At 63.7% G+C, this 56,226-nt stretch carries 55 protein-coding genes and 1 pseudogene (2 of these 56 only partly in view); 22 read left to right on the top strand and 34 right to left on the bottom strand.

What is annotated here, in order from left to right:
* From dapD to NKI17_RS05720, 4 genes are all read left to right on the top strand, one after another.
* Positions 1–161: the end of a 2,3,4,5-tetrahydropyridine-2,6-dicarboxylate N-succinyltransferase gene (gene dapD, locus NKI17_RS05735; protein ID WP_352620596.1), read on the top strand. Its footprint begins 694 nt before the window's first position; only the last 161 of its 855 coding nucleotides appear in the window; its start codon lies off the left edge, out of view; it ends in the stop codon at positions 159–161.
* Positions 162–191: 30 nt separating this feature from the next.
* Positions 192–569, top strand: coding sequence for a DUF805 domain-containing protein (locus tag NKI17_RS05730; protein WP_023677473.1), 378 nt, complete (start codon positions 192–194; stop codon positions 567–569).
* 21 nt (positions 570–590) lie between these two features.
* Positions 591–1,379 carry a hypothetical protein gene (locus NKI17_RS05725; RefSeq protein ID WP_352568523.1) on the top strand — a complete coding sequence of 263 codons (789 nt, stop codon included), beginning with the start codon at positions 591–593 and terminating at the stop codon, positions 1,377–1,379.
* Between the two features lie 335 nt (positions 1,380–1,714).
* Positions 1,715–2,815, top strand: a complete 1,101-nt coding sequence (locus tag NKI17_RS05720) for a GGDEF domain-containing protein (RefSeq protein ID WP_023677471.1) — start codon at positions 1,715–1,717, stop codon at positions 2,813–2,815.
* Here NKI17_RS05720 and NKI17_RS05715 read toward each other — a convergent pair.
* Positions 2,805–3,836 carry a 2-dehydropantoate 2-reductase gene (locus NKI17_RS05715; protein WP_352568524.1) on the bottom strand — a complete coding sequence of 344 codons (1,032 nt, stop codon included), beginning with the start codon at positions 3,834–3,836 and terminating at the stop codon, positions 2,805–2,807. The two genes, NKI17_RS05720 and NKI17_RS05715, sit on opposite strands and share 11 nt — an antisense overlap.
* 129 nt (positions 3,837–3,965) lie before the next feature.
* On the opposite strand from NKI17_RS05715, the gene dapE reads away from it, so the two are divergent.
* Both dapE and NKI17_RS05705 read left to right on the top strand, forming a co-directional pair.
* The gene (gene dapE / locus NKI17_RS05710) at positions 3,966–5,165 is read left to right on the top strand and encodes a succinyl-diaminopimelate desuccinylase (protein WP_352568525.1); all 1,200 of its coding nucleotides are present in this window, start codon (positions 3,966–3,968) and stop codon (positions 5,163–5,165) included.
* 2 nt (positions 5,166–5,167) lie between these two features.
* Entirely contained in the window at positions 5,168–5,776 is a 609-nt protein-coding gene (locus NKI17_RS05705; protein WP_023677470.1) for a hypothetical protein, read from the top strand.
* Here NKI17_RS05705 and truA read toward each other — a convergent pair.
* The 4 genes from truA to def are packed head-to-tail and all read right to left on the bottom strand — an operon-like array spanning position 5,758 to position 8,515.
* Positions 5,758–6,513, bottom strand: a complete 756-nt coding sequence (gene truA, locus NKI17_RS05700; RefSeq protein WP_352568526.1) for a tRNA pseudouridine(38-40) synthase TruA — start codon at positions 6,511–6,513, stop codon at positions 5,758–5,760. The two genes, NKI17_RS05705 and truA, sit on opposite strands and share 19 nt — an antisense overlap.
* Before the next feature lie 18 nt (positions 6,514–6,531).
* On the bottom strand, positions 6,532–7,041 hold the full coding sequence (locus tag NKI17_RS05695; RefSeq protein ID WP_352568527.1) for a GNAT family N-acetyltransferase: 510 nt from the start codon (positions 7,039–7,041) through the stop codon (positions 6,532–6,534).
* On the bottom strand, positions 7,038–7,967 hold the full coding sequence (gene fmt / locus NKI17_RS05690; protein WP_352568573.1) for a methionyl-tRNA formyltransferase: 930 nt from the start codon (positions 7,965–7,967) through the stop codon (positions 7,038–7,040). Before fmt ends, NKI17_RS05695 begins: the two co-directional genes overlap by 4 nt.
* Positions 7,968–7,984: 17 nt before the next feature.
* Complete coding sequence (def, locus tag NKI17_RS05685) at positions 7,985–8,515, bottom strand: peptide deformylase (protein WP_023676950.1); 531 nt, start codon at positions 8,513–8,515, stop codon at positions 7,985–7,987.
* 103 nt (positions 8,516–8,618) lie between these two features.
* Here def and NKI17_RS05680 point away from each other — a divergent pair, with 103 nt between their 5' ends.
* Positions 8,619–9,881 carry a DNA recombination protein RmuC gene (locus tag NKI17_RS05680; RefSeq protein ID WP_352568528.1) on the top strand — a complete coding sequence of 421 codons (1,263 nt, stop codon included), beginning with the start codon at positions 8,619–8,621 and terminating at the stop codon, positions 9,879–9,881.
* A 39-nt stretch (positions 9,882–9,920) separates the two neighbouring features.
* Here the strand turns inward: NKI17_RS05680 and NKI17_RS05675 are convergent, their stop codons facing one another.
* The 3 genes from NKI17_RS05675 to NKI17_RS05665 all read right to left on the bottom strand — a co-directional run bounded on the left by NKI17_RS05675 (position 9,921) and on the right by NKI17_RS05665 (position 12,287).
* The gene (locus NKI17_RS05675) at positions 9,921–10,325 is read right to left on the bottom strand and encodes a GFA family protein (protein WP_023676952.1); all 405 of its coding nucleotides are present in this window, start codon (positions 10,323–10,325) and stop codon (positions 9,921–9,923) included.
* Positions 10,326–10,392: 67 nt separating this feature from the next.
* Positions 10,393–11,355 (bottom strand): cation diffusion facilitator family transporter, encoded by a 963-nt coding sequence (locus NKI17_RS05670; protein ID WP_352568529.1) that lies wholly within the window; start codon positions 11,353–11,355, stop codon positions 10,393–10,395.
* 122 nt (positions 11,356–11,477) lie between these two features.
* Positions 11,478–12,287: a transglutaminase-like domain-containing protein gene (locus tag NKI17_RS05665; protein WP_352568530.1), complete on the bottom strand. Its 810-nt coding sequence runs from the start codon at positions 12,285–12,287 to the stop codon at positions 11,478–11,480.
* A 215-nt stretch (positions 12,288–12,502) separates the two neighbouring features.
* Between NKI17_RS05665 and NKI17_RS05660 the strand changes: the two genes are divergently transcribed.
* Both NKI17_RS05660 and sugE read left to right on the top strand, forming a co-directional pair.
* Positions 12,503–12,628, top strand: a complete 126-nt coding sequence (locus NKI17_RS05660; RefSeq protein WP_013528464.1) for a hypothetical protein — start codon at positions 12,503–12,505, stop codon at positions 12,626–12,628.
* A 154-nt stretch (positions 12,629–12,782) separates the two neighbouring features.
* Positions 12,783–13,095: pseudogene (gene sugE, locus NKI17_RS05655) on the top strand (quaternary ammonium compound efflux SMR transporter SugE).
* Positions 13,096–13,177: 82 nt separating this feature from the next.
* Here the strand turns inward: sugE and NKI17_RS05650 are convergent.
* A complete protein-coding gene (locus NKI17_RS05650) occupies positions 13,178–13,606 on the bottom strand; it encodes a DUF6481 family protein (protein WP_023676956.1) in 429 nt (142 codons plus the stop codon).
* Positions 13,607–13,835: 229 nt separating this feature from the next.
* Between NKI17_RS05650 and NKI17_RS05645 the strand changes: the two genes are divergently transcribed.
* The 3 genes from NKI17_RS05645 to NKI17_RS05635 all read left to right on the top strand — a co-directional run bounded on the left by NKI17_RS05645 (position 13,836) and on the right by NKI17_RS05635 (position 17,347).
* Positions 13,836–14,897, top strand: coding sequence for an LLM class flavin-dependent oxidoreductase (locus tag NKI17_RS05645; RefSeq protein WP_352568531.1), 1,062 nt, complete (start codon positions 13,836–13,838; stop codon positions 14,895–14,897).
* Between the two features lie 133 nt (positions 14,898–15,030).
* The gene (locus NKI17_RS05640) at positions 15,031–16,191 is read left to right on the top strand and encodes an AI-2E family transporter (protein WP_023676958.1); all 1,161 of its coding nucleotides are present in this window, start codon (positions 15,031–15,033) and stop codon (positions 16,189–16,191) included.
* 154 nt (positions 16,192–16,345) lie between these two features.
* On the top strand, positions 16,346–17,347 hold the full coding sequence (locus NKI17_RS05635) for an LLM class flavin-dependent oxidoreductase (RefSeq protein WP_352578153.1): 1,002 nt from the start codon (positions 16,346–16,348) through the stop codon (positions 17,345–17,347).
* A gap of 156 nt (positions 17,348–17,503) precedes the next feature.
* Here the strand turns inward: NKI17_RS05635 and NKI17_RS05630 are convergent, their stop codons facing one another.
* A complete protein-coding gene (locus NKI17_RS05630; protein ID WP_352578154.1) occupies positions 17,504–18,127 on the bottom strand; it encodes a L,D-transpeptidase in 624 nt (207 codons plus the stop codon).
* Between the two features lie 254 nt (positions 18,128–18,381).
* A complete protein-coding gene (locus tag NKI17_RS05625) occupies positions 18,382–19,401 on the bottom strand; it encodes a LacI family DNA-binding transcriptional regulator (RefSeq protein ID WP_352449454.1) in 1,020 nt (339 codons plus the stop codon).
* Positions 19,402–19,618: 217 nt separating this feature from the next.
* Here NKI17_RS05625 and NKI17_RS05620 point away from each other — a divergent pair, with 217 nt between their 5' ends.
* From NKI17_RS05620 to NKI17_RS05610, 3 genes are read left to right on the top strand one after another with little or no spacing between them, the layout of a single operon-like run.
* Complete coding sequence (locus NKI17_RS05620; protein WP_352905511.1) at positions 19,619–21,202, top strand: sugar ABC transporter ATP-binding protein; 1,584 nt, start codon at positions 19,619–19,621, stop codon at positions 21,200–21,202.
* The gene (locus NKI17_RS05615; RefSeq protein ID WP_352568536.1) at positions 21,199–22,512 is read left to right on the top strand and encodes an ABC transporter permease; all 1,314 of its coding nucleotides are present in this window, start codon (positions 21,199–21,201) and stop codon (positions 22,510–22,512) included. Before NKI17_RS05620 ends, NKI17_RS05615 begins: the two co-directional genes overlap by 4 nt.
* Positions 22,509–23,474: a substrate-binding domain-containing protein gene (locus tag NKI17_RS05610; protein WP_254815861.1), complete on the top strand. Its 966-nt coding sequence runs from the start codon at positions 22,509–22,511 to the stop codon at positions 23,472–23,474. Before NKI17_RS05615 ends, NKI17_RS05610 begins: the two co-directional genes overlap by 4 nt.
* A gap of 68 nt (positions 23,475–23,542) precedes the next feature.
* Here the strand turns inward: NKI17_RS05610 and NKI17_RS05605 are convergent, their stop codons facing one another.
* From NKI17_RS05605 to NKI17_RS05580, 6 genes are read right to left on the bottom strand one after another with little or no spacing between them, the layout of a single operon-like run.
* Positions 23,543–24,004, bottom strand: coding sequence for a MarR family winged helix-turn-helix transcriptional regulator (locus NKI17_RS05605; RefSeq protein ID WP_023718174.1), 462 nt, complete (start codon positions 24,002–24,004; stop codon positions 23,543–23,545).
* Positions 24,001–24,585, bottom strand: coding sequence for an amino acid synthesis family protein (locus tag NKI17_RS05600; protein ID WP_352568537.1), 585 nt, complete (start codon positions 24,583–24,585; stop codon positions 24,001–24,003). Before NKI17_RS05600 ends, NKI17_RS05605 begins: the two co-directional genes overlap by 4 nt.
* Complete coding sequence (locus NKI17_RS05595; RefSeq protein ID WP_352568538.1) at positions 24,578–25,453, bottom strand: UPF0280 family protein; 876 nt, start codon at positions 25,451–25,453, stop codon at positions 24,578–24,580. The genes NKI17_RS05600 and NKI17_RS05595 overlap by 8 nt, the downstream gene beginning before the upstream one ends.
* The gene (locus tag NKI17_RS05590; RefSeq protein ID WP_023676968.1) at positions 25,450–26,994 is read right to left on the bottom strand and encodes a hypothetical protein; all 1,545 of its coding nucleotides are present in this window, start codon (positions 26,992–26,994) and stop codon (positions 25,450–25,452) included. Before NKI17_RS05590 ends, NKI17_RS05595 begins: the two co-directional genes overlap by 4 nt.
* The gene (locus NKI17_RS05585; RefSeq protein ID WP_031211829.1) at positions 26,991–29,747 is read right to left on the bottom strand and encodes a molybdopterin cofactor-binding domain-containing protein; all 2,757 of its coding nucleotides are present in this window, start codon (positions 29,745–29,747) and stop codon (positions 26,991–26,993) included. Before NKI17_RS05585 ends, NKI17_RS05590 begins: the two co-directional genes overlap by 4 nt.
* Positions 29,747–30,607, bottom strand: a complete 861-nt coding sequence (locus NKI17_RS05580; RefSeq protein WP_023676970.1) for an FAD binding domain-containing protein — start codon at positions 30,605–30,607, stop codon at positions 29,747–29,749. Before NKI17_RS05580 ends, NKI17_RS05585 begins: the two co-directional genes overlap by 1 nt.
* Before the next feature lie 272 nt (positions 30,608–30,879).
* On the opposite strand from NKI17_RS05580, the gene pncA reads away from it, so the two are divergent.
* Both pncA and NKI17_RS05570 read left to right on the top strand, forming a co-directional pair.
* The gene (gene pncA, locus NKI17_RS05575; protein ID WP_023676971.1) at positions 30,880–31,479 is read left to right on the top strand and encodes a bifunctional nicotinamidase/pyrazinamidase; all 600 of its coding nucleotides are present in this window, start codon (positions 30,880–30,882) and stop codon (positions 31,477–31,479) included.
* A 40-nt stretch (positions 31,480–31,519) separates the two neighbouring features.
* A complete protein-coding gene (locus NKI17_RS05570) occupies positions 31,520–32,947 on the top strand; it encodes a sodium:proton antiporter (RefSeq protein WP_023676972.1) in 1,428 nt (475 codons plus the stop codon).
* Here NKI17_RS05570 and NKI17_RS05565 read toward each other — a convergent pair whose 3' ends face one another.
* The 8 genes from NKI17_RS05565 to gcvA all read right to left on the bottom strand — a co-directional run bounded on the left by NKI17_RS05565 (position 32,948) and on the right by gcvA (position 41,985).
* Positions 32,948–33,667: an ABC transporter ATP-binding protein gene (locus NKI17_RS05565; RefSeq protein ID WP_023676973.1), complete on the bottom strand. Its 720-nt coding sequence runs from the start codon at positions 33,665–33,667 to the stop codon at positions 32,948–32,950.
* Positions 33,660–34,388, bottom strand: coding sequence for an ABC transporter ATP-binding protein (locus NKI17_RS05560; RefSeq protein WP_023676974.1), 729 nt, complete (start codon positions 34,386–34,388; stop codon positions 33,660–33,662). The genes NKI17_RS05565 and NKI17_RS05560 overlap by 8 nt, the downstream gene beginning before the upstream one ends.
* Positions 34,385–35,347 (bottom strand): branched-chain amino acid ABC transporter permease, encoded by a 963-nt coding sequence (locus tag NKI17_RS05555; protein ID WP_023676975.1) that lies wholly within the window; start codon positions 35,345–35,347, stop codon positions 34,385–34,387. The genes NKI17_RS05560 and NKI17_RS05555 overlap by 4 nt, the downstream gene beginning before the upstream one ends.
* Positions 35,344–36,225, bottom strand: coding sequence for a branched-chain amino acid ABC transporter permease (locus NKI17_RS05550; RefSeq protein ID WP_352568540.1), 882 nt, complete (start codon positions 36,223–36,225; stop codon positions 35,344–35,346). The genes NKI17_RS05555 and NKI17_RS05550 overlap by 4 nt, the downstream gene beginning before the upstream one ends.
* Before the next feature lie 221 nt (positions 36,226–36,446).
* Positions 36,447–37,751 carry an ABC transporter substrate-binding protein gene (locus tag NKI17_RS05545; protein ID WP_023676977.1) on the bottom strand — a complete coding sequence of 435 codons (1,305 nt, stop codon included), beginning with the start codon at positions 37,749–37,751 and terminating at the stop codon, positions 36,447–36,449.
* A 162-nt stretch (positions 37,752–37,913) separates the two neighbouring features.
* Positions 37,914–39,344, bottom strand: coding sequence for a hypothetical protein (locus tag NKI17_RS05540; protein WP_023676978.1), 1,431 nt, complete (start codon positions 39,342–39,344; stop codon positions 37,914–37,916).
* Positions 39,345–39,513: 169 nt separating this feature from the next.
* On the bottom strand, positions 39,514–40,818 hold the full coding sequence (gene pncB, locus NKI17_RS05535) for a nicotinate phosphoribosyltransferase (RefSeq protein ID WP_023676979.1): 1,305 nt from the start codon (positions 40,816–40,818) through the stop codon (positions 39,514–39,516).
* Positions 40,819–41,010: 192 nt separating this feature from the next.
* Entirely contained in the window at positions 41,011–41,985 is a 975-nt protein-coding gene (gcvA, locus tag NKI17_RS05530; protein WP_023676980.1) for a transcriptional regulator GcvA, read from the bottom strand.
* Between the two features lie 183 nt (positions 41,986–42,168).
* Here gcvA and speB point away from each other — a divergent pair, with 183 nt between their 5' ends.
* The 4 genes from speB (at position 42,169) to NKI17_RS05510 (ending at position 45,495) form a co-directional block, all read left to right on the top strand.
* Positions 42,169–43,230, top strand: coding sequence for an agmatinase (speB, locus tag NKI17_RS05525; RefSeq protein WP_023676981.1), 1,062 nt, complete (start codon positions 42,169–42,171; stop codon positions 43,228–43,230).
* Between the two features lie 136 nt (positions 43,231–43,366).
* Positions 43,367–44,176 (top strand): transporter substrate-binding domain-containing protein, encoded by an 810-nt coding sequence (locus NKI17_RS05520; protein WP_352568544.1) that lies wholly within the window; start codon positions 43,367–43,369, stop codon positions 44,174–44,176.
* A gap of 6 nt (positions 44,177–44,182) precedes the next feature.
* On the top strand, positions 44,183–44,851 hold the full coding sequence (locus tag NKI17_RS05515; protein ID WP_352568545.1) for an amino acid ABC transporter permease: 669 nt from the start codon (positions 44,183–44,185) through the stop codon (positions 44,849–44,851).
* Positions 44,848–45,495: an amino acid ABC transporter permease gene (locus NKI17_RS05510; protein ID WP_023722520.1), complete on the top strand. Its 648-nt coding sequence runs from the start codon at positions 44,848–44,850 to the stop codon at positions 45,493–45,495. Before NKI17_RS05515 ends, NKI17_RS05510 begins: the two co-directional genes overlap by 4 nt.
* 16 nt (positions 45,496–45,511) lie before the next feature.
* Here NKI17_RS05510 and NKI17_RS05505 read toward each other — a convergent pair whose 3' ends face one another.
* The gene (locus tag NKI17_RS05505; protein WP_352905510.1) at positions 45,512–46,915 is read right to left on the bottom strand and encodes an MATE family efflux transporter; all 1,404 of its coding nucleotides are present in this window, start codon (positions 46,913–46,915) and stop codon (positions 45,512–45,514) included.
* A 234-nt stretch (positions 46,916–47,149) separates the two neighbouring features.
* Between NKI17_RS05505 and NKI17_RS05500 the strand changes: the two genes are divergently transcribed.
* Entirely contained in the window at positions 47,150–47,731 is a 582-nt protein-coding gene (locus NKI17_RS05500; RefSeq protein ID WP_352456011.1) for a histidine phosphatase family protein, read from the top strand.
* 14 nt (positions 47,732–47,745) lie between these two features.
* On the opposite strand, the gene NKI17_RS05495 is transcribed toward NKI17_RS05500, so the two are convergent.
* The 8 genes from NKI17_RS05495 to NKI17_RS05460 all read right to left on the bottom strand — a co-directional run.
* The gene (locus NKI17_RS05495) at positions 47,746–49,332 is read right to left on the bottom strand and encodes an FGGY-family carbohydrate kinase (RefSeq protein WP_352568547.1); all 1,587 of its coding nucleotides are present in this window, start codon (positions 49,330–49,332) and stop codon (positions 47,746–47,748) included.
* Positions 49,329–50,012 carry an HAD family hydrolase gene (locus NKI17_RS05490; protein ID WP_352455927.1) on the bottom strand — a complete coding sequence of 228 codons (684 nt, stop codon included), beginning with the start codon at positions 50,010–50,012 and terminating at the stop codon, positions 49,329–49,331. Before NKI17_RS05490 ends, NKI17_RS05495 begins: the two co-directional genes overlap by 4 nt.
* Before the next feature lie 15 nt (positions 50,013–50,027).
* Entirely contained in the window at positions 50,028–51,506 is a 1,479-nt protein-coding gene (locus NKI17_RS05485) for a mannitol dehydrogenase family protein (protein WP_352905509.1), read from the bottom strand.
* 71 nt (positions 51,507–51,577) lie between these two features.
* A complete protein-coding gene (locus tag NKI17_RS05480; protein ID WP_352905508.1) occupies positions 51,578–52,348 on the bottom strand; it encodes an L-iditol 2-dehydrogenase in 771 nt (256 codons plus the stop codon).
* Positions 52,345–53,349 carry an ABC transporter ATP-binding protein gene (locus tag NKI17_RS05475; protein ID WP_023676991.1) on the bottom strand — a complete coding sequence of 335 codons (1,005 nt, stop codon included), beginning with the start codon at positions 53,347–53,349 and terminating at the stop codon, positions 52,345–52,347. Before NKI17_RS05475 ends, NKI17_RS05480 begins: the two co-directional genes overlap by 4 nt.
* 51 nt (positions 53,350–53,400) lie before the next feature.
* Entirely contained in the window at positions 53,401–54,225 is an 825-nt protein-coding gene (locus NKI17_RS05470) for a carbohydrate ABC transporter permease (RefSeq protein ID WP_023676992.1), read from the bottom strand.
* Positions 54,226–54,433: 208 nt separating this feature from the next.
* Complete coding sequence (locus NKI17_RS05465; protein WP_023676993.1) at positions 54,434–55,306, bottom strand: carbohydrate ABC transporter permease; 873 nt, start codon at positions 55,304–55,306, stop codon at positions 54,434–54,436.
* 114 nt (positions 55,307–55,420) lie between these two features.
* Positions 55,421–56,226 carry the 3' portion of an ABC transporter substrate-binding protein gene (locus NKI17_RS05460; RefSeq protein ID WP_352905507.1) on the bottom strand. 505 nt of this gene lie beyond the right edge of the window, so 806 of the gene's 1,311 nt are visible here — the last part of the coding sequence; its start codon lies off the right edge, out of view — the gene reads right to left on this strand; it ends in the stop codon at positions 55,421–55,423.

Genomic DNA, 56,226 nt, shown 5'->3' with positions numbered 1-56,226 from the left:
GCGAGGTGCCGCCTAATTCCGTCGTCGTCGCCGGCTCGCTGCCGGGCAAGCCTTTTCCAAACAACGAGCCCGGCCCCAGCCTCTACTGCGCCGTCATCGTCAAGCGGGTCGACGCCAGAACCCGTTCCAAGACATCGATCAACGAATTGCTGCGCGATTGATCTTTCTCAACGAATACGGACGGAATTCGCTTGCCTGACAGATCAGACCTCATCTGGCTTTTCTTCAGAACTTCGGGCCGCGTCAGCCGCGCGGCCTATTTTCTGGGAGGACTGCTGGTGGCCATCATACAGGCCCTCCCACTCTACCGTTTCACGCTGGTTCCGGAAGGCACTACCGAGAGCAACATGTGGTCGTTCATTTTCTTCATCGCCTTCATTGCCTCGCTTTGGTCGAACGTGGTGCTGGCGGTGAAGCGGTTGCACGACCTCGACAAGCCGGGCGTTGCGGCGCTGGTGCTGTTCGTGCCGGTTGTCTCGATTATCGCTTTCCTCGTGCTTTGCCTATTTCCCGGGCAGCCGGGACCCAACCGCTACGGCAAGCGCACCAACGCACCGGCCGAACCCTGAGCGCCGATCGGATATTTCGTCATGCGCTACCGCTCGCTTGATTCGAAACTGATCCTCGAAACCGCCGAACGGCTGGAAGAGCGCGTCGCCGAGCGTTTTCCCGATGCCGGCTTGCGCGGCGTCGCCGCCGAGCTCGTGTCGCTGTCGCGCGATCTGGCAAAGGCAGCCAAGGCGCTGGAGGCGCCGATCTGGTGGCTGCGCGGCCTCATCATCGCCGCCTTCGTCGTCGGAGCGCTGATGTTCCTGTTCGTCGGCACAATCCTGCCGCTCGGCCGCATCTCGGGAAACCACGATGCCTTCCAGTCGATGCAAGGCATCGAAGCCTCCCTCAACATGATCATCCTCGCGGTGCTGGGCTTTCTGGCCCTGATTCGCTCCGAGGAGCGGATCAAGCGCAAGCGGGTGTTTCGCCAGCTCCACGGGCTGCGTTCGCTGATCCACGTCATCGACATGCACCAGCTGACCAAGGATCCGGCAACGCTTTCAGCCAGTTTCAAGCCGACTGCGCATTCGCCAGCCCGCATCACCAACGCCGCCGACCTTGCCCGCTATCTCGACTACTGCTCCGAGATGCTGTCGATCACCGGCAAGATCGCCGCGCTGTTTGCGCAGTCGGTCAATGACGCCGTGGTCATCGACGGCGTCAACGACATCGAGAACCTGGCTTCGAGCCTCTCGCGAAAGATCTGGCAGAAGATCACGCTGATCGAAACCCCTCATGGGCAGCCGGCACGTGCGGCGAAGACCTATCCCGAGCCGGGTCCGCCGCGTCGGCCTGCAGTCCGCAGACAACCGGGGCCGGCAAGCTAAAACCGGCCATCCGGCGGCAGATCCGCTAGAACGGTTCATCGTTTCGCAGAAACGCCGAACCGCTCTATCTTTTTGTTTTGACGCAATTCCGGACGGAAAACCGCTTCACACTTTTCCTGGAATTGCTCCAGAGCGGCGGAACGGGGAGTTCCGAAAGCCCGGTTTTGCGCCGGATGCTCTAAGCGAATGTTAATCACCCTGGCCCAGCATGCCGGCGAAGACTGTGTCGACCGGCACGGAGCGCTCGACTGGCAAGCGACCTATCCCTGACCACCAACGAGCCGCGCAAAACGTGGAGCGCCGCCGCTCGCCTGTTTGCCTGGTTCTCTTCGCCGATGAAATTGGAACCGGAAGCTGTCCGCGCCCGGCTTCTCGACACCACCTTCGAGCGCAAATTCGCGGTCCTGTTCGGCACCATCAGCGTTCTGTTGGTTGCGGTCAGCGCCGCTCTTGCCACCGGGGATTGGTGGCCCTACGCCTGGATTGCCGCCGACCTGATGCTTTTCACCGTCCGCGTTCTGCTGATGCGGGAATGCGAGCAGGCCCGCAGGCGCGGCTCGAAAGGGCCGCTGGCGGGCCTGATGGCAGCCAGCGGCGTCTGGTCGGTCGTTTTCGGCCTCGGCTGCTATGGCTGTGTTGCCAGCGGGAATATGGCGCTTTCCGTACTTGCCGCCTTGAATGTCGCAGGCGTCGTCGGCGTGGTGTCGTCACGCAATGCGGCGACCCCGCGCTTCGCCATATTCGTCATGTTGGCCGTAAGCCTGCCTTACGTGGTCGGTGCATTGTTTTCTGCGGCGCCCGGAATGCCGATCGTCGGAATTCAAACGCCGTTCTATGTGGCCGGCGTCATCATCGTGCTGCTTCAGAACCACGCAATCAATGCCCGCATGATCCGCGCCGAACTGGACAATCGCGACCTGGCCATCAAGGACGCGCTGACCGGCCTGCCAAACCGCATCTTCCTGCAGGAGAAATTGCGCGACATGTGCCGCGACCTTGCGGCGCCGGCCGCCAATGGCGGCAAGCCGTTTGCAGTGCTCAGCATGGATCTCGACGGTTTCAAACAGGTCAACGACCGTTTTGGCCACGCCGTCGGCGACGTGCTGCTGCGCAAGGTGGCCGAACGATTGAAGCGCGGCTTCCGTCCGGGGGACGTGGTCTTCCGTATCGGCGGAGACGAATTCGTCATTCTTTTGCCCGCAACCTCGGAGATCGAGGCCACCTACCTGGCAAAGCGGGCCATCGAAAAGGTCTCGGTCCCCTTCGACCTCGGGGTCGGCTCCGCCATCCATGTCGGCTTGAGCGTCGGCAGCGCATGCGCACCCGCCGACGGAGGCGATCCGGAAATCCTGCTCACCTGTTCCGACCATGCGCTCTACGAGGCCAAGCGCACCGGCAAGGGCCGTTACTGGGCGCCTGTGCGGGCTACGATCTGACGGTCGCGACAACGGCTTCCGGCGTCTGGCAGGGCGATCCGCGCCTCTTCTGCTCGGCCGCGCGCACCAGTGCCGTAACATGCTTCAGCAACGGCGCCGGCGTGCCGGCCTTTTCGGCCAAACGCAGGACCGCGCCTTGCAGTTCGCCGATCTCCGTCGGCCGGCGGCGCTGAAGGTCATCCCACATCGACGAACGCGCGGCAGGGTCGATGGCAAGCATCCGCCGCGCCAAGAACTTGAACAGCCAGTCGGGCAGGCGAAGCACTTTCGGCAGCAGCGCGGGACGCAGGCCGGCGATGCGAGCGGGTTCGATGCCCGTCGCCATCATTGCCGCCAATGCTTCGTCGATCTGGCCGGCCAGGATCAGCCGCCAGCGGCGATCGGCAAGCTCTGCCGCCAGCGGCAGGCCGGAAAGCGCCACCAGCGCGTTGTTGAGGTTGAGCAGCAGCTTGCCCCATAGCACCGCTTCGATGTCACCATGCGTGGCAACGGCAAAGCCCTCAACGTCAAGCAGTTCGTCAAGGCCTGTCGGACCCTGTTCGATCATCACCTTGCCGCCGCTGGCGCGGTGCAGACGAAGCGGCAATTCGCCCTCCGCCGATTGGACCACGTTGAACGGCACCATGCCCGCGAGCACCCGCCGGGCGGCGAGATGGGCTCGCAACTTATCGGCATTGTCGACGCCGTTCTGCAGACTGAGTACCACCGCATCCGGTCGGGCATGGGCCGCAATAAGCCCGGCCATGTCCTGCGTCGCGCCGCTCTTGACCGTTAGCAGGATGACATCGGCACCGGGGAATGCCGCGGCCGGATCGGCGGTGACCGACAATGCCTCCGGCTTGACGGATCGGTCGCGGCCATCACGGTCGGTGATGCGCAATCCACCTTTTTGCAGCGCCTTCTCGATGCGAGGCCGCGCCAGCAGAACCACCTTTCGTCCGGCAAGTATCAGGCAGCCGCCGGCGTAGCATCCGATACTGCCGGCACCGGCGATTACGATCGTCCTGCCATGCGTGATCATGCGATGGCCCTGTCCTGGTCGAGAGGCCTGGCCGCAACTATACGGCATGAAAACCATAATGTCGGCGGCATGGCTGGCCCTTATGTCTGGCCGTGACAGGCCTTGCGCTTTCGACTATCGCTTTTGCCCATGACGCTGCCTACCGATCCGACCAGAAATCTGGCTGCTCTCATCCGCTGCGCTTCCGTGACGCCCGCCGAAGGCGGTGCGCTGAGCGCGCTGGAAGAAATGTTGAAGCCGCTCGGCTTTGCCGTCGAGCGCCCGGTGTTTTCCGAATCCGGCACACCTGACATAGAGAACCTTTACGCGCGGCGTTCCGGCAACGGCCCGCATCTGATGTTTGCCGGCCATACCGATGTCGTGCCGGTGGGCGATGAAACAGCCTGGACGCACCCGCCCTTTGCCGCCGACATCGCCAATGGCGAGATGTTCGGCCGCGGCGCCGTCGACATGAAGGGCGGCATTGCTTGTTTCGTCGCGGCGGTAGGGCGACATATTGCGCAGAAGGGCGGCCCGAAGGGTTCGGTCTCGCTGCTGATAACCGGCGACGAGGAAGGGCCGGCGATCAACGGCACGACGAAACTGCTCGAATGGGCGGCTGTCAAGGGTGAGAAATGGCATGCTGCGATCGTCGGCGAGCCGACCAATCCCGACGCGCTCGGCGATATGATCAAGATCGGCCGGCGCGGCTCGCTCTCCGGCACGGTCGTCGTCAACGGCCGCCAGGGACACGCCGCCTATCCGCAGCTAGCCGACAATCCCGTGCGCGGCCTGGTGACGCTGGTCGACGCCTTGCTTGACCCCGTCTTCGACAACGGAACAAGGGATTTCCAGCCGACCAATCTTGAGGTCACCTCCATCGATGTTGGCAACCCTGCCACCAACGTCATCCCAGCGAAGGCGGCGGCTACCTTCAATATTCGCTTCAACGACACATGGACCGTCGAGACGATCCAAGCCGAGATCCACAACCGCCTCGACCGGGCGGCGAAACGCAAGAAATACCGCGCCGGCAAGAAGACGCCGGTCGACTACGAGATCGTCTGGCGCGACGGGCCGAGCCATGTTTTCCTGACACGCGACGACAGGTTGATCGAGACGCTTGGCGGCTCGATCATGGCGGTGACCGGCAGAGAGCCGGCGCTCTCCACCTCCGGCGGCACCTCCGATGCCCGCTTCATCAAGGATTATTGTCCGGTGGTCGAATTCGGCCTTGTCGGCAAGACCATGCACATGGTCGACGAACGCGTGGCGATTGCCGACCTCGAGACGCTGACGCAGATTTATCTGCGCTTCGTTGAAGACTGGTTTGCGCAGGACATATCCTAGTGATGCTTTCAGCGGATGAAACCTACGCTTCGCTTGCCGGTGCCTGGCGGCTGATGCTCGGCAAGGCCGACGGATTTCGCCTGCTCGACCTTTCGGCGGACGGTTTCTGGAACTCCTTTTTTGCCATCGTCGTCGCGGCGCCGGCACTGATCGTCGGCTGGGTCGGTATTGCCAACGAGATCGGCGATCCCAACGCATTCGTCGGCCGTTTCAGCATGTTGATCCGCCTGGCCACCGTCGATATCGGCGCCTGGGTGCTGCCGCTCATAGGCCTCGCCCTGGTGGCGCCGCGGGTCGGCGTCGGCGGCCGTTTCGTCCATTATGTCGTGGCCAGCAATTGGGCCTCGGCGATCATCGCCTGGATGATGCTGCCATCGGCGTTGATCCGGCTTTTCCTGACGTCGGCCAACGAAGTCTCCGGACTCGTGTCGCTGCTGTTGTTCGCGCTGTCGATGGTCTTGACCTGGCGGATGACCAACGTTGCGATCGGCAGGGGTGCGGCCGCCGGCAGCGCCGTTTTTGCCGGCATGTTCGTGGCGTCGCTGATCGTCCTGTTCGGCCTGCAGGCGCTGCTCGGGATCAGCGTTCCGGATCAGCCAGGCGTCGGATAATCGACGCCGACGAGAAACAGCCCGTCGGGCGGCGCCACCTGACCGCAGGCGGCACGGTCGCGCGCCTCAAGCGCCGCCTTGAGGTCGGCAACAGTCCAGCCGCCTTCGCCGACACGTTTGAGCGAGCCGACCATCGAGCGCACCTGGTTGTGCAGGAATGACCGCGCCGAAGCGCGGACCTCAATGAAATCGCCCGCCCGGCTGACATCCAGCCGGTCGAGCGTGCGGACGGGGCTGGTGGCTTGGCACTGGGTCGAGCGGAAGGTGGTGAAATCATGCCGGCCAAGCAGCACCTTTGCCGCCTCGTGCATGGCACCGGCATCGAGCTGCTTCGGTACCCACCAGATCTTGCCCTTGTCGAGCGCCGCCGGCGCGCGGCGATTGACGATGCGGTAGAGGTAATGGCGGCCGATCGCCGAGAAACGCGCATCGAAGCCATCCGGCACGACGGCGGCCTTCAGGATGGCGATGCGCACCTTGGCCGCTTGCAGATGCGCGTTGACTGCGTCGCGCACCTTGTCGCCGGGCCATGCCTTGATCAGATCGACATGCGCCACCTGAGCGGTCGCATGGACGCCGGCATCGGTGCGGCCGGCGGCGCGCAGCGAAACCTGCTGACCACAGAACTTCTCGATCGCCTGCTCGATCGCCTGCTGCACCGATGGCTGGTTGGCCTGGCGCTGCCAGCCGGCGAAGAGACTGCCGTCATATTCGATGTCGAGGCGAAAACGCGGCATTCCCGGATCGAGGCGAAATCAGGCGGCAAGGGCTGAGCCGAAGGCCGAGGCGTAGACCAGCCTGCCGGTCTCCGGCGCCTCGCCCCAGGCAAGCGCCTGCAGGGCTTCGCCCTGATAGTCGCTGTCGAATTTCGCGGCACGGGCACGGCTGTAGCCGAAACGCCCATAATAGGCCGGATCGCCGAGCACCACGGCGAGCGTCTCGCCGGCAGCTTTCAGGCGGATATGAGCCTCGCGTACCAGGGCACCGCCGATGCCGGTGCCGTGGAACGACGGCTCGACCGCTAGAGGCGCCAGCGCCACCGCCGGGAAACTCTTGCCGCCATTCTGCACGAAGAGCCGTGAAAACAGGATATGGCCGACCACTTGCCCGTCTTCGTCCGCCACCAGTTCGACGACGGCATCACCGCCGGTGACCAGCGCGTCGACCAATCCGGCCTCCGTCTGCTGGCCGAACGCGTGTTCTTCGACAAGGCGGATCGCCTCGCGGTCCCGCGGCGTCGCCGCGCGTATGGACATCATGCTCATGACAATTTCATTCCTTTTTCGAGCTTGGCCCCGCGCAGAAACTCCTGCGCGGCAATGGGCCTTGCGCCCGCACGTTGAACTTCGACCAGCCTGATCGCGCCTGACCCGCAGGCGACCGTCAGACGGTCATCGAGAATTCCTCCCGGTTCGCCGGCGCCTTGCGAGAGCGTCGAGCGAAGCAGTTTCAGCCGTTCCACGCGGCCGCCGATTTCGGCCTCGCACCATGCACCGGGAAAGGGCGACAGGCCGCGAATCTGGTTGTGCACGTCGCCGGCAGGTCGCAGCCAGTCTATGCGAGTCTCCGATTTATCGATTTTCTTGGCGTAGGTCACCCCCACCTCCGCCTGTGTGGTAAATGTCAGCGTATTCCGCTCCAGCCGTTCGAGCGCTTGCACGATCAGCGCAGCACCGAGGACCATCAGCCGGTCGTGCAGATCGCCGGCCGTCATGTCGGGTCCAATGGGACATTTTTCAACCATTGCCACCGGCCCGGTGTCGAGGCCTTCCTCCATCCGCATCACCATAATGCCCGTTTCGGTATCGCCGGCCATGATGGCGCGCTGGATAGGGGCAGCGCCGCGCCAGCGCGGCAACAGCGATGCGTGACCGTTGAGGCAACCGAGCCGCGGCGCCTCGAGAATGGGTTTGGGTAGAAGCAATCCGTAGGCGACGACCACGGCGACGTCGGCGCGCAAGGCGCGGAACGCCTCCTGCTCCGCCTCGCTCTTCAGCGACACCGGCGACCGCACCTCGATGCCAAGCCGCTCCGCCTCGCGCTGCACCGGCGACGGCGTCAGTTCGAGCCCGCGCCGGCCGCCGGCGCGCGGCGGCTGCGTGTAGACGGCCGTCAACCCGTGCCCGGCCCCGGCAATCGCCCGCAGCGTCGGCACGGAGAATTCAGGCGTACCCATGAAGATGACACGCAGGGGCATTTCGTCGACGCCTACCCCACCATCTTGCCCGGCGCCTTGTCCCTGGCGAGCTTCTTGAATTTCTTGACCACCATGTCGCGCTTCAGCTTGGAGATGTGATCGATGAACAGCACGCCGTTGAGGTGGTCGATTTCATGCTGCAGGCAGGTCGCCATCAGCCCCTCGGCCTCGATCTCCTGCAGCTTGCCGTCGCGGTCGAGAAACTTCACCCGCACCGCCGCCGGACGCTCGACCTCGGCATAGTAATCCGGGATCGACAGGCAGCCTTCCTCGTAGACCGAACGCTGGTCGGAGCTTTCGAGGATTTCGGGATTGATGAAGACGTGCGGTGCCGGCGTCTCGTCCTCCTTGGCCAGGTCGATCACCAGCATGCGCAAGGGTTCGCCAACCTGGATCGCCGCGAGGCCGATACCGGGCGCGTCATACATGGTGTCCAGCATGTCGCCGGCCAGTTTGCGCAGATCGCCGTCGACACGCTCGACCGGTTTTGAAACCTGGCGCAGGACGGGATCGGGGAGGATGATAAGCGGCTTGATCGACATGGCGTCTCACCTAAGACCTCGCAGGAAAAGCGTCAACCGGGGCGCCTTCGGGTCGTTCACGTTTTGATCTGTGCCGGCAGACCGAATCATCTATGCTGTCGACATGAACGATCTGGCCACCATCCTGTCCGAACCTGTCGCCCGCCTCGGCGCCACCACGATCACGCTCGGCCAAGCCCTGGGTTTCGGCGCAATGCTGTTCCTCGGCCTGTTCGTGGCGCTCGTCGTTGCGCTCTGGCGATCGGCCAAGGCGCGTGCAGTGGCGGCCGCCGAAGCCGCCGACCACGCCCGCGACGCCGAGGTGCGGATGGCTGGTATCTTGGCAAGCCAGGCGGAAATGCAGGGCCGCATGGGCGCCATCGCCGAAGTGTTCGGGGCGCGCCAGGCGGAACTGACACAGTCGATCGGCCAGCGTCTCGATGCCATGACCGGCCGCCTGGGCCAGACCATGACCGAGCAGACGAGATCGACGCATGAGAGCCTCGCCAAGCTGCAGGAACGGCTGGCGGTCATCGATATCGCGCAAGGCAACATCCAGTCGCTGGCCGGCCAGGTCGTGCAATTGCAGGCGATCCTTTCCAACAAGCAGACGCGCGGCGCCTTCGGCCAGTCGCGCATGGAAGCCATCGTCGCCGACGGATTGCCGCACGGCGCCTATGAATTCCAGGCGACCTTGTCGAATGGCAGCCGGCCCGACTGCCTGGTGAAGATGCCGAACGGCGCACCGTCGCTTGCCATCGACGCAAAGTTTCCGCTCGAGGCGTGGAATGCCATCCGTGCCGCCGAAGGCGCCGACCTGCAGAAGTCCGCTGCACAGGCTTTCCGCCGCGACATCGAGGTGCATGTCCGGGATATTTCCGAAAAATACCTGATCCAGGGCGAGACGCAGGACACCGCCTTCATGTTCGTGCCCTCAGAATCGGTGTTCGCCGAAATCCATGAGAATTTCGAGGCCGTTGTCCAAAAGGCGCATCGATCGCGGATCGTCATCGTCTCGCCATCGCTTTTGATGCTGTCGATCCAGGTCATCCAGGCAATCCTCAAGGATGCCCGCATGCGCGAGCAGGCACACCTGATCCAGGGCGAGGTTATCCGGCTGATGGAAGACGTCTCCCGGCTCGACGAGCGGGTGCGCAAATTGCAGACGCATTTCGGCCAATCGGCCAAGGATATCGACGACATTCTGGTCTCGACATCGAAGGTGACCAGGCGCGGACAAAAGATCGAGGCGCTGGAGTTTGGCGTGCAGCCGGCGGAGGACACCGCTGGTTCGAATGGCAGCGGAGCAAAAGCGGAAAGCAGCCCGCGCGTCGCCGATTCGAAAACCGGGCAGTTGAGGCTAAGGGTCGTCGAAGGCGACGATTGAGAGCTACGCCGGAACCGGAGGCTTCGCCCGGGTCTGGCGCTACTGCTCCTCGATGATGGTTGTGCCTTCGAATTCCGGCAGCCAATGCAGCGCCGAGCGGTGCCAGATCTGCTTTCTCGGCACCAGTTGCTCGCGCTGCCGTGCCGTGCCGACCCTGATACCGTAAACCTTCGGTCCCTCGCCCGCCGACGTGGCGTAGAGATGCGAGCCGCACTCACCGCAAAATGCCTGGGCGCGCTTGGCGCCGCTCGAACCGGTCTTGATGTAGATCTTCGGCGTGCCCTTGGTGATCCTGTAATTGTCCTCGGACGCCGGCACGGTGACGCGAAAGGCCGTTCCGGTTAGCTTCTGACAATCGATGCAGTGACAAATGGTGGTCTTTTCCGGATCGACTTCGGCCTCGTAAGTGATAGCGCCACAATGACACGCGCCGTCGATTTTCATCTTCGTTCCTCCTGGAGCTTTTGCCCGCAATCATAACCGGGACTGCCCGATGGCGCAGCCATTTTCCTCAGGCCGGTTCCCCTCCGGACGCCGCCAAGGCCTTGCTCCGGCGTTCCCAGGTGCCGGTGGTCTGCGGCTTGACGAACAGCCGCGTCACCTCCGGCATCTCCGCTTTCAGCCGCGTCTCGAGGCGCTCGACACAGGTCTCTATCTCCGGCGCCGACAAATGATCCTCGAACTCGATGCTCAAAGCGGCGACGATCTCCTGCGGACCCATATGCAGCGTCAGCACGCCATTTGCCCGTTGCACCGCCGGGTCCTGCTGGACGATGGCCAGCACCTCTGTTTGCACCTCGGGCGAGGCCGGCTCGCCGAGCAGCAGGCTCTTGCTTTCGCGCGCCAGGAAGATCGCGGTCCCGCCCAGGATGAGCGCGATGCCGATCGACGCGGCGCCGTCGAGCTTCGGCATGTCCAGCAGTTCCGCCGCCGATATCCCGGCGAAGGCGACAACGAGGCCGAGAAGTGCCGCGCTGTCCTCGAAGAGTACGGTGTAGACACTCGGATCCTTGCTGAGCTGCACCGCCTCAAGCCAGCCGTGGCTGCCTTTTTGGTGGCGGAATTCCTTCAGCGCCACCAGCCAAGAGGTGCCTTCGAAGAGAAAGGAAAGGCCAAGGACAGCGTAGTTCACCTTGGCGTTGGCGATCGGCTCCGGCGCCATGATGTGCGTCACGCCTTCGTAGAACGATATGCCGGCACCCAGTGCAAAGACGAGGAGCGCGACGATGAAGCTCCAGAAGTACAGCTCGCGGCCATGGCCGAGCGGATGCGTGCGGTCGGCCGGCCGGGAGGCACGGTGCATGCCGTAAAGCAGCAGGCTGCCATTGCCGGTATCGACGAGCGAGTGGACGCCTTCCGAGAGCATTGCCGAGCTGCCCGTGAACAAGGCAGCGGCAAATTTGGTCAGTGCGATCGCAAGATTTCCGGCGAGCGCCGCATAGATCACTTTTTTCGACCCGCCATGCGCCGCCATGGTGTGCTGCCTTGGTTGATGCACCGAGATTGGCGGAGCGCCCGCCCACGCTCCACAGCTCTCACAACGCCCGAAGTGCCCAGTTGTTCACAAGGTCAGTTGTTAAAAAGGGCGGCGCGGGGCTATTCGACGACCTCGTCCGTCCAGACCTTGAAGCCAGCCAGCGCGCCCGGCCCAAAAATGTGGGTCAGCGGCACATCGGCGGCATCGCGTCCGGAGGCAATCAGGATGCGGCCGATGCGCGGCGCGTTATTGCGCGGGTCGAACGCGTGCCAGCGGCCGCCGAGATAGACCTCCATCCAAGCGGCGAAATCCATGTCCGACCACGGCTTTGGCAGGCCGATATCACTGATATAGCCGGTGCAGTAGCGGGTCGGAATGTTCAGGGCGCGGCAGAAGGCAACAGCGAGGTGAGCAAAGTCGCGGCATACACCACTCTGCTCGCGATAGGCCTCGGCGGCGGTGCGCGTCGGCCGTGCATTGAAATAGTTGAAGACGATGTGGTTATGGACGAAGTCGCAGACCGCCTGGACGCGCGGAATGCCGAGCGGGGTGCTGCCGAACAGCCGCCACGCTTCATTCGACAGCACGTCGCTCTCGCAATAACGGCTGGGCAGCAGGAACAGCAGCGTCTCCGATGGCAGATCGCGCACCTCGTGCTGCCACGCCGTCAGCTCGCGCGTCTCGAAGGAGCCGGCGTCGCGGATCACCGCGTCCGTGCCGAACGCAAAGCGCCCGGCCGGCGCAACGAAACGGTTGCACCAATTGCCGAAACTGTCGCGGTAGCTTTCGATCGGCACCGGCGGGTTCGACGTCAGGAAGTCCGGCCGCTCAAGATCGGATGCGCGCGAATAATGGACGTTTAGCATCGCGATCAGCGGTGTTTCCTGCGGGAAGTCGAAGCTCATCTGGCAACCGATGTGGATCCGCATTGTCGTCCTGACCGGCCTGCCTGATCATCAGCCGGCGAAACGCAAGGGCTGATGCTGCAGTGCGAAGAAGACCATGGCACGGACCGCTGCGGTTTACGAGGGAATTAGAAACCGGTTGACAGCCATCGGCCAGGGCGACTGCACGGCAGCGGCCTCTTGCAGTCGAGCGTTTTCTCTTGTTTCACTTCGCCAGACGTCAACTGGAGGAACGAATCATGGCTAAGGGTGCGATGAAGGCAGGCAAGGAAGCCCGCAAGCCGAAGAAGGACGCGAAGAAACCCGCTCCGGCGCCGGCCCTGAAGGCACCGCCGGTGAAGGCGATGAAGCTGAAGGACAAGTAGGGCCGCAGCTACCGTTTCGGCTTATTTCGACCGGCCGCAAACGCGGCCGGTATGATTGTTCACTAAGCTCACGCGCATCCCCTATGGATGCGGCGAAGGCAATTTTTGCGCTTTTCAAGAAATCGCCCGGAAGCCATCGAAACGGAGCGTTCCGATGTCGTGGATTTCCTGTTCCTCGCCGGCCTGTTCGAGATCGGCTGGGCGATCGGCCTCAAATACACCGACGGATTCTCGAAGCCGCTGCCGACCGTCCTGACGGTAGCCTCGATGATCGTCAGCCTGACCTTGCTCGGCCTGGCGCTGAAGGCATTACCGGTCGGCACCGCTTACGCGGTGTGGACCGGCATCGGCACCGTCGGCACGGCGCTGTTGGGATATGGCTGCTCGGCGAGCCAGCGACGGCGATCAGGCTGGCCTGCATCGCGCTAATCGTCTGCGGCATCATGGGACTGAAGCTCGCGGCTTAGCCGATTCTGACGGACGAGCGCGTTCGGGGCCGCTGCAAGGCGGCCCTGATTCTTGAATTCGGCTGATCAGTGCCGGAAGGCGCTATCGCGCGGAGAAGCCGGGCGGCGTCCTGCCGGTGCGCTGCTTGCGCGCCGCATAGCGTGCGTCACGCTTGGCCTTGCGTTCGGCCTCGTCGGCAAGAAAACGGGCGATCCGCTCGTTCTCTTCAGCTTCCCGGATCTTCGCTTCGGCCTGTGCGGCTTCTTCCGCGGCGATGCGTGCCGCTTCGGCAGCTGCCTCGCGCTCGGCCTTTTCGGCCGCTTCGCGCGCCAGCTTTTCCTGCTTCAGCCTGGCCTTTTCGGCCTCGCGTATCGCGCGGGCCTCGAGGATCGCCTTGCGCTCGGCCTGTCGTGCCAGCACCGCTGGATCATCTGGCGCCGGCTTTGCCTTGAAGCGCTCCAGAAGCGCCTTCTTTGCCTCGTTTGCGGCATTGCGCCGCTCGAAAACGTCTTTTTCCCTATAGATAGCCAAGTCCACTTCCCTGAAGTCAATTTGCGAGGCTTACATACGCGCGAAAACCGAGAGTTCAAGCGCCAAAACGGTATGCCAGCCATGAAATTCTGATCTGTTGCAGCCGGGAGACGCCATTTCGATTGAATTCGGCTGAAAGCACCCGCACTGTTCACCATCCAGGCATCTGGCGGGGCGGCGGACTGATCGCTACGTGTAGCGCCAAGACAAAACGCTGAGATGACACACTATGCAACTCGGTCTCTACACCTTCGCCGACGTCAGCCCGGAACCAGGTCCCGGTGCGATCGGTGCGCATGAGCGGTTGCGCAACCTGATCGAGGAGATCGAGCTCGCCGACCAGGTCGGGCTGGACGTCTTTGGTCTCGGCGAGCACCACCGTCCCGACTATGCTGCCTCGGCTCCGGTGGTGGCGCTGGCGGCGGCGGCCGAACGGACCAAGCGCATAAGGCTGACCAGCGCTGTCACCGTGCTGTCCTCCGACGATCCGGTGCGCGTCTTCCAGCAGTTTGCCACCCTCGATCTTCTGTCCGGCGGCCGTGCCGAGATCATGGCCGGGCGCGGCTCGTTCATCGAGTCCTTTCCGCTGTTCGGCTACAATCTCGAAGATTATGACGAGCTCTTCGCCGAGAAGCTCGACCTGCTGCTCGCCATCCGCGATCATGTCAAGGTGACCTGGTCGGGCAGTCTGCGCGCGCCGATCAACGACCGCGGCGTCTATCCGCGGCCCTTGCAGGACAAATTGCCGATCTGGATCGCCGTCGGTGGAACACCGCAATCCGTCGCCCGCGCGGGTGTGCTCGGGTTGCCGCTGGCACTGGCGATCATTGGTGGCGAGCCGGCGCGGTTCGCACCGCTGTTCGACATCTACAGGGATGCAGCCAGGCGCGCCGGCAACGATCCGGCAAGCCTTGCCACCAGTCTCAACGTGCACGGCTTCATTGCCGACACCACGGACCAGGCAGCCGACGATTTTTACGGGCCGCAGGCCGAGGTGATGAACCGCATCGGCCGCGAGCGCGGCTGGGGGCCGACATCGCGGGCGCATTTCAACCAATCGCGCGGCCCAAACGGCGCGCTGTTCGTCGGCAATCCAGAACAGGTGGCCGAGAAGATCATTGCCCAGCACAGGATATTCGGCAACGACCGCTTCCTGCTGCAAATGGCGATCGGCACCATGCCGCACGCCAAGGTGATGAAGGCCATCGAACTCTACGGCACCAAAGTGGCGCCGATCGTGCGCCGGGAAACTGCGAAGGCCGTTCCCGCCGTGGCGGCGCCGGTTGCCTGATTCCCAGTCACCTGATTCATTGCCAAGGCCGCGAGGCGGCCTTGCCGGTGACGCCGGCTAACGGAACCTTGAAGCGACAGAGGCGTTTTCGCCAACGGTCTGCACCAATCGCGGTGTGCCGCCGAGGGTCAGAATGAAAGCCGAACCCGACGCTTCGGGCGCAAGCGCTGCCGAAAGCCCGGATCCGCGCGTCGAGGCGCGGGCGGATGCGCATCTGATGCGTTCGCTGCTCGTCGGCATCTTCATTCTCATGGCGATCTACGCGCTTTACTTCGCCCGCGCCTTCTTCATGCCGGTCATTCTGGCTTTCCTGCTGGCGCTGACGCTGACGCCGATCGTTCGCTTCCTGCGCAAGCATGGCATGCCCGATGTCATTTCAGCGACACTGTTGGTGCTGCTTTCGTTCTGCCTCGTCGCCGTCGCGGGATATCTGCTCAGCGGCCCGGTCATCGACCTCATCAACAACACCTCGACGATCGGCCAGCAGCTTACCGAACGTCTGGCACAACTGCGCCGTCCGTTCGAACGGATCGTGGAGATTTCGCGCCAGATCGAGGGCCTGACACAGACATCCCAGGAGCCGGGCGTTCAGAGGGTGGCGACGGCGCCATCCGGTATTCTCTCGCAGGCCGCCGGCAATGTGCTGTCGGCCGGCGCCAGCGTTACCATCGTCTTCGTCCTGTCGCTGTTCCTGCTCGCCTCGGGCACGATGTTCTATGAAAAGATCGTCCAGTCCTTCCCCAGTCTCAGCGAAAAGAAGCGGGCGCTGCGCGTCGTCTACGACGTAGAACGTGAAATCTCGCATTATCTGCTTACTGTCACGGTCATCAATACATGTCTCGGCGTGGTCATCGGGCTCGGCCTGTGGGCGCTCGGCGTGCCCAACGCGCAGGTCTGGGGCGCGGCAGCGGCTCTGCTCAATTTCCTGCCCTATATCGGGGCGCTGACCACCATCACGCTGGTTACGATCATCGCGCTGATAAGCTTCGACACGATTTCCTATGCGCTGCTGGCGCCGGCCTTCGTCCTTATGTGCGATGTCGTCGAAGGCCAGTTCGTGACGCCGACGGTGGTCGGCCGCCGTCTCGAAATCAACGCAGTGGCGATCCTCATCGCCATCGCCTTCTGGTCGTGGCTGTGGGGTTTTGTCGGCGCGCTGCTGGCGGTGCCGCTGCTGGTCGTCATCAAGGTGTTCTGCGATCATTTCGACGGTCTCAGCCATGTCGGCAATTTCCTGGCGGCGCAACACACGGCAGCGATCGAGGACGAAGAGATTCCCGAGGTGAAAAAGTAGCGGCTTAAAGGGTCAAAAGCGTCCCCCCGATGGGGCAGATCACGACCTTGCATCGGTCGCACGTCCGTTTCCCCCAGCGCTCCATCAACATTTTGAATTTGCCGCCTCGGCAACGGCTTCCTACATCCCTTCGGCCCACAGGAAACCCGCGCCGATGACCGTTCTTTCCGTTCTCGACCTGTCGCCGATCGTCGAAGGCAGCAACGCTTCACAGTCACTCGCCAATTCGCTCTATCTCGCCCGTCATGCCGAGCGGCTGGGTTACCGGCGCTATTGGCTGGCAGAGCACCACAATATGCCGGGCATCGCCAGCGCCGCCACCTCGGTGGTCATTGCTCATGTGGCCGGCGGCACCAATACGATACGCGTCGGCGCCGGCGGCATCATGCTGCCCAATCATTCGCCGCTGGTCATCGCTGAGCAGTTCGGTACGCTTAATGCTCTGCATCCTGGCCGCATCGATCTCGGCCTCGGCCGGGCGCCCGGCACCGACATGGCCACGGCACGGGCGCTGCGCCGTAACCTCGACGCTGGCGCCGACAATTTCCCGCAGGACGTCGTCGAGCTGATGGGTTACTTGCAGCCGGCCGAAGACGGCCAACGCATCCGCGCGGTGCCCGGCGAAGGCGAAAAGGTGCCGATCTGGATTCTCGGTTCCAGCCTCTACGGCGCGCAGCTTGCCGCCATGCTCGGCCTGCCCTACGCCTTCGCTTCGCATTTTGCGCCGGCCGAGCTCGACCATGCTCTGGAGATCTACCGCTCGCGTTTCCAGCCTTCGGAGCAGCTCGACAAGCCTTATGTGATGCTCGGCCTCAACGTCTTCGCCGCTCCTTCCGATGCCGAGGCGCGGCTGTTGTTCACCTCGCTGCAGCAGGCCTTCGTCAATCTGCGCACCGGCCGGCCCGGCCGATTGCCGCCGCCGGTCGAAGGATATGAGCGCGACCTCGATCCAATGGCCAAGACCATGCTCGGCCAAGCGCTTTCCTGCGCCGTCGTCGGCTCCCCGGAAACGGTCAGTCAAGGCATCGAGGCGTTTGTGCGCCGCACAGGGGCCGACGAGCTGATGGTCACAGCGCAGATTTTCGACCATGCGGCGCGGGTGCGCTCGTTCGAGATCCTGGCCGACGCTCACAAATCGCTGTCGGAAGCTGCCTGAGAGTTGGTTCGCCACTTGCCACTGTTGCGGGCAAGGCCGGCCTTAGGCAGGGAACATCGCGAACAGGTGTGCGAAGACATAGCGAACATTTCGCGCGTTTTACGCGGAGGTTTTCGATCCGTCATGCTCGTCCGTTAGCGGGAAACGCGGCGTCCACTAAATGACGATCACCTTGGTGCCGATTGTGGCGCGGTCATAGAGATCGATGATGTCCTGGTTCATGAGGCGAATGCAGCCCGCAGACACGGCTTTGCCGATGGACCACCATTCGGGGCTACCGTGCAGGCGATATCCAGTGTCACCCTTCTCGTTGAAAAGATAAAGCGCCCGCGCACCGAGCGGGTTCACGAGTCCGCCCTCCATATGGGCCGGTATGATGCGGCCTCGCTTCTGCTCGCGCACGATCATCGCGGACGGCGCGCTCCAATCCGGCCATTCGCGCTTCCTCGCAACGTGAGCAGTGCCATGCCACTCGAAGCCCGCCTTGCCGACGCCGATGCCGTAGCGCAGTGCCTGACCGTCTCCCAGCACGTAGTAGAGAAACTTCGCTCCTGTATCGACAATGATGGTGCCAGGCTCCTCGTCAGTTGCATAAGGCACTGTCTGCCGACGGAACTTTGGGTCGACCTTGTAGATCGGAACCGGCGGAATGCGGAAACCGGCGTCGGTGAGGCCGCCATAGGCCTGGGGAAAGGTCTGTAATGCTCCGCCGGTGGTGCAGCCGGAGAATGCGACCATCCCAGCAAGTCCCAGCCCAATTAGGATCGATTTCACGCGCATGACTCAAGCCGGCGCCCGTGTGAACGATCAGCCGCATCTCGTCATATTCCTAATCCGACATGCTTCGATTGCCAAGATTTTCCTGACTGTCGGCTGGCTGATTGTTGGCCACTTGGCTCGATCGGCGCCGCGTCCTTCAATTGCTCGGTTTTCGAACGACGAACGCCCGTAGTGGCTGCGAAGGCCCGGGGTCGGCAGGACAGAGGGAGCGCTGTCCGTCCGGCATTGCAAAGTTTCTGAACAGAGCCCAAGCGCTACGCGCTGACGCTCTGCGCAGTCGCACCTAGCGGACGGCATGAATTGCGGATCATCAGGCGTCCCTTGAGCGTCAGCTTGCGCGGCGGCGCATCCCTGTTTCCGGCGAGCCGGTCGAGCAGCAGATTGGCCGCCTGTTCGCCAATCGCCTGCACCGGCTGTGCGACCGTGGTCAATTGCGGCCGGAACACATCCGACCACGGAAAGTCGTCGAAGCAGGCGACCGAAATATCCTCCGGACAGGACAGGCCGATATCGCGAATGGCCTTCATGGTGCCGATCACCATCGGGTTGTTGGCCGAAAAGATGGCGCTCGGCCGGTCGTGCAGCGAAAGCAGCTGCATGGTGGCATTGTAGCCGTCGACTTCATGGAAGTTGCCGAAGCGGACGAGTTCGGCCTCGGCCGGCAGGCCGGCGGCCTGGAGGGCCTCGCGGTATCCCGCCATGCGGTCATGCATCGGCGAGATATCGAACGAGCCGGAGATGTAGCCGATGCGCCGATGGCCGAGATCGATCAGGTAAGTGATGGCGTCGAACACCGCGCGCTGATTGTCGAGAACGACGGCATCGGTGTCGACACCCTGGCAAACACGGTCGAGCAGCACGACCGGCACATTGGCGTCGTCGACAATCCGTTTGAGGATCGCGCCGTCACCGACACGCGCGACGATCAGTCCGTCGACCATGCGGTCGAGCAGCAGCCTGATCTGGTCGTCCTGCGTGTTCAGGTGCTCGTCGGTGCAGCACAGCATGACGGCGTAGCCGGCCCTGTCGAAAGCCTGCTGGATGACCGAAACCACGTCGGTAAAGAACGGATTGGTGATGTGTGGGACGGTGAGCCCGATGGTGCGTGTGGTGCCCATCTTCAGGCTGCGGGCAATGGCGTTGCGCTTGTAGCCGATGTCGCGGATCGCCTGTTCGATGCGCTGGCTGAGCTCGGGGCTGACGGTCGCGGTGCCGTTGATCAGCGCCGATACGGTGGCCACGGAAACACGCGCGGCCTCAGCCACATGAAGCATAGTCGGAGCAGTGAATTTGCGCTGCTTTTTTCGTCCTGACACTGTCATTTTCGAAACGTTTCACCACTCCACGGTAGCAATACGTACGGAATCTTATGATTTTGCGCAAGAATTGAAATGGAACAATCTCAGGCTCCAGATATTGCCTTGACATGATCGAAACGTTTAGATTAGCGTTTGAGGTGTTCGGTGACGACGGAGGGAGGCCGTCCTTGTCATGCAGCACGGCAATTCCATCCCTGCGCAAGGCGTTATGGCGGACGGCTCGGCTGTCGTACTGAGCGCCGAGCACATCTCCAAGTCCTTCGGCGGTATCGCCGCGCTTATCGATGTCGGCTTCGAACTGCGGCGCGGCGAGGTCCATGCGCTGATGGGCGAGAACGGCGCCGGCAAGTCGACGCTGATGAAGATCCTGTCCGGCGTCTATACGGACTATAACGGAACGGTCAGTATCGATGGCTATCCGGTGCGCTTTGCCGGCGTCCGCGAAGCCGAGCGCGCCGGCATCGCCATCATCCACCAGGAGCTGAACCTCGTTCCCGAACTTAGCGTCGCCGACAATATCTTTCTCGGCCGCGAGAAGCTGATCGCCGGGCTGATCGTCGACCGCAAGGCGAGCAGCCGCGCTGCCGGCGCGCTCTTGCAAAGGCTCGGCATCGAGCTCGACCCGGATGCGCGCGTCGGTGCCTTGCGCGTCGGCGAACAGCAGCTGGTCGAGATCGCCAAGGCGCTGTCGATGTCGGCGCGCATTCTGATCATGGACGAGCCGACCTCGGCGCTTTCGCCGGCCGAATGCCAGCGGCTGTTCCGCATCATCCGCCAGCTCGCCGACAGCGGCGTGGCGATCGTCTACATTTCGCACCGCATCGACGAGGTCATGCATCTGGCCAGCCGCGTCACCGTGTTTCGCGATGGACGCCACGTCCTGACGCGGGCGATGGACAAGCTCGACGAAGACGCCATAATTTCGGCGATGGTCGGGCGAAACCTGCTTGCTTCCTCCCAGGAGCACCGCATCCCCGGTGGCAACACGGTCCTGTCCGTAAGCGAGCTGTCGCTGTCGAAGCCCAATCGCCATGGTTGGCGCACCGTGCTCGATGGCGTCAGCTTCGATCTTGCCGCAGGAGAAATCCTCGGTATCGGCGGGCTGCTGGGCTCGGGCCGTACTGAAATCCTGGAAACCATCTTCGGGTCCAGCGGCGGACGTGCCGGCGGTGAGATCAGGCTCGATGGCGAGGCAGTAGAAATCCGTTCGCCGCGCGATGCGCGCCGGCTCGGCATCGCTCTGGTCACGGAAGACCGCAAGACGCAAGGCCTGCATCTCGAGGCCTCGATCACCGACAATGTCGCGCTGCCGCTGGTCGGCGCGCTGGCGCGGTTCGGCGTGCGCTCGCTGGCCGGTGAGCAAGGGCTGGCACGGGACGCCGTCAAGGCGCTCGGCATTCGCTGCGAGACCGTCGAGCAGCCGGCGGGCACGCTGTCCGGCGGCAACCAGCAGAAGGTCGTCATCGGCAAATGGCTAGCGACGAGGCCGCGGGTGCTGCTGCTCGACGAGCCGACACGCGGCATCGATGTCGGTGCCAAGCGGGAAATCTACGATCTCATCTTCAAGCTGGCGCGAGACGGGCTGGCGATCGCCGTGATCAGCTCGGAATTGCCGGAGCTGCTGCATCTTTCCGACCGTATCCTGGTCATGGCCGACGGCCGCCAGACGGGAATCCTGTCCCGCGCGCAAGCCAGCGAGGAGGCCATCATGCGGCTTGCGGCGCCGCGACGGACGATGACGAGGCCTGCCGCATGAGCATTTTGCATATCCTGTCCCGGACGAAGCTCTATTGGGGCCTGATCGCCATCTTCCTGATCGGCGTGCTCGGCTCGCCGATCAGCTCCAAGGGCAACAACATCTTCCTGTCCTACGGCAACCTGCTCGATGTGCTGCGCCAGGTGTCGACCACCGGGCTGATTGCCACCGGCATGACTGCGGTGATCATCACCGGCGGTATCGACCTTTCCGTCGGCTCGCTGATGGCTATCTGCACGGTCGTCTGTGCCATGCTGCTGACGGTCCCCGGCGTGACGCCGGCGGTGGTGCTGGGGGTGCCGACAGTTGCCCTGGCAGCCCTTTGCCTCGGCATTCTCGTCACTCGTTTCATCCTGCTGAACATCGAAAAATCCCGCGCCGGCGCGCAGGCCACGCACGACATCAGGTTGGACAGCGTTCGCGGGCTGGTGACGCCCGGCATTGTCGGGGTGATCCTGTGCAGTCTGGTGCTGTGGTTCCTGCTGCCGCAGGTGGGCTCAAAATTCGGCGTGCTCGGCGTGCTGCTGGTGGCGCCTTGCGTCGGCCTGCTGTTCGGCGCGCTCAACGGCTTCATCATCGTCGCCGGGCGGCTGCAGCCCTTCATCGTGACGCTGGCGATGATGGTCACTGCGCTCGGCATCGCCCGGCTGACAGCCGGCCAGAACAATGCGGTGCTGCCGGTCTACACCGGCTCGAATGCCACCGCCGATTTCGAAATGCTGCGCACTCTGGTATTCGGCGTGATCCCGATGCCGGGCCTGTTCTTCCTCGGCGCCATCCTGATCTACGGCGCCGTGCTGCGCTTCACCCCGTTCGGCCGCTATGTCTATGCGATCGGCGGCAATGAGGAGGCGGCGCGGCTGTCGGGCATCGCCGCCGGCCGCGTGAAGATCGCCACCTATGCCGTGTCAGGGCTGCTGGCCGGCATCGCGGCGGTGCTCTATGTCGCGCAGTACCGGCAAGGCAAGCCGGACGCCGGCGCCGGGCTGGAGCTCGACGCGATTGCCGCCGTGGTCATCGGTGGCACCAGCCTGATGGGCGGACGCGGCAGCCTGACCGGGACGTTCTGCGGCGTGCTGATCTTCGGGCTGCTCTCGAACATCCTGCAGCTGCACAACATCAATTCGAACCTTCAGCTGGTGCTGAAGGGGATGATCATCATCGGTACCGTGCTCGTACAGGAGCGCAGTGCCGGTGATCTTCTCTTCTATCTGCGACTGCCCGGTGGGCAAGCGCACAAGGAAACGGCCGCGGCAAAGCGGCCGTCGCAAGAGACCGCGTCTCTGAATATTGGAGGAAACAAGAAATGAAACGACGTGAATTGTTGAAGCTCGCCGGGCTGACAGCGGCACTCCTGACCACGACCGCCATGCTTGCCGGCGGCGCCCATGCGCAGGACAAGAAGTGGAAGATCGGCTTCTCGCAGGTGACGACCATCGAACCCTGGCGGGCTCAGTTCAACAAGGACATCCTGGCCGAAGCGGCCAAGCATCCGGAAGTCGAGCTGATCATCACCGACGGCGAGGACAAGACCGAGAAGCAGGTCGCCGATGTCGAAAACCTTATCCGTCAGGAGGTCGATGCGCTCTTGGTATCACCGAAAGAATCCGCCGGCCTGACCGGTGTCGTGCAGCAGGCGATCGATGCCAAGATCCCCGTCTTCGTGCTCGACCGCAACGTCGAAACCAACGACTACACGCAGTTCGTCGGCGGCGACAACAAGCTGATCGGCCGGGCTGCCGGTGAATATGCCGTCGAGCTGCTTGGCGGCAAGGGCAAGGCCGCCGGCAACGTCGTCGAGATCTGGGGCGGCATGGGCACCCAGCCGGCACACGACCGCCATGACGGCTTCCATGAATTCACCGACAAGGAGCCGGGCATAAAATACCTGCTCGACCAGCAGTCGGGCGATTGGAAGCAGGACCAGGCCTACAACATCATGGCGACGGCGTTGCGCAACAACGAGAAAATCGATCTCGTCTACGGCCACAATGATCCGATGGCCTATGGCGCCTATCTTGCCGCCAAGGACGTCGGACGTGAGAAGGACATCAAGTTCATCGGCATCGACGGCCTGCCCAATGAAGGCGTGCAGCTGGTCGCCAATGGCGAGCTGACGGCGACGTTCACTTATGTGACGCCGGGCGCCGAAGGGCTGCGGCAGGCGATCAAGTTCCTGAACGGGGAGAAGGTGGAAAAGACCATCACCCTGCCGACGCAGAAGATCACCAAGGAAAATGCCGCCCAGATCCTGAAGGACAACGGCCTCTGAGACGAGGCTTTCCTGCCGGGCGTTCAGCGCCCGGCAGGAACAACAACCAAATGCCGGCAGGCAGCAGCTCAAGCCAGCTTGGCCAGTAGCTTCATGAAAATGGCCGCTTCCTTGGCGGAAAGCGGCGCCAGCGTTTCCTGCGTAATCTCACGGGCAAGCGGAATCAGCCGCTCGATCGCGTCGCGCCCCTCGGCGGTCAGATTGACCAGCAGGCGCCGTTTGTCGACTTCGTGTTTGCTAAGTTCGACAAAGCCACGCGCTTTCAGCCGGTCGATGACGCCCTTCACGGTCGCCGCATCCATGGCGATCAGGCTGCCAAGCTGGTTCTGCGAGGTCTCGCCGACGTCGCGCAATTTGGCCAAAGCGGCAAATTGCGGCGGCGTCAGATCGGCGATGTGTGCGGCGAAGATCGAGACATGGCGCTGATGCGCCTTGCGCAGGATGAAGCCGACCTGCTCCTGCAAGCGATAGTCGTTTTCGTCAGGCTCCTCGGCCTCGACCAGCTTGAGCAGATTGTCCTCGGCGCTCACCGCAGCCCATCCCATGCCTTAATGTCCTTGGCCGCCAGCCCACCCATGCGGTCGTGCACGCGCGGGCCGCAGGTCATGGCGAGGCAAAACAGGATCTCGTCGGGACGGGGGCCATCGCTGATGCCGATTTCCATGGCATCGAAATGGCTGCGCACATAGGCGGCGTTGATGTGGCCGAGCGGCACATCGAGCCGCGCGCCGAAGCCGCCGACCTTCTTCGCCGAGGGCACGATCGCCTTGGCGTCGCCGAGCCGTTCGCGCATGGCATAGCCGCCCGGCACATGCCACAGCGCGCCATGCTCCAGCTCGCCCGCCATGCCGACGATGGCGCCCTTGCCGTAACCGTCGATCTGTTTGACGTCGCCGCCCAATGCGGCAACAAGCCTGTCGGAGAGCAGCAGCCCGAGCGGCTTCAAATCCTCCATGGCGCTCTGCAGTTCCTCGACGTAACGGCCGGCGAACGGGTTCTTGACCACGGCCATGGCCGCCGCGCGGCGTCGCGGCACCTTCGCCACCGGCCCGCCTTCGTGAAAAATCTCTTCGGTCAGCACGGCGATCTTGCGGATCGGAAACTCAGGCATGAGCAATTTCCCTCTCTAAAACCTTATTGGCGAGTGCCATCGGACCTGCGATGCGTGCCTGACCGCCGAGGAAAAGCGCCGCGGCGGCAATCAGGCCGCGCCGCCGAAACTCCTCGGCACCGGCAAATCCACCTTCCAGTGCAATATCGATTTCAAGGGCGGAAAGCGGCCCCACGCCCTGCGTCACCAAACGGTCGCCGAGATCGCTGTCAGGTGCGAGATCGCGCGCCCGAACGCGCCTAACGGCCGGATGACCGGGCAGGTCGACGGCGTTGGCGATCAAGGTCGCGGCGGCATCGGCTTCAGCACCCGTTCGCGCCAGCACCGTGACCGCGTCGGCGATGCCCAGCGAAAAGGAGCGGCCGCGCCAGCCGCTTGTCGCGACACCGCGGATCCCGTCTTCGGGGCGGATCGTGAGACGATCTGCCAACCCATGACCTGTCCCGGCAATGGCAAGCGTCATCGACTGCCCGTGGCCGAGATAGATCGCGCTGTCGCCGCCATTGTTGACATAGGCGCGCTCGAGCCGGCGGCCGGCAAGCAGCGCGCCAAGCACTTCGTCGGCTACCGAGCCGGCGACGGCCGCCATCGGTGTGATGAATTGTTTCGCTAGCGGAACGACTGCCGCTTCCATGCGGCGCGCCGTCGGGCCAGCGAAAGCACGTGGCCGCGAGGCGGCCGGGCGCCGCAGTTCCGGCAACTCTTCGACCAGTTCGGGCAGGATTGTCTGGAAGCGCGCCACTGCCTGGCGATATGCGGCGCTGCATTCACTCGCCTCGCCGAATGCCTCGACGATCAGGTCGATCGGCCCATGATTGAGGTGAAGCCTCCGGCCGTCCTCGAGCCAATGCGCCTGCGGGCCGTTCATCGCCCGGCCCCGTTTGCGGCCGCGCGACGCAACTGCGCCAGCGGCGGCCAGGGATTGTCACGGGGTGCGGCCGTGCCGCGGCGCGGATTGAGATATTCGCCGCCCTTGGCCAGGATATCGTCGACGCTGCGGATTTCGCCTTCGTAGCCGCCAAGCCTGACATAATCGTCGCGGCGCATGGTGAACTCGATCGGCGCCACCAGCGCCGGGGTCGGCACATAGCCGAAGGCGCCTTCCGGGACGCGGGTGACGTCGACCATCAGCGTGATGCCGCCGCCCGGCCAGACATAGACCGGCGCGCCGCCGACCGTCACATAGGTCGTCAAGCCCTGCACCGAGCGGGTCAGATTGACCGGGTTCTCGGTGACGCCGGCGCGCAGCGAGCCGCCGGCGCCGCCGACGAAAAGCACGGTGCAGAGCGCCGGCTCGCAATTGTCCTCGATCAGTTCGACCGACTTCCGCAGCCGCTCCGGGAACGGTTTCTGGACCGGCTTCAGTTCGTCGTCGAGCTCGTAATAGGCGAATTGCTCGCCGGTGGTCGAGACCATCAGCAGCGACATGCCGGGGCGCGCACCCTTTTTGGCGTTCCATTCACCAAGGATCGACAGCGGGTCGGAAATGCTGGTGCCGCCCCAGCCGAGGCCGGGCTCCGACACCTTGAAATAACGGCCCGGCGTCGAACGGCGGCCGATGATCTTGATGCCGGTATCCTGCCAGCCAAGCACCTTGCCGGCCTGATGCTCGGAGACGACGCCGGTGATGTGGTCATCGACCACCACCACCTCGTCGACAAGGCCGCGCCATTGGGTCGCGAACATGCCTATGGTAGCCGAACCGCAGCCGACGCGCATGCGCTGCTCGAGCTTGCCGTCGATGACCGGCGGCTTGCCGGCTTCGACGATGACGGTGGCGCCGCCGTCGATGACGAGTTCAACCGGTTTGCGGTTGCACAGGGCGAGCATGGCGTCGCAGGTGGCGCGCCCTTCAGCCTTCGAGCCGCCGGTCAAATGATGTACGCCGCCCAGCGACAGCATCTGCGAGCCGTATTCGCCGGTCGTGACATGGCCGATCGCCTCGCCTTGGGCACGGACCGTCGCCGTTTCGGGGCCGATATGACGGTCGGTGTCGATCTTCACCTTGACGCCGCAATAGGAGAAGATGCCCTCGGTGACGACGGTGACCAGATCGACGCCCTCGACCTCCTGGCTGACGATGAAGGGCGCCGGCTTGTAATCGGGATAGGTGGTGCCGGCGCCGATGGCGGTGACGAAGCGGCGGCCGGTGTTGACCAGTTCGCCGTCCCATGTCTCGCCTTCTTCGGCAAAGGGTACGATTGCGGCGCCGGTCTCGGCCGCGTGGTCGAGGATGGTCAGTGGATCCATCCGCACGATCCTGCCGCCAACATTGCCGTAGCGGTCGCAGGCGCCGGTGCGGCTTTCGGCGATGTAGCACATGACCGGACAGGCATCGCAGCGGATCTTCTCGGCCACCAGCTTCTCGCCGGGATCGTGTGTCTCGAAGCGTTCGGCAAGCTCGCTCATCGGCGCGCCTCCTTGTCGAGGATGGCGGCGCGAATGCGGGTCGGCGTCGCCGGAATTTTGGTGACCAGCACACCGGTGGCGTGGCGGATGGCGTTGAGGATCGCCGGCGCCGTCGGGATCAGCACATGCTCGCCCAAACCCTTGGCGCCGAAGGGTCCTTCCGGATCCGGAACTTCTATCAGGATGGTCTCGATCGGTGGCACGTCGCCGATCGTCGGGATCAGATAGTCGTGCAGGTTTTCGGTGCGGCCGGGGATATATTCTTCCATCAGCGCCATGCCGATGCCCTGGGCGATGCCACCCTCGATCTGGCCCTCTGCCAGTAAAGGGTTGATGGCCTTGCCGATATCGTGCGCGGCGGTGATTTTTATAAGCTTCACGGTGCCGAGCCTGAGGTCGACCTCCAGTTCGGCGATCTGGGCGCCATAGCCATAGACGGCATAAGGCTTGCCTTGGCCCTTGGCATCGAGCGGCAGCGTCGGCGGGTCATAGCTTTCCTCGGCACGGAAGACAAAGCCTTCGGCGTCTGCCTTCAGCGAGGAAAGATCGATGCGGCGCGTCGCTTCGCCTTCCCCGATGCTCAGACTTGTGCCGTCCAGCGCAATCGCCGCCTTTTCCGAGACATTGGCGAAACGCAAGATCTCATCGCGCAAGGCGCGGCCGGCCTTTTCGGCGGCCTTGCCGGTGACGAAGGTCTGGCGCGAGGCCGACGTCTTGCCGGCGTCGGGGGTGATCGCCGTGTCGGCGCCTTTCAGCCGCAGCTTTTCAAGCGGAAGACCCAACGCGTCGGCGCAGATCTGCGCGATGACAGTGTTCGAACCTTGCCCGATATCGACCGCCCCCTGATGCAGGACGACTTCGCCCGATGCCGAGATGCCGACCTTGATGGTCGACGGATTGGGCAGCGAGGTGTTGCCGCAACCGTACCAGCAAGAGGCGACGCCGACGCCGCGTTTTTTTTCGCCGCTGCTACGGGCGTTGAACGCGTCGGCGTCAGTTAGGGCACGCCGCCAATGTGAGCGCAGGGCCTCGAGGCAGTCGGCGATGCCGACGCCCGACTCGAGCCGCTGGCCGGTGACTGTTTCGGATCCGTTCCGAAGGCAGTTCTTCAGGCGAAAGTCGAGCCGATCCATGCCGAGCTTGTCGGCCAGGTCGTCATAGAGGGTCTCCTGCATGATCGTCGCCTGCGGCACGCCGAAACCGCGAAAGGCGCCGGCAATCGGGCCATTGGTGTGGATGGCGCGGCCTTCGGCCCGATAGTTCGGCGTCGCATAGGGGCCGGAGGCGTGCACCGGCACGCGGTTGGCGACCGTCGGCCCCCAACTGGCATAGGCGCCGGTGTTGAAATCGCCGGCGAAGACCATGCCGGTGATGCGGCCGTCGGCATCGGCGCCGATGCTCGCTCTCATCTGAGCGGGATGGCGCTTGGTGGTCGAGATCATCGATTCGGTGCGGCTGTAGGCGAGCGCCGCCGGCCGGCCGGTTTTCATGGCGACGAGGCCGATGAGCGGTTGCAGCGAGACGTCGAGCTTGGAGCCGAAGCCGCCGCCGGTGGCGGTCGGCACGATGCGCACCTGTTCCGGGGCAAGGCCGAGCACTTTTGCCGTGTCGTCACGGTCCATATAGGGCGCCTGCGTGCAGGCGACGACGACCAGCGTGTCGCCGTCCATGAAGGCATAGCCGGCTTCCGGTTCGATATAGGCGTGCTCGACATAGGAAGTGTGGATGGCGCCGGAAACGGCGAAAGCCGCACCGGCGAGCGCGGCTTCGGGGTCGCCACGCTCCACGAAGCCGGAGGTGAGCAGGTTCGAGGGCCGGTTTTCATGGACTAGTTGCGCACCGCCGGCCTGCGCTTCGCCAGTTTCCAGAAAATGCGGCAACTCGGTCCAACTGACAGGGAAATCGGCTAGGTCGAGATCGAGGATAGCCTCGCGTTCGCCGGCGACCAGCGCCACCGCCTCACCGCGAAAGCGCGAAACCCCTTCGGCCAGCGCCGGCTGGTCGGCGAAGGGCGCGATGACGCCGAAACAATTCTTTCCCGGAATGTCGGCGGCGGTGAAGACGCCGGCAATGCCAGGACGGGATTTCACCCAGCTGCCGAGATCGCCAAAAGTGAAAGCGGCATGATAATGCGGCGAGCGGACCACCAACACCGACAATGCGTCGGCCGGGAATGAATCACCGCCGAATTTTTCGCCGCCAGTGACTTTCGGAAGGCCATCGAGGCGGATCGGGGAGGAGCCGACGGCATGGCCAGAGGATGGCATGCGCTGATCGAGACCGTCGGCGTGGCGCCAAGCATCCATCACCGCGGCGACGATCTTGCGGTAGCCGGTACAGCGGCAGAGCACGCCGCCCAGTGCATCCTGCGTTTCGGCCTCGCTCGGGCAAGGCGTCCTGTCCAGGAGTGCCGTTGCCGCGACCAGCAGGCCGGGCGTGCAGGCGCCGCATTGCGCTGCGCCATGGCTGAGGAACGAAGCCTGCAGCGCCGACAACCGGCCATTGGCGAGGCCTTCGACGGTCGTCACCACGGTGCCGGAGGCGGAAGCCGCGGGCATCAGGCAGGCGCAGACCGGCTCGCCGTCGACCAGCACCGTGCAGGCGCCGCAATCGCCGGCATCGCAGCCGATCTTGGTGCCGGTCAGCCGCAGTTCGTCGCGCAACACCGCGGACAGCCGCCGCACCGGCGGCACGCAAACGCTGACGGCGGCGCCGTTGACTTCGAAGGCGATGTCGGCGCGCTCCATGTCCATCAGGCCGCCGCCCTTTCGTCGGGAACAGCGCCCATCGCACCAAGCACGGCGCGGGCGACGATCTCGCGCGCAGCGTCCAGCCGATATTCGGCGCTGCCGCGCACGTCGCCGATCGGCGACAGCTCGTCCATCGGTGCGGATTGGATCGCAGTGGCCAGCGCGTGGCCGACGGGCCGGCCGCGTAGCGCCGCCTCGACACCCGCCAGGCGCCTGGCGACAACCGAGCAGGAACCGACGGCGACGGCCGCGTTCCTGACCCTACCATCTTCGACGGCCAGGCGTGCGGCGGCCATGGCGATGGAGATGACGAGATAACGCCGCGCGCCGAGTTTCACGAAGGCGGAGCTGCCGGCGGTCGCGGGTTTGGGAATGCGGATTGCCATGACCATTTCGCCGGGCTGCAGTGCGGTGCGACGGTTGCCGAGGATGAATTCTGCAAGGGGCAGATGCCGGGTCGCCACAGCAGAACGCAGTTCGACTTCGGCATCGAGCACCAGCAGCGGCGGCACGCCGTCGGCGGCCGGCGAGGCGTTGCAGAGATTGCCGGCAATCGAGGCAACGTTCTGGATCTGCACCGAGCCGACTTCCCGCGCCGCCTGCTTCAGCGCGTCGAAAGCCGCCGGCAGAGGATGGCGGACGAGATCGGTCCAGGTGGTGCGCGCGCCGACGAGCCAATGGTTTTCGGCTTCGGCAATGCCGCGCAATGCCACCAGGCCATTGATATCGAGGACATTGTCGCGGAAAGGCTTGCTGCCCTGTGCCGGATAGAAGTCGGTGCCGCCGGCGAGGATGCGCCATTGCCCTTCGCCCAGCAAAGCGAGGGCGTCGTCGACCGTGGTGGGTTTTGCGTAACGGATCACGCTTTGCCTTCCCAGAATGGGCTTCCCGAGAGGGGATCCTGCCGAAAGATTTTCCCGAGCATTCAAGGCAGGAAATTCATTCGTATGCAAATGATATCAAGCCGGCAGGAATTGTCAAAGCCAGAGTTTGCACGGCTGTTGGCACCGGTGCACCCGGAACGCATTTGTTATGCCATGAGAGGTTGACGCAGCCGGCCATCTGGTCAAGTTTCTGCGTCCGGTCGCGTTTTCATTGGAGCCTAAGCTCAAGACCAAGAAAATAAGGAGGCTCCATGGCCGACGAAGCGCTTGTCGTTATCGACCTGCAGAACGATTTCTGCCCGGGTGGCGCCCTTGAAGTGGCCGGTGGCGACGAAATCGTGCCGTTGGTCAATGACCTGATCCGGCGGACCGAGCACGTCCTGCTGACGCAGGACTGGCACCCTGCCGGCCATTCGAGCTTTGCCTCCAGCCACCCCGGCAAGCACCCGTTCGAAACGATCGACGTGCCTTATGGCCACCAGACGCTGTGGCCGGATCACTGCATCCAGGGCAGCCTGGGATCGGATTTCCATTCGGGCCTCGCCTGGAGCAAGGCCGAGCTGGTGATCCGCAAGGGGTTCCGTCCTGCGATCGACAGCTATTCCGCATTCTTCGAGAACGACCGGACGACGCCGACCGGCCTTGCCGGCTATCTCCGGGATCGGAACATCGAGACGCTGACCCTGGTCGGCCTGGCGACGGATTTCTGCGTCGCCTTTTCGGCGCTCGACGCAGTCAAGCTCGGTTTTGAGACGTCCGTGCGGCTCGACGCCTGCCGCGGCATCGATCTCAACGGCTCCGTGGAGAGGATGCTGGGCCGGATGCGCGATGCCGGCGTGACACTGATTTGAACGTCATCCACCCGAACCTGACAGACTTTTGAGGGGCTTCATGCGGTTTGCGGCGTTGACGGCAAGTGCTGCACTTATTGCAGCAATCTTTTCTCCGAGAGCGGTTCTCGCGGCCGAAGCGCACGAATTGCCGGGCGCCGCCATGTCGCTTTGGTGGGTGCTGCCGTTTGCCGGGCTATTGCTTTGCATCGCGACCGGCCCGCTGCTGTTCCATCATGCTTGGGAGCACCATTACGGCAAGATCGCTGCCTTCTGGGCAGCGTTGGTGATCGGGCCGCTGGCCATCGCCTTCGGCATCCCGTCCGCCACGCAGGCGGTGCTGCATGCGCTGCTCACCGAATACATGTCGTTCATCATCCTGCTGTTTGCGCTGTTCACCATTTCGGGCGGTATCTTCGTTGCCGGCAACATACACGGCACGCCGCTGGTCAATGCCGGGCTGTTGCTGGGAGGGGCGCTGCTTGCCTCGATCATTGGCACAACCGGCGCCTCGATGATCCTGATCCGGCCGCTCATCCGCGCCAACGACAACCGGCGCTTCAACGCCCATGTCGTCATCTTTTTCATCTTCCTGGTTTCCAACATCGGCGGGTCGCTAACGCCGCTGGGCGATCCGCCGCTGTTCGTCGGCTTTCTGCGCGGCGTCGATTTCTTCTGGACGACAGTTCACCTGCTGCCCGAGACGCTGTTCGTCGCCGGCGTGGTGCTGGCTGTTTTCCTGGCGATCGACATCATCATGCATCGCCGGGAGGAAGGCGCGCCGAAGATCAAGGATCCGACGCCCGACAGCAAGGTGCGCATTCGCGGCCTGGCCAACATCCCGCTGCTGGCCGGCGTAATCGCCGCGATCCTGATTTCCGCTGCCTGGAAGCCGGGAGTGAGTTTCTCTTTTCAGGGCGTCAGCCTCGAGCTGCAGAATCTGGTGCGCGACGCCGCCATCCTGATACTGGCCTTCACTTCGCTTGTCGTCTCGCCGAAGGAGTTTCGCGGCGCAAACGCCTTCAACTGGGGGCCGATTGCCGAGGTGGCGAAGCTGTTCGCCAGCATCTTCATCTGCATCGTGCCGGTCGTCGCCATATTGCGGGCCGGGCTCGACGGCGCGCTGGCGCCGTTGGTGCTGCTGGTCAGTTCGCCGACCGGCGCGCCGGACAACCTTGCCTATTTCTGGCTGACCGGAGCGCTGTCGTCCTTCCTCGACAATGCGCCGACCTATCTGGTGTTCTTCGAGCTGGCTGGCGGCGATGCGCAGCATCTGATGACCGAGTTCGCCTCGACGCTGGCGGCGATCTCGGCAGGCGCGGTGTTCATGGGCGCCAACACCTATGTCGGCAATGCGCCGAATTTCATGGTCTATGCCATTGCCAGGCATCGCGGCATCAAGATGCCGAGCTTCTTTGGCTATATGGCATGGTCGGGCGCGGTGCTGATCCCGACATTCCTGCTTGCCGGCTTGCTGTTCTTTGCCTGATCATCCGACGCCGACATAGCGACGGACCGCCGAGGGATCGGCACGCAGCTCCTCAACGTCGACCGTCTCGCGGTTGCGGCCGTTTTCGATGAAACAAACGCGGTCTGCGACCGAGAGCACGGCATCGACGCGCTGCTCGACAAGAATTGTCGACACGCCAAGCGCACGCAGCTTCGACACCGTTTCGCGGATCTTGGCGATCATCGACGGCATCAGCCCTTCGGTCGGCTCGTCGAGCAGAAGCACCTGTGGTTCCAGGCACAGGGCGCGGGCCATGGCCAGCATCTGCTGCTCACCGCCGGACAGCGTGCCGGAACGCTGCCTGAGGCGCTGGCGCAGCAGCGGAAAAAGATCGAGCACGTTTTCGCGCGTCGCCTTGCCCTTGTTGCGGGCCATCAGGCCGATCTCGATGTTTTCAGCCACCGTCATCTCGGCGAACAGCCGCCGGCCCTGCGGCACGTAGGCGAGGCCGGCCTTGGGCACCTCGTGCGCCGGCAAGCCGGTCAATTCCCGCCCTTCGAGCCGGATCGAGCCTGAGCTTACCGGCACCAGGCCCATGATTGCCTTCAGCGTCGTCGTCTTGCCGGCGCCGTTGCGGCCGAACAGGCAGAGCACTTCGCCCTCGTTCAAGACAAGATCGAGGCCATAGAGCACCTGGACCTCGCCATAGAAGCAGTCGACCCCGGAGATCGTCAGTGCCTTGGACTGGGCCTCAGCCATGGGTCGTCCCCAGATAGGCGTCCTGCACCGCGGCATTGGCGCGGATCTGCTCGGGCGTGCCTTCAGCCAAAATCCTGCCGGCGTTGAAGACGGTGATGCGGTCGGCGAGCCGCATGACCACCGGCATGTTGTGCTCGATCAAAAGCACGGTGGCGCTATCGGCGATCTCGCGCACCAGCTCGATGAAATTATCGATCTCGCTGTCGGCCAGCCCTTGCGTCGGTTCGTCGAGGATCAGCAGCCGCGGCTTCAGTGCCAGTCCCATCGCCACTTCCAGCAACCGCTGGTGACCGTAGGACAGCTGCCCGGCCGGCATGTCGGCGCGGTCGGCAAGGCCGGTACGCTCGAGCGCGGCCATGACGCCGGTGTGAACCGCGCCCTTCGAGCGGCCGTCGGTCAGCGTGCGCTGCACCGGCAGGGCAACATTGTCGTAGGCGCTGAGATTGGCAAAGACGCTGGTGATCTGGAAAGTGTAGGCGACGCCAAGGCGAACCCTGGCGTAGGCCGGCAGATTGGTGATGTCCGCGCCGTCGAAGACGATCATGCCCGACGAGGGCTGGATACGGCCGCTGACCAGGCTGACGAAGGTGGTCTTGCCGGCACCGTTGGGGCCGATGACAGCGCGGATCTCGCCCGGCATCAGCGCGAAGTCGACGCCGTCGACGGCGCGCAAGCCGCCGAAACTGCGCGACAGGCCTTTGGTGGTGAGCAGCGGCATCATGGCAACCACCCGAGCCAGCGCTGGCGGATGCTGCCGAGAATGCCTCTCGGGAAGAACAGCACCAGCAGGATGAGCGCTATGCCGACGATCAGCAGATAGGCCGAGGTGTAGCCGCTGGCGACATCGATGACATAATACATGAACAGCGTGCCGATCAGCGGACCGAGCGTGGTAGCGGCACCGCCCAGCAGCACCCAGAGCAGCGGCAGGATGGAATATTGCACCGAAGCGAAGCTCGAGCCGACATAGCCGAACAGCAGCGCATAGGCCGCGCCGGAAGCCGCGCAGATGCTGCCTGAGATGACGACGGCGGCGAGCTTGTTGGAAAATGTATCATAGCCAAGCATTTTGGTCCGCTCTTCGTTCTCGCGGATGGCGACCAGCACGCGACCGTAGCCGGAGCGGACTATCGCCAGGCTTATGAGCAGCACGATCGAGAACAGTGCCAGCGCGCTCATATAGCGCACGGTCGGGTTGGTGAGGTCGAGCGACGTGCTGCCCAGGACAAGGACACGCATCGGCTGCGGCACGACCATGCCCTGGTCGCCACCGGTCCAGGCAGCGAAATAGAGGATGACGAGATAGAATACCTGCGCGAACATCATAGTGACGATCATGAAGGCGACGCCGGAGGTGCGCAGCGCCAGCAGCCCGATCACCAGCGCGAGAAGCGCGCCGCAGGCAAGCCCGGCTGCGAAGGCGGCCGGCACGCTCCAGCCGAGATGGATGACGGCAAGGCCGGCGCCATAGAGCCCGGCTGAAAAGAACATGGCATGGCCGAGGCTAAGCAGCCCGACATAGCCGAACAGCAGATTGTAGCCCATGGCGAAGACCGCCAGCACCATGATGCGGGCGAGCAGGCCGTGATGGTATTCCGGCAGGACGAAGCTAAGCCCGAAAAGCAGGGCGATGACGCCGAGGTGCAGCGCATATGGCTTTGCCGGCGAAGCATCCTTCATCGCGATGTCGTCCCGAACAGGCCCTGCGGCCGGAACACCAGCACCATGGCGACGAGCAAGGTGGCGATGATCTTGGCCAGCGTCGGTGAGAAGAACACCGAGATGATGCCGTCGGAAAGGCCGATCAGCACCGCGGCGACGACCGTGCCTCGCAGCGAGCCGAGGCCGCCGATGATGACGACGATGAACGACAGCAACAGCGGGTCCTGTCCCATCAGATAGTGGGCCTGGCTGATCGGCACGATCAGCACCGCGGCGACAGCAGCCAGCATGGCGCCGAGCGCGAAAACACCGGCATAGACTCTCGTCACCGGGATGCCGAAGGCCTGCGCCGTCTCGCTGTCATATTGCGTGGCGCGCATGACGAGGCCGATTTTCGTGCGCGTCAGCACCAGCCAGGTCGCGACCAGCAGCAGCGCCGACGCGGCGATGATCGACAGCTTGTAGCCGGAATAGCCGAACCACGGCAGGAGGATGCGGTAGCTGAACGGCGGCTCCACCGGCCGCGCCTCCGGGCCGTAGAAGGTCAGCGCCAATTGCTGGATGATGTAGAGCATGCCGATGGTGGCGACGATGGTGGCTTCCGGATTGTAGTTGAGCCGGCGCAGCACCAGCCGTTCGGCGACCAGCGCGATCAGGCCGACGATCAGCGGCGCCAGCACCAGGGCGGCCAGGAAGCCGAGCGCCGGATGGCCGGATATCGCCGTAGAGATCGCCCAGGCAAGCACCGCGCCGAGCATGAAAAACTCGCCATGCGCGACATTGACGACGCGCATGACGCCGAACACCAGCGACAGGCCAAGCGCCGTCAGCGCCAGCACGGCGGAGGTGACGAGGCCTTCGAGGGCGGCGAGGAGCAGGTGGGGTCCGAAGTGCATCGGTTACACACCCATCGCAGGTGCGAGGCGCACCCCCCTCTGTCCTGCCGGACATCTCCCCCTCAAGGGGGGAGATTGGCAGTTCCCGCGAAGGCGGCCACCTACCGGCCTTTGCGATTGGCGAAAGCGCTGGTGACAGCCAATCTCCCCCCTTGAGGGGGAGATGTCCGGCAGGACAGAGGGGGGTGGGCCGAAGCGCACTGTGCTTAATGAAACCAAGCTCACAGCGTCTGCGTCGTGTAATCCCCCTCAGGCTCATAGAGGCCGTCCTCGATCTTGGTCTTGTGGACGACATTCAGCCGGCCGCCTTCGACCTTGGAGATGTTCTGGATACCAAAGCACTGGTGGATCTTGCCGTTGAAGGTTTTCGGTCCCTGCGGATGCTCGGGCCCCTCGGCGAACTCGGTCAACGCCTCGGTCGCCTCGACCAGCTTGGCGCGGTCTTCCGGGCCCTTGTAGCCGGCATCCTCCATCGCCTTCTTGACGACGTAGAGCGTTTCCCAGCAGCCGAACATGTGCGCGGCGGTGGAGACGTCCTTGGGGTCGCCGACGGCGGCACCATTGTCATCGATGCCGACGGCGGCGCGGTAGGCCTTCTGTGCGGGGGAATCATCGGGCTGCGCGTAGCGCGGCGAGCCTTCCCAGAAATGGCTACCGTCGAGGAATTCGAGGCCGGGGCTGTTGATGTCGGTGGCTTCGAGCGAATCGATGAAGCCGAACAATTGCGGCCGATTGGAGCCGTAGAACTCGCCGAGCTCCTTGACGAAGGTGAGCACCGCCGGGCCGACCATGACGTGGTAGATCACCTCGGTCTCCGCGGGGATCTGCGGGAAATATTTGGTGAAGGAGGATTCCGTCGGCGGAATCGCGATCTGCGCAATGACCTCGGCGCCTTGCGCCTTCAGCGCCGGCGGCAGGTAGTCGCGATGGTCATAGCCGAAAGCGAAATCGGGGAAGATCTGCGTCACCTTCTTGCCGGCATTGGCGGCAATCCACGGTGCCATCGACTGGATCTGGCTCTTCACATCGGTGATGCCGGGCTGGAAGATGTAGCGGTTCAATTTGGTCGAGGCGACGTGGTGGCCTTCGCTGACAACGAAATAGGGCATCTTGGCCTCGCCGGCGGCCGGCGCCGAGCCGATGACGACATGCGAAAACAGCGTGCCGTAGACGATGTCGGTCTTGTGCTGGGAGGCGAACTTGCCGACGACTTCGGCGCCCCGGCCGGGATCGGTGCCGTCATCCTCGATGATCACGTCGACCGGCCGGCCGTTGATGCCGCCGGAATCGTTGATCGCCTTGACGGCAGCCGCTGTGGTCTTCTCGTACCAGCGGCCATAGGCGGCGCCGATGCCGGTGCGGTGCGACTGGAAGCCGATCTTGATCGGCGCCGAGCTCTGCGCCTGGCTGTAACGCACGAAACCCGGCGCGACGGCAAGACCGGCGCCGGCGGCAAGGCCCTTCAGCGCCGTGCGGCGGGTGAGAGCGGATCTGGAGAGATCGAAAAACCCATTCTTGTCAGTCACGGCAGTTCCCCTTGTTTTTGAGCTTTGACCAATGGCTGTAGCAGGCAGGCCACTCTTGTTAAGAGGGGCGAAAATTGCATGTGTACAAACTAAATCACCAAAGCTCTGACGTGGCAAGCGAGCTTTCCCCAAGGTTCGATTGACGGGCATCGCACACCTCGTTCATCCGGCGCTCGGCGTCGCAAGCAGCCATAGGCCGAGGACGGTGTAGGCGATCATCAGCACGGTGAGCGGGAACTGGCTGAGCGCGGCGCGAGCCGGAATGGCGTGCAGCCGCCAGGCCAAGCCATGGGCGACAAGCACAGCAAGCATGTGGCCGGCTATGATGACGCCGGCCTGGAGGTTCCACAGCCACCACGCCGAACCGGCACCGGCGACGACGCCGGCTTCAATTGACATGTCGGCGGTACCGAACAGGTTCCAGCCCAGCGCAAACGGGTCGGAGAGAGCGGCAATCGCATATTGGCCGTCGACCAGCAGCGCCGTCAGATAATGCGCGAAGTGGTAGGCGAGCGCGATCGGTACGATCGACCAGACCAAAAGCCCGGCGGCGTGACCGAGCGAATGCTTGCTGCCGGCAAGGTTCTGGCCAAGAAAGACGGCGAGCTCGAACACGGCCGCAAGCACGGCAAAGGTCATCACAAGGCCGAAGCTGCCGATGCCGATCAAAGCGGTGCGTCCCGGAAATTCCACCGGATTGATGCCGAACCAGCCTAGCCAGAAGAAGGTTTTCGACAGGCCGTCGAAGGACACCGACGACAGCGCAAGCAGCAGGAAAGCGACGCCGCTGAGCGGTAGCGGCGCGGCAGCGAGCAGCTTGGCGCCCGGCCAGCAGAGTTTTAGCCGGCCGTCTGCAATACGTTCGACGATGGCGAAGCGCGCCACCATGGAAAAGAACACGGTCAGGAACTCACCGCGCAGGGTCCAGTCGCGGTAGCCGAAGACCTGCATGGCGGCGAAGCTCAGCAGCCAGTAGAGGCCGGCGGCCCAGGCCAGCCGCGCCGGATCGTCGGGCGCAGGGTCGATCAGCTCGAACCAGGCGAAGGCGAAGAACAGCAGGAAAGCCGGCCAATAGCCGAGCCGTTGGGGGAGCAGATACGGCTGCGTTCTGCCGGACAGGCGCGAGGCGACGCGGCATGGCCCGTACCAGGGATTGAGCCACGACCAGAGATCGCCGGCGAGCCCCTGCAACAGAGCCAGGCCAACCCAGAGAAGCGTCCATACGGTCAGCGGCATCGGATTGGAAAGCGGATCGCGGCTGCCGAACAGGCCGGCGGCAATCAGAATTGCAAAGCCGGCAAAGGATACCAGGCTGACGGCAGTCCGCGCGGTGTCACCGAAGGTGAACAGCGGCAGGCGTTTGCGCCAGAAGCGGTCGAGGGAGTCCGGCGGCAGTAGCGCCAGGACAAGGAAACTGGCGGCAACCGCGAGCGCGCCGCCGGCAAGGTAGTAGCGGGTGGGAAGGAGCAGGACGTGGCCGCGGTCGGAGGCGTGGGCGAAGGCGGGCGTGGGCAAGAATGCAAAGGCAACAATGACGAGAGCTAAACTGTAACGACGGCGCTCTACGGCGCCCCCCTCTGTCCTGCCGGACATCTCCCCCACTTGGGGGGAGATCGGCGGTTCCGCCGTCGGCTCTCCTTCTGCAACTTTAGCGATTGGCGAAAGCAGCAATGAGGGCGCAATCTCCCCCCTCGTGGGGGAGATGTCCGGCAGGACAGAGGGGGGCGCGAAGGAACTCATACTACGCAAGAGTTCCCCTACCTCACACCTTCACCAACTGCTCCACGCGGTCCTTCTGGCCGAAGATGCGCAAATAGCGCTCGATCTCTTTCTCGTCGCCTGTCGACTTGGCCGGATTGTCGGAAAGTTTGACCGCCGGCCTGCCGTTGGCTTCGGTGACCTTGCAGACCAGCGAGATGGCGTCTAGCCGGTTGGTCTCGGTCGGCGCGCAGCCCTCGAAATCGTTGGTCAGGTTGGTGCCCCAGCCGAAGGACATGCGCACCTTGCCGCGGAAGTGGCGGTAGGTTTCCTCGATGGTCTCGACCTCCAGCCCATCCGAGAAGATGAGCAGCTTCTGCTTGGGGTCCTTGCCCTTTTCGCGCCACCAGGAAATGATTTTCTCACCGCCTTCGATCGGCGGCGCGCTATCGGGGCGGAAGCCGGTCCAGTCGGCGACCCAGTCCGGTGCATCGCGCAGGAACGCCGCGGTGCCGAAGGTGTCCGGCAGTACGATCAGCAGGTTGCCGCCGTAGTAGCGCTGCCAGTCCTGCAGCACGTTGTAGGGCGACTGTTTCAATTCCTTTTCCGAATTGGTGAGCGCGGCGAACACCATCGGCAGTTCATGCGCATTGGTGCCGAGCGCCTCGAGATCGTTGTCCATGGCGAGCAGCACGTTGGAGGTGCCAGTGAAGGCCTCGCCGATGCCCTCCTTCAACGCTTCGACGCACCAGCGCTGCCACAGGAAAGAATGACGGCGGCGGGTGCCGAAATCCGAGATGCGGATGCCGGGCAGCGCCTTCAGCCGCTCGGTCTTGGCCCACATCTTGGCCTTGGCGCGGGCATAGAGCACGTCGAGCGCGAACGGCCCGAACGCCCGCATGGCCGCGCGAGATCGAAGTTCATTGATAATTGCCAGCGCCGGGATCTCCCACAGCGTCGTGTACATCCACGGGCCGCTGAAGACGAGTTCGTATTGGCCGTCGCGCTTGGAAAGCTCGTATTCGGGCAGCCGGAAATTTTCCAGCCAGGCGAGGAATTCCGGTTCGAATATCTGCTTGCGGCCATAGAAGGTGTTGCCGCCGAGCCAGATCATCTCTTTCTTAGAGAAGCGCAAGGTGCGGGCATGGTCGAGCTGCTCGCGCAGCTCCGTCTCATCGATCTCCTCGGCAAGGCGGACCGAGGTGGTGCGGTTGATCAGCGAGAAGGTGGCGTCGACCTTGGGATACATGCCCCAGATCATCTGCAGCATCAGAAGCTTGTAGAAATCGGTGTCGAGCAAGCTGCGGACGATCGGGTCGAGCTTCCAGGTGTGATTGTAGACGCGCCGCGCTATATCGGTCTTTGCCATCGCTCAATGCGCCTTCGCTGCTCGCTCTAGCTTTTGTCTAGCGCAATTCCGGACGGAAAACCGCTGCGCACTTTTCCTGGAATTGCTCCAAATGCCTCTTAGCATCGAATTTTTGAACGCGCCTCCCGCTTTGCGGGCTGGCCCGACAAAAAGAAGCCGCTGCGGCAAGCGGCGCCTACGGCAGTTTCGGCCTCAGGATGCGGTCTTGGCGCCGACCACCTTGAGCGCTGGACGCTTGCGGCGAATGCCGATGCGGCCTGCCACCGGCGCGTCGGCGCGGCGGTCGGCCTGCTCTTTCTCGGCAAACAGCCAGTCGATGAACAATTGCACGATCGGCGCCGACCGCATCTCGTTGCGGCAGACGACGTAGAAATCGTCGACGGCCGGCACGGAAAGACTGAACGGGGCGACAAGCAGGCCCCTGGCGAGCAGTCCGCTTGCCGTCACCGTATCGCCGAGCGCCACGCCATGGCCGTGGACAGCCGCCTCGGTCGCCATGCGCGCATCGCCGAGATGATGGCGGCGGCCGCGCTCCAGGTCCAGCGCGTCGGCGGCGGCCAGCCAGGTATGCCATTCGCGGCCGTCGTCGCCATGCAGGAAGACGTGATCGGCGAGGTCGCGGACGGTGCGGATCGGGCGGTTGTTGATCAGCGTCGGGCTGACCACCGGGAACAGTTCGAGGCCCGACCATTTGCGCATCCAGCAGTCGGTCCAGCTGCCGTCACCATAGTGCACGCAGACATCGATATGCGGTGCGCGGACGTCCTTGGCATCATTGGATGGGATCAGCGTCAGCCTGATATCCGGATATTGCGAGGTGAAGCTGCCCAGCCGCGGGATCATCCACAGCAACAGTAGCGCCGGCACGCAGGATACAGAGAGAACGCCGGTGCTGGCCGGCCTCGTCATGCGCTGCGTGGCGGCGGCAATGCCGTCGAAGGCGGTCGACACCGCCGGAAGCAACTCGGCGCCGTGTGGCGTCAGCTTCACCCGCTGACCGGCACGCTCGAACAGCTTGACACCCAACGATTGCTCGAGCGCCTTGATCTGATGGCTGATGGCGCCGTGGGTGACGTTGAGCTCAGCCGCCGCCTTGCTCAGCGAGGCGTGGCGCGCCGTCGCCTCGAAGGCGCGCAGCGGGTTGAGCGGTGGCAAACGCTTGGCCATTTGGACCCTAGGCTCTGTGAGATTTTCTCACAGATAACACACTAACAATATCAATTGATTTTTCAATGCAGCTACGGGACACTTTGCCTAGGCATTGCATCACGACGTGAAATCTGCAGGCAGCCGACGGCTGCGGCTATCGGGGCCGCTGTCCGCGCGCCGCACCAGCCATGGAGGACCGACATGGGTTACGACCGCGGCAAGCTCGAAGCGTTGCGCCGCAAATACGGCGAGAGCCATGGCGGCGAAATGTTCGACCCGAAATTCCAGCGTGTCGCCGACAAGATCTTCTCCAAGACCGGCACGCGACTGGCGCCCTATTCCGGCATCCCGACCTTCCTCGCGGCGCCCTATCGTGAAATCGCCGCCGACAATCCGGATTTCGGCGATCTGCAGGTGGCGATGATCGGTGTGCCGATGGATCTGGGCGTCACCAACCGGCCGGGCGCCCGTTTCGGGCCAAGGGCGCTGCGCGCCATCGAGCGCATCGGCCCCTACAACCATGTGCTGGAATGCGCGCCGACGCATGAGCTGAAGGTCGCCGACATCGGCGACGTGCCGTTCCAGAGCCGCTACCGGCTGGAGACCAGCCATGACGACATCGAACGCCGCACCAACCAGATCGTCGACGCCGGCGTCCTGCCCTTGTCTGTCGGCGGCGACCATTCGATCAGCCACCCGATCCTGAAGGCTGTCGGCAAGAGGGCGCCGGTGGGCATGATCCATATCGACGCGCACTGCGATACCAGCGGCCTGTTCGACATGACCAAGTTCCACCATGGCGGGCCGTTCCGCAACGCGGTGCTGGACGGCGTGCTCGACCCGAGCCGCACTATCCAGATCGGCATTCGCGGCTCGGCCGAGTATCTGTGGGAGTTCACTTATGAGTCCGGCATGACCGTCGTGCATGCCGAAGAGGTGACCGGCCTCGGCATTCCCGCCATTATCGAGAAGGCGCGCAGGATAGTCGGCGACGGCCCGACCTATGTCTCCTTCGACATCGACAGCATCGATCCGGCCTTCGCACCGGGCACCGGCACGCCGGAGGTCGGCGGGCTGACGACGCGCGAAGTGCTCGAGCTGCTGCGCGGCCTGAAGGGACTCAACATCGTCGGCGGCGACGTGGTCGAGGTGGCACCGCAGTACGACGCGACCACCAACACGGCGCACGCCGGCGCGCAGGTGCTGTTCGAGATCCTCAGCCTGATGGTCTTCAGCCCGGCAATCACCGGCAAGGCGGGCTGACACGCTCGACCATGATCCCGAAAGTGGGAACCGGTTTTCGGAGAAGATCATGGTCCACTAGAGAATCCAAAGGCGACCGCCGCGCTGGAGCCGGCGGTTGCACTCAAACAAACAAGCTTCCAGCAGGGGAATGACAATGACACTTCACATGAAACTCAAATCGTCCATCGCCGCCGTGCTGATGCTCGGCGCGACCGGTTTTGCTTTCACGACGCAGGCCGTCAATGCCGACGCGATCGACGACATAGCCAAGGCCGGCGCCATCAATGTCGGCATCTTTTCCGACTTCCCGCCCTTCTCCTCGGCCAGCGCCGACATGAGCATCAAGGGCTACGACATCGACGTGGCGCAATCCATCGCCGACCAGCTCAAGGTCAAGCTCAATCTGGTCAGCGTGACCGGCCAGAACCGCATCCCGTACCTTACCGACAAGCGCGTCGACCTGCTGATGAGCGTCGGCTATTCCAAGGAGCGTGAGCAGGTGATCGATTTCGCCGCCGCCTACGCGCCCTATTACATCGCCGTCATCGGCCCGGCAGCTCTTGCGGTCAAAGGCAAGGAAGACCTCGCCGACAAGTCGATCGCCGTCAATCGCGGCACGCTGGAGGATACCTCGCTGACCGAGGCGGCACCGGCCTCGGCCGACATCCGCCGTTTCGACAACTACAATTCCGTCATCCAGGCCTTCATTTCGGGTCAGACCCAACTGATGGTGGTCGGCAACGATGTCGGCGCCCAGGTGCTCGCCCGGCAGGAGGAACTGAAGCCGGAGCAGAAATTCCAGCTTCTCACCTCGCCCTCGCATATCGGCCTCAACAAGAAGGAAGACCGCCTCAAACAAGCGGTCAACGATGCGGTTGCCAAGATGCTGGCCGACGGCAGACTGGACGAAAGCTCGAAAGCCTGGCTGAAGACGCCGCTCGATCCCGCCAATCTCAAGGATTGATGGCCGGTGAGCTATAGCCTCGACTTCGGCTGGCTTGCCGGGGCGACAGGGGCGATCGCGCGCGGCGCGGCCACGACGATCCTGTTGATCGCTGTCACCACGCTGGCGGGAACGTTGCTCAGCATCCTCGGCGCCGCAGGGCGGCGGAACGGTCCGCTCCTGCTCAAGCGGGCGATCGGCGTCTATGTCGAGGTGATCCGCAACACGCCGTTCCTGGTGCAGCTATTCTTCATCTTCTTCGGGCTGCCCAGCATCGGCGTCAAGCTCGATCCGGTGCTGGCAGCCATGCTGGCGATGACGCTCAACATGGCCGCCTATACGATCGAGATCGTTGGCGCCGGGCTCGACGCGGTGCCGCCCGGGCAGACGGAAGCGGCACTGGCGCTTGGGCTCAGGCCGCGCCAGGTCTTCATCAAGATCGTGCTGCCGCAGGCGCTCAAGGTAATCTATCCGGCGCTGACCAGCCAGATCGTCATCATGATGCTGGAATCCGCCGTGGTATCGCAGATCGCCGTTCGCGAGCTGACCTATGAAGCCGACATGCTGCAGGCGCGCACGTTCCGGGCTTTCGAGACCTATTTCATCGTGACGATGGTCTATCTCATCCTGTCGATTGGGCTGCGCCGGCTGCTGGTCGGCGGCGGGCGCCGGCTTCTCGGAGCCGGCGTGTCATGATCGAATTCACCTTCTGGGACATTCTGCGCAACCTGCTGCTGGCGGCGCGCTGGACGGTGCTCTTGTCGCTGGCCGCCTTTGTCGGCGGGGCCGTGGTCGGCATGATCGTGCTGTTCTTCCGGATCGCCAAGAATAAATGGGCGCGCCGGTTTGCCTCCGGCTATATCGCGCTTTTCCAGGGCACGCCGCTGCTGATGCAGCTCTTCCTGATGTTCTTCGGCTTGCCGATGCTGGGCCTGCGCATCGAGCCGTGGACCGCGGCGGTGCTTGGCCTGACCTTCTTTGCCAGCGCCTATCTCGCCGAGATCTGGCGCGGCGGCGTCGATGCACTGCCGCGCGGCCAGTGGGACGCCGGCGCCAGCCTCGGCCTGCACTATCTGCAGGAACTCCGGCTGATCATCTTGCCTCAGGCGTTTTCGATCACCCGCGCACCGACCGTCGGCTTTCTGGTGCAGCTGATCAAGTCGACCGCGCTGACGTCGATCATCGGTTTCGAGGAGCTGGTGAGGACATCCAACGCGATCAACAATGCGACCTTCGAACCGTTCAAAGTCTATGGGCTGGTAGCGCTGATCTTCTTCGTCATGTGCTTTCCGCTGACGCAATACGCACGTTCGCTCGAGCAGCGGGCGGCGGCCCGCTGAGCGGGCGACCAGCAATTCAACGCCCGAATACCAGCGGCGGCGCGATCCTGTCACGCCGCAGCCAGCGCCCTAGCAAGAGCGCCGCAACCACCGCCAGTCCCGACGACAGGCCGATCCAGATGCCGACGCCGTTGAAGCCGAAACGGAAGGCCAGCAGCACGCCGAGCGGCAGCCCGACGCCCCAATATCCGATCGCGGCATAGATCATCGGCACCTTGGTGTCGTGCAGGCCGCGCAGCATGCCGCTGGCGACCGCCTGCGCACCGTCAAAAACCTGGAACAGCGCGGCAAAGGCGAGGAACGACACGGCAAGCGCCACCACCTCGGCATTAGCCGGATTGCCCAGATCGATGAAGGCGCCGATCAAGAGATGCGGCCACAGGATCATCACTAGCCCCATCAGCGCCATGAAGGAGACACCGACGACATAGGCGGTCCAGCCAGCCCGGCAGACACCTTCCGGATTGCCGGCGCCGTGGGCAAGTCCGACGCGCACCGTCACCGCCTGGTTGAGGCCGAGCGGCACCATGAAGGTGATCGAGGCGATCTGGATGGCGATCGCATGGGCGGCAAGCGAAGCCGCATCGATCAGGCCCATGAGAAAGGCCGCCGCGTTGAAGATCGTCACCTCGAACGCCAGCAGGCCGGCGATCGGCAGGCCGAGCCGCAGCAGGCCCTTGAAGCGCGGCCAATCGGCGCGCCAGAAGCGTCCGAACAGACGATAGCGCCGGAATTTCTTCTCAAGCATCACCACCGCCGCCATGCCGGCGAACATCAACGTGCTGGACAGAGTGGTGGCGAGGCCGGAGCCGGCGATGCCCATCGATTGGATGCCGAGATTGCCGAACATGAACAGCCAGTTGAAGAAGGCGTTGCAGGCGACGGCAACGAAGACGATGATCAGCGCCCAGCCCGGCCGCTCCAGCGCCGAAATGAACGAGCGCAGGACGATGTAGCCGAAAAAGGGCAGCACCGCCCATTCGAGCCAGCGCAGATAGATGCCGGCCTGGTGCGCCAGCGCCGGTTCCTGACCCAAGGCCAGCAACACGCTCTCGCCGTGCCAGAGAAGGGCCCATATCGGAATGCAAATGAGGATCGCCAGCCACAGACCCTGGCGCACGGTGCGGCGCAGGTCGCGCACCGAGTGCCGGCGACGGCCGAGCTCGGTCGCCATCATCGGCGAGGTCGCCAGCATCAGGCCGAGCCCGAAGATGAGCGGCATGAAGTAGAGATTGGCACCAAGCGCACCGCTGGCCAGCGTGTCCGGCCCCAGCCGCCCCATCATCATGACGTCGGTAGCGGTCATCGCGGTCTGGCCGAGATTGGTCAGCACCATCGGCCAGGCGAGCGCCAGCATCGCCCTGATTTCCCGACGCCAAAGGTTTTCCGGCGCGCGAGCGTCGGCTTCGATCGCAGACATTCTAGTTTTCCGCCTATCCGATTGCGGCACGTCGGCAAGAGCCGGAAGCCGCGTCTCAGCGCGGAAAATGGCCAAGATCGGCCGGATTCCGCATTACGACGGGTTTGTCTATCAAATGGGCACCGGTGGCAAGAGGCTGACTTGCGGAAGGGTTAAGCCAGTCGGTTCAATGCAGGCTATTGGAGAGGCTATGGAAGCCGCTATGGTCGCGGCAGAATCCATTTGAAAGGCAGCCTGATGAGCGCGTTTCCCGAAATCTATCTGGTTCGGCATGGCGAGACGGAATGGAGTGCGTCCGGAAAACATACCGGCCGAACCGACATACCGCTGACGCCGGCCGGCGAGGAAGCGGCAAGGCGGATCGCTGAGCGGCTCAAGGGCCTGTCCTTCTCGGCGGTGTGGTCGAGCCCGTCGCAGCGCGCCTTCAACACCTGTGCGCTGGCCGGCTTCGGCTCGTCAGGCGTGAAGAAGGACGATCTGGCGGAGTGGGATTATGGTGCCTATGAGGGATTGACCACCAAGCAAATCCTCGCCGAGCGCCCCGGCTGGCGTCTCTTTCGCGACGGCTGCCCGAGCGGCGAGTCCGCCACGGATGTCGGCTCGAGGGCGGACCGGATCGTCAGCCAGTTGCGCGAGGTCGGCAGCAATGTCCTGGTCTTCTCAAGCTCGCATTTCCTTAGGGTGCTGGCCGCACGCTGGCTCGGCCTGCCGCCGCAAGCCGGCGCGTTTTTCGTGCTGGATACCGCCAGCATAAGCGTGCTCGGTTATGAGCACGACCTTGACGAGCCGGTCATCCGGCGCTGGAACCAGAGATAGCAACCGATCCCGATTTATCGGATCGCGTCCAGCGCCTGCCTTTGCCTGTGCATTTCGAGAAACACGCGGTAGTCGCGATCGAACCGGCCGGCGGCAGCCGGATTGGGCTCTCGCGTCCTGCCGCCCTGTTGCATGGCGACGCAGGCAGCGTTCAAATCGGGAAAAAGCCTGGCCGCGGTGGCGGCAATCATGCCGGTGCCGAGCAGCACCGCCTCGTCCGCCAGCGGCTCGACCACCGTGCAGCCGGTGGCATCGGCATAGAGCTCCATCAACAGCGGGTTCTTGGTGTGGCCGCCGGTGACGTGCAGCGTGTCGATCAGATAGCCGTTCTCGTTCAGCGCTTCCAGCACATGACGGACGCCAAGCGCGATGCTGACGGCGGTGCGCCAGTAGAGCTTGCACAGACTGTCGAAGGAGGCATCCAGCGTCAGCCCGCTGATGACGCCGACGGCATGCGGGTCGGCGAGCGGCGAGCGGTTGCCGTGAAAATCGGGCAGTACGTGCAGCCTTGCGGCGAGGTTTTCGCCCTCGGCGGCACGCAACTCGGCGACGCGGTGGGCAATCCTGGCATGCATGGCGGCATCCGGCTCGCCGCCGGCGCCATGCCAGCGGATGATGTGGTCGAGCAGCGCGCCGGTGGCCGACTGGCCACCTTCCGACAGCCACAGGCCGGGAAGGGCTGCGCCATAATATGGGCCCCAGACACCGGCGAAAGGCTGCGGATCGGGCGACATCGCCATGACGCAACTCGACGTACCGGCAATCAGGGCCAGATGGCGGCCGATGTTCGTCGCGTCACCGGCGAAACCGCCGAGCACGCCAAGCGCGCCGGCATAGGCATCGATGACGCCGGCGCCGACCCGGCATTTTTCGGTGAGGCCAAGCTCCGTCGCGGCTTGCGCGCCGAGCGGGCCGATATCGGCACCGACCGGGCTTGCCTTTTCCGGCAGGTTGCCGTGCTCAAAGATATCGCCGAGCCCGACGGCTTCGAAGAAGTCGCGCCGCCAGCCGGTCGCTTCATGGGCTAGATAGGTCCATTTGGCGGTCAGCGTGCATTGTGAACGGGAGAGCGAGCCGCTTGCCTTCCAGGTGAGGAAGTCGGTGAGGTCGAATAGATAGCCGGCTTCGTTCCATGTTCCGGGCAGGTTGCGCTTCAGCCACATCAGCTTCGGCGTCTCCATTTCCGGCGACATGACGCCGCCGATATAGTCGAGCACAGCGTGGCCGCTTTCAGTGCATTCGTCGGCCTCGGCAATTGCGCGATGGTCGAGCCAGACAATGGTGTCCCAGCGCCTTTCACCAGTGACGGACACGCTGAGCTGGCCGCCATGCCGGTCTCGCACCACCAGCGAGCAGGTGGCATCAAAGGAGATGCCGACGATATCCTCGGCCCGCACGCCCGCCTTTTCGCGGGCAGCGCGGACGGCCATGCACACCGCCGACCATATATCCTGCGAATCGTGCTCGGCATGGTCGGCCTTCGGCTGTTGCATGGCGATCGGGTGCTCGGCGCGGCCGAGCAAGGCGCCACCGGTGTCGAGAATGCCGGCACGAGCGCTTCCGGTGCCGACATCGACCGCGCAAACGAAACTGTTGGTCAAGGTGTTCTTGCTCTCGCTCCCAGGCCTGCAATCAGATCGGGCAATTGCAGCATGTCAGCGAATATAAAGTCCGGCTCACTCGACGCAAGCCGCGCTTTCAATGCCGGGTTGCCGGTGTGCGAGCCGCCGGTGAAGGCAAGGACGCGCATGCCGGCCGCCCGCGCCGCTTCGATGCCGGCCGGGCTGTCCTCGACGACGAGGCAGTTTCGCGGGGCCGCTCTCATTTTATCTGCTGCATGGAGAAAGAGATCGGGCGCCGGTTTGCCCCGCGCCACCATGGCGGCGCTGAACAAATGCGGCTCCAGCAGCCCAAGCAACCCGGTGACGTCGAGCGCATAGCGGATGCGTTCCAGGGTGCCGGAGGAGGCGACGCAGCACGGTACGCCGAGCCTCGGCAGGACCTGTGCGATACCTGGCATCGGTTTCAGCTCCTCGCGGAATCTGCGCATCAGTTCGGAGCGCATCTCGGTCAGATGCTGGTCGGTGAGATCGAGCCCGAAGTCGCTTGCGAGGATTTCGCGGACGCTCTTCATGCTCTTGCCGAGGAAGTGCTCGTAGGCAATGTCCTCGCTGACGTTGCCGCCGGCAAGCGCGATCATCTCCAGCAATGCCGAGACGGACAGCATCTCACTGTCCACCAGCACGCCGTCACAGTCGAAAATGACCAGTTCAGGCGTCATCGCGCTGGATCGGCTTCAGAGGTCGCCGGCGAGATAGCGCGTCAGTGTCGCGCGCGCGCCGTCCGCCCACAGCAGTCTCAGCGCTTGGCCGAAGGCTTCAGCGAACGGCGGCGAGCGGCCGATATCGCCATAGATGTCCTCCATGGCAAGCCAGGCGGCAGGCATGTCCCTGGCCGCCTTGGCCGTCGCCTGCAACCGGCCCCAGTTCGGGTCGTTGGGCTCGGTGACGGCACCGGAATCCGTCGTGCCGAAGCAGTAGCGACACCAGAGCGCCGATTCCAGCGCAAGGCCGGTGACACTTTTGCCAGCCTTCAGCCGGTCGGCGATGGTCGGGATGATGAATTTCGGCTGGCGGTTGGAGCCGTCGAGGCAAAGCCGGCGTATGGTGTCGCCTATCTTCGGATTGGAGAAGCGGTGCTCGATGAGCTGGTAGTAATCTTCGAGGTCGGTGTCCGGAACCGGCGGCACGGTCGGGATGATTTCGTCATGCTCGAGCTTGTCGAGGAAGCCGCGTACCAGCGGCTCCTGCATCGCCTCATGGACGAAATGGATGTCCATCAGCCCGGCCGGATAGGCGATGGTCGCATGGCCGCCATTGAGGATGCGGATCTTCATCAGCTCATAGGGCGCGACGTCGCTGACGAACTGCACGCCGACCTTTTCCAGCGGCGGGCGGCCGTTGGTGAAACGGTCCTCCAGCACCCATTGCTTGAACGGTTCGCAAAACACCGGCCAATTGTCGTCGAGGCCGAACTCGCTGGAGAGAATGCCGCGCTCGCGGTCGGTGGTGGCCGGCGTGATGCGGTCGACCATGCCATTGGGAAAGGCAACGTTCTCGCTCACCCAGTTTGCCAAACCTTCGTCGATCAGCCGCGCAAGGCCGATGACGCCATCTGAGGTGACGTGGCCGTTATGGGGGATGTTGTCGCAGGACATAATTGTGAAGGGCACGATACCGTCGGCGCGGCGGCGCAGCAGCCCGGCGAGGACGAGGCCGAAGACGGTCTTCGGGGTCGCCCCCGGCTCAGCGTCGGCAACGATGTCGGGATGTGTCGGATTGAAGACGCCGGATGCCGGATCGATGAAATATCCGCCCTCGGTAATGGTCAGGGAGACGATCTTGATCGCCGGATCGGCAAGCCGCTCGACGATTGCGGCCGCATCGCCCGGCACCAGGAAGTCGATCATGACGCCGGTGACGCGCGCGCTCATATGGCCGCTGTCCTGCTCGACCACGGTGGTCAGCCAGTCCTGCTCCTGCAACTTGCCGCGGCCGACCTTCTCGCCCTCGAAGACGCCGGCGCCAACAATGGCCCAGTCGTGGCCGACACCCGAATTGAACAGGTCGTCGAGATAGACGGCCTGGTGCGAGCGATGGAAATTGCCGACGCCGAAATGCACGATGCCGGCCTTGAGCGCGGCGCGATCATATTCCGGGCCGGCGACCTTGGGCGGCAGCTTGGCGAGGATGGAAGAAGAGAGTTTCACGGTCATCTGCTTTTACCCTTTAGCGGGACGGCTCTTCCCCCCGTGGAGGAGACGGGGGGAAGAGCGCCTTCGCCCCCTCAACTCATCCACTGGCCGCCATCGACATTGTAGGTCTGGGCGACGATGTACTCGGCCTCATCGCTGGCCAGGAACACCGCCATGCCGGTGAGGTCTTGCGCCGTGCCCATGCGGCCATAAGGCACGGCTTCGCCGACCAGCCTCTTCTTCTCGCCCCTCGGCCGGTTCTCGAACTTGGCGAACAAGGCATCGACATGGTCCCAATGCTCGCCGTCGACGACACCCGGGGCGATGGCATTGACGTTGATGCGGTGTTTGATCAGGTCGAGCCCTGCCGACCGGGTGAGCGAGATGACCGCCGCCTTGGTGGCGCAGTAGACAGCGACCAGTGCCTCGCCGCGGCGCCCGGCCTGGCTTGCCATGTTGATGATCTTGCCGCCCTTGCCCCGGGCAATCATCGAACGGGCGGCGGCCTGCAACGTAAACAGCGTGCCGGCGACGTTGACCGAAAACAATTTGTCGTAGCTTGTCTTGGTGATCTCGACGATCGGCGCCAGGTCGAACAAAGCAGCGTTGTTGATCAAGATATCCAGGCCGCCGGCCCTGGCTTCGACCGCCTTGACGGCCTCATCGATAGACGCGAGATCGGTGACGTCGAGCTTTACCGCGTAGGCGTTGCGGCCGATTTCCGAAGCCGTCTTCTCGGCGGCTTCGAGATTGATGTCGCCAATCGCTACCGTCGCCCCTTCGCGCATGTAGGCTTCGGCAAACGCCCTGCCGATGCCGCGCGCCGATCCGGTAATCAGCGCCGATTTACCCCGGAGCCTCATTGCAGCATCGCCTTCCCGTCGGCGCCGAAACGATGCAGCTTGGCCTTTTCCGGCGTCAGGTAGATCGTGTCGCCGTGATGGGCGGCCAACTCGCCGTCGGCACGCACCGTCAGCTGCCCGACACCATCCGCCTGGACGTGCAAAAACGTGTCGGAGCCGAGATGCTCGGCAACCCCGACCGTCGCCTTCCAGTCGCCTGACGTCTTCGAAATGTTCATATGCTCCGGGCGGATGCCGACTGTCTTGGCGCCATATTTGGCGGCCGGCGCGCCTTCGATCAGGTTCATCTTCGGCGAACCTATGAAGCCGGCGACGAACAGGTTCTTCGGCGTCTTATAGAGCTCCATCGGCGAGCCGACCTGCTCGATATTGCCGGCATTGAGCACGACGATCTTGTCGGCCATGGTCATCGCCTCGATCTGGTCGTGGGTGACGTAGACCATGGTTGTCTTGAGCTGGTGATGCAGCTCGCTGATCTCCAGCCGCATGGTGCCGCGCAGCGCCGCGTCGAGATTGGACAAAGGCTCGTCGAACAGGAAGGCCGACGGCTGGCGCACGATGGCGCGGCCGATGGCGACGCGCTGCCGCTGGCCGCCGGAGAGCTGGCCGGGGCGGCGGTCGAGGTAGTTGGTGAGGTTCAGGATCCGCGCGGCGTCCTTCACCTTCTTGTCGATGGTCGCCTGGTCCTCGCCCGCCATCTTCAGCGGGAAGGCGATGTTCTTCGCCACCGTCATGTGCGGGTAAAGCGCATAGGACTGAAACACCATGGCCAGCTTGCGCTTGGCCGGCGCCTCGCCGGTGACGTCGCGACCATCGATGATGATGGTGCCGCCGCTGGTATCCTCGAGACCGGCGATCAGACGCAACAGGGTGGATTTGCCGCAGCCCGACGGGCCGACGAAGACGACGAACTCTCCGTCCTCGATGACCAGATCGAGGCCGGGGATGATGGACGTCGCCCCGAAGGATTTGGAGACGTTCTTGAGCGTGATGTTTCCCATGGTTTCCTCCCCCGAAGGGCTATCTTTTCGTTTTGCGTCAGGCGATGCCCGCTACTTTACCGCACCGAATGTCAGGCCTCGGACCAGCTGCTTCTGGCTGAACCAGCCCATGATCAGGATCGGCGCGATCGCCAGCGTCGAGGCGGCCGAAAGCTTGGCCCAGAACAGCCCCTGCGGGCTGGAGAAGGAGCTGATGAAAGCGGTGAGCGGCGCGGCCTCGGTGGTGGTCAGCCGGATCGTCCAGAACGCCTCGTTCCAGGCGAGAATGATGTTGAGCAGCATGGTCGAGGCGATGCCGGGGACCGCCATCGGCGTCAGCACGTAGATTATCTCGTTCCAGAGCGATGCGCCGTCCATGCGCGCCGCTTCCAGGATCTCGCCCGGGATCTCGCGAAAATAGGTGTAAAGCATCCAGACCACGATCGGCAGGTTGATCAGCATCAGCATGACCATCAGGCCGATGCGGCTGTCGAGCAGACCGGTATCGCGGAAGATCAGATAGATCGGAAACAGCACGGCGACGGCCGGCATCATCTTGGTGGAAAGCATCCACATCAGGATGTCCTTGGTGCGTTTGCCCGGCGAAAACGCCATCGACCATGCCGCCGGTATGGCGACGAGCAGAGCCAGGATGGTCGAGCCGACCGACAGGAACACCGAGTTCAGGAAGAATTTGAAATAGCCGTTCTGCGCCTGGACCTCGGAATAGCTCTCCGTGGTTCCCGACGGGAACAGGTTGAAGCCCTGGATAGCCTCCTGCTCCGATTTGAACGAGGTGATGATCGTATAGAGGATCGGGAAGAAGATCAGCAGCGCGACGATCCAGGCGGCCGCGGTAGCAATCGTCTTGTGCTGGGTGGTGACTGCACGTGCCATGGTCAGGTCCTCCCTATCGGCGATGTTGGCGGCAGGGTCGACCCCCACTCCGGTTTGCTGCGCAAACCACCTCTCCCCCGATCGACGGGGTAGAGGAAGGGCGCGGCTTCGATGCAGGCGTTTTCCTCTCTCCCGGGCAGGGGGAGAGGTGTCCCGCGCAGCGGGACGGAGTGGGGGTGGTTCAGCGCACGTGCCATCTTATCCTCCCTTATTTATCCAGGTTCTTGCCGACAGCGCGCATGGCGAAGAAGGCAACGATGTTGGCGAGAATGACGGCAATGATACCGCCGGCGGACGCCTGGCCGATTTTGAACTCCAGCAATGCCTTCTGATAGACGAGGAAGGGCAGGTTGGTGGAGGCGTAACCCGGGCCGCCATTGGTGGTGACGAGGATCTCGGCATAGACCGACAGCAGGAAGATCGTCTGGATCAGGATGACGACGGTTATGGCGCGCGACATATGAGGCAGCGTCAAATAGATGAAGCGGCTGATGAAGCCGGCGCCGTCCATTTCGGCGGCTTCCTTCTGCTCGACGTCGAGCGACTGAAGCGCGGTCAACAGGATCAGCGTAGCAAACGGCAGCCATTGCCAGGCAACGATGATGATGATCGCCAGGAGCGGGTGCTGCCCGAACCAATCGATCGGCTGCCCGCCGAAGAAGCGCGCAATATCGGCGAAAACCCCGTACTGCGGATGCATGATCATGTTCTTCCAGACCAGTGCTGCCACCGGTGGCATGACGAAGAACGGCGAGATGACAAGGATGCGGACGATGCCCTGTCCCCACATCGGCTGATCGAGCAGAAGGGCGAGCAGAATACCGCCGATCACCGTGATCAAAAGCACGCTGACGACGATGGTGAGCGTGTTGAGGATCGACTGCAGGAATGCCGGGTTGGAATAGAACAGCGCGTAGTTCGAAAACCCGACGAAGCCGTCGCGCATCGGATTGAGCGGGTTGTATTGCTGGAAGGAAAACCACAGCGTGAATGCCAGCGGCACAATCATCCAGACCAGCAGCAGCACCACGGATGGCGCCATCATGAAACGGGCAAGCGAACGGGTCTGCTGAGTAGCCATGACGGTCACCCTTCGAGGTCGGCCAAGTTTTTCAGCGGTGTGAAAGCTGGCCGCCCGAACTGGGATTCGGGCGGCCGTTGCCGGTCGCCATTGGCAACCGGCACCCGGAGGAGCTTACTTGATGTAACCGCCCTCGGTCATCGTCGCGGTGGCGGCGTCCTGCGCCTGCTTCAAGGCATCGTCGACGCTCGACTGGCCGGCAAGTGCCGCCGAGAAGAGCTGGCCGACGGTGGTGCCGAGACCCTGGAACTCAGGAATGGCGACGAACTGGACGCCGACATAAGGCACCGGCTTGACGGTCGGGTGCGTCGGATCGGCGGAGTTGATCGAGTCCAGCGTCATCTTGGCGAAAAGTGCTGCCTTCTGGTATTCGGGATTGGCATAGAGCGACGAGCGCGTTCCCGGCGGAACGTTGGCCCAGCCTTCCTTCGAGGCGACGAGCTCGGCATAGTGCTTGCTGGTTGCCCAGGATACGAACTTTTGAGCGGCGTCGGCCTTCTGCGTGCCGGCGGGGATGGCTAGCGACCATGCCCACAGCCAATTGCCGCGCTTGCCGAGGCCATTGTCCGGCGCCAGCGCATAGCCGACCTTGTCGGCGACGGTGGAGTTCTTCGGGTCGGAAACGAAGGAGGCAGCGACGGTAGCGTCGATCCACATGCCGCATTTGCCCTGCTGGAACAGCGCCAGGTTTTCGTTGAAGCCGTTGGACGACGCGCCCTCGGGGCCGTCGGCCTTCATCAGGTCGACATAGAACTGCAGCGTGTTCTTCCATTCGGGCTGGTCGAATTGCGGCTTCCAGTTCTCGTCGAACCAGCGCGCGCCGAACGAGTTCGACATGGCGGTCAGGAAGGCCATGTTCTCGCCCCAGCCGGCCTTGCCGCGCAGGCAGACGCCGTTCACGCCGTTGGCGCGGTCGGTCA

The sequence above is a fragment of the Mesorhizobium sp. M0816 genome (assembly GCF_040320005.1).
Taxonomy (GTDB): Bacteria; Pseudomonadota; Alphaproteobacteria; order Rhizobiales; family Rhizobiaceae; genus Mesorhizobium.
This window is presented reverse-complemented; position numbering and strand designations above follow the sequence as displayed.

Bases quoted from the DNA above. Each gene is read 5' to 3' on its own strand.
- NKI17_RS05715 (WP_352568524.1), bottom strand. From the start codon at position 3,836: ATGATCACGCATGGCAGGACGATCGTAATCGCCGGTGCCGGCAGTATC.
- NKI17_RS05550 (WP_352568540.1), bottom strand. From the start codon at position 36,225: ATGCACTTCGGACCCCACCTGCTCCTCGCCGCCCTCGAAGGCCTCGTC.
- NKI17_RS05510 (WP_023722520.1), top strand. From the start codon at position 44,848: ATGATCGAATTCACCTTCTGGGACATTCTGCGCAACCTGCTGCTGGCG.
- NKI17_RS05465 (WP_023676993.1), bottom strand. From the start codon at position 55,306: ATGGCTACTCAGCAGACCCGTTCGCTTGCCCGTTTCATGATGGCGCCA.
- NKI17_RS05675 (WP_023676952.1), bottom strand. From the start codon at position 10,325: ATGAAAATCGACGGCGCGTGTCATTGTGGCGCTATCACTTACGAGGCC.
- NKI17_RS05705 (WP_023677470.1), top strand. From the start codon at position 5,168: ATGCTTTCAGCGGATGAAACCTACGCTTCGCTTGCCGGTGCCTGGCGG.
- NKI17_RS05630 (WP_352578154.1), bottom strand. From the start codon at position 18,127: ATGCGCGTGAAATCGATCCTAATTGGGCTGGGACTTGCTGGGATGGTC.
- pncA (WP_023676971.1), top strand. From the start codon at position 30,880: ATGGCCGACGAAGCGCTTGTCGTTATCGACCTGCAGAACGATTTCTGC.
- NKI17_RS05560 (WP_023676974.1), bottom strand. From the start codon at position 34,388: ATGATGCCGCTGCTCACCACCAAAGGCCTGTCGCGCAGTTTCGGCGGC.
- NKI17_RS05490 (WP_352455927.1), bottom strand. From the start codon at position 50,012: ATGACGCCTGAACTGGTCATTTTCGACTGTGACGGCGTGCTGGTGGAC.
- speB (WP_023676981.1), top strand. From the start codon at position 42,169: ATGGGTTACGACCGCGGCAAGCTCGAAGCGTTGCGCCGCAAATACGGC.
- gcvA (WP_023676980.1), bottom strand. From the start codon at position 41,985: ATGGCCAAGCGTTTGCCACCGCTCAACCCGCTGCGCGCCTTCGAGGCG.
- NKI17_RS05555 (WP_023676975.1), bottom strand. From the start codon at position 35,347: ATGAAGGATGCTTCGCCGGCAAAGCCATATGCGCTGCACCTCGGCGTC.
- truA (WP_352568526.1), bottom strand. From the start codon at position 6,513: ATGCCGCGTTTTCGCCTCGACATCGAATATGACGGCAGTCTCTTCGCC.
- NKI17_RS05615 (WP_352568536.1), top strand. From the start codon at position 21,199: ATGAGCATTTTGCATATCCTGTCCCGGACGAAGCTCTATTGGGGCCTG.
- pncB (WP_023676979.1), bottom strand. From the start codon at position 40,818: ATGGCAAAGACCGATATAGCGCGGCGCGTCTACAATCACACCTGGAAG.
- NKI17_RS05520 (WP_352568544.1), top strand. From the start codon at position 43,367: ATGACACTTCACATGAAACTCAAATCGTCCATCGCCGCCGTGCTGATG.
- NKI17_RS05645 (WP_352568531.1), top strand. From the start codon at position 13,836: ATGCAACTCGGTCTCTACACCTTCGCCGACGTCAGCCCGGAACCAGGT.
- NKI17_RS05680 (WP_352568528.1), top strand. From the start codon at position 8,619: ATGAACGATCTGGCCACCATCCTGTCCGAACCTGTCGCCCGCCTCGGC.
- NKI17_RS05625 (WP_352449454.1), bottom strand. From the start codon at position 19,401: ATGCTTCATGTGGCTGAGGCCGCGCGTGTTTCCGTGGCCACCGTATCG.
- NKI17_RS05670 (WP_352568529.1), bottom strand. From the start codon at position 11,355: ATGGCGGCGCATGGCGGGTCGAAAAAAGTGATCTATGCGGCGCTCGCC.
- def (WP_023676950.1), bottom strand. From the start codon at position 8,515: ATGTCGATCAAGCCGCTTATCATCCTCCCCGATCCCGTCCTGCGCCAG.
- NKI17_RS05585 (WP_031211829.1), bottom strand. From the start codon at position 29,747: ATGGACATGGAGCGCGCCGACATCGCCTTCGAAGTCAACGGCGCCGCC.
- NKI17_RS05620 (WP_352905511.1), top strand. From the start codon at position 19,619: ATGCAGCACGGCAATTCCATCCCTGCGCAAGGCGTTATGGCGGACGGC.
- NKI17_RS05640 (WP_023676958.1), top strand. From the start codon at position 15,031: ATGAAAGCCGAACCCGACGCTTCGGGCGCAAGCGCTGCCGAAAGCCCG.
- NKI17_RS05470 (WP_023676992.1), bottom strand. From the start codon at position 54,225: ATGGCACGTGCAGTCACCACCCAGCACAAGACGATTGCTACCGCGGCC.
- NKI17_RS05635 (WP_352578153.1), top strand. From the start codon at position 16,346: ATGACCGTTCTTTCCGTTCTCGACCTGTCGCCGATCGTCGAAGGCAGC.
- NKI17_RS05475 (WP_023676991.1), bottom strand. From the start codon at position 53,349: ATGGGAAACATCACGCTCAAGAACGTCTCCAAATCCTTCGGGGCGACG.
- dapE (WP_352568525.1), top strand. From the start codon at position 3,966: ATGACGCTGCCTACCGATCCGACCAGAAATCTGGCTGCTCTCATCCGC.
- NKI17_RS05695 (WP_352568527.1), bottom strand. From the start codon at position 7,041: ATGAGCATGATGTCCATACGCGCGGCGACGCCGCGGGACCGCGAGGCG.
- NKI17_RS05610 (WP_254815861.1), top strand. From the start codon at position 22,509: ATGAAACGACGTGAATTGTTGAAGCTCGCCGGGCTGACAGCGGCACTC.
- NKI17_RS05600 (WP_352568537.1), bottom strand. From the start codon at position 24,585: ATGCCTGAGTTTCCGATCCGCAAGATCGCCGTGCTGACCGAAGAGATT.
- NKI17_RS05565 (WP_023676973.1), bottom strand. From the start codon at position 33,667: ATGGCTGAGGCCCAGTCCAAGGCACTGACGATCTCCGGGGTCGACTGC.
- NKI17_RS05570 (WP_023676972.1), top strand. From the start codon at position 31,520: ATGCGGTTTGCGGCGTTGACGGCAAGTGCTGCACTTATTGCAGCAATC.
- NKI17_RS05660 (WP_013528464.1), top strand. From the start codon at position 12,503: ATGGCTAAGGGTGCGATGAAGGCAGGCAAGGAAGCCCGCAAGCCGAAG.
- NKI17_RS05665 (WP_352568530.1), bottom strand. From the start codon at position 12,287: ATGCGGATCCACATCGGTTGCCAGATGAGCTTCGACTTCCCGCAGGAA.
- NKI17_RS05540 (WP_023676978.1), bottom strand. From the start codon at position 39,344: ATGTCCGGCAGGACAGAGGGGGGCGCCGTAGAGCGCCGTCGTTACAGT.
- NKI17_RS05480 (WP_352905508.1), bottom strand. From the start codon at position 52,348: ATGAGGCTCCGGGGTAAATCGGCGCTGATTACCGGATCGGCGCGCGGC.
- NKI17_RS05595 (WP_352568538.1), bottom strand. From the start codon at position 25,453: ATGAACGGCCCGCAGGCGCATTGGCTCGAGGACGGCCGGAGGCTTCAC.
- NKI17_RS05725 (WP_352568523.1), top strand. From the start codon at position 591: ATGCGCTACCGCTCGCTTGATTCGAAACTGATCCTCGAAACCGCCGAA.
- NKI17_RS05505 (WP_352905510.1), bottom strand. From the start codon at position 46,915: ATGTCTGCGATCGAAGCCGACGCTCGCGCGCCGGAAAACCTTTGGCGT.
- NKI17_RS05485 (WP_352905509.1), bottom strand. From the start codon at position 51,506: ATGACCGTGAAACTCTCTTCTTCCATCCTCGCCAAGCTGCCGCCCAAG.
- NKI17_RS05590 (WP_023676968.1), bottom strand. From the start codon at position 26,994: ATGAGCGAGCTTGCCGAACGCTTCGAGACACACGATCCCGGCGAGAAG.
- NKI17_RS05720 (WP_023677471.1), top strand. From the start codon at position 1,715: ATGAAATTGGAACCGGAAGCTGTCCGCGCCCGGCTTCTCGACACCACC.